Here is a 57085-nt window from a genome sequence, read left to right on the forward strand (position 1 = left end):
CCACCGAGCTGCCCGTCGCCGCCGTCGCCCGACGTGTCGGCTACGACGACCCGGCGTACTTTTCACGCCTTTTCACCCGCCGCGTCGGCATGGCCCCCGTCCGCTTCCGCGACCAGCAGGGAAGGGCTGTTCCCGGCGGCTGGTCGCACCGGATACCCGACCCCGACCACCCACCCACTTTGCGCTCTTCCGCCGGTGGGGGGCCCGCGGCGGCAACGTAGGCTCGTGGCCCATGACCACCAGCCACACCAGTGACGACAACAGCACGAACAGCACGAACAGCACGAACGGCGCCCCCGCGGCCACGGACGAGACCGTCCGCGCCGAGCTGTCCCGGCTGCGCGACAGCATCGACAACATCGACGCCGCCGTCGTCCACATGCTCGCCGAGCGCTTCAAGTGCACCCAGCAGGTCGGCCACCTCAAGGCCCAGCACCACCTGCCGCCCGCCGACCCCTCCCGCGAGTCCCGCCAGATCGCCCGCCTGCGCGAGCTCGCCGAAAGCGCCAAGCTCGATCCGGCCTTCGCCGAGAAGCTGCTCAACTTCATCATCGCCGAAGTGATCAGGCACCACGAGACCATCGCCAAATCCTCCTGACGAAGGCCCCCGGCAGCGGCACCGCCAGGGCAGACCTACACCCCGGCCGGTGCCATCGGGCAGCATGGGCCCATGCCCGTACTGACGCGCGACGAAGCGCAGACCCGTGCCCAGCTCATCGACGTACACCGGTACACGGTCGAGCTCGATCTGACCCGGGCGGCCGACCCCGCCCGCGACACCTTCGACTCCCGGACCGTCATCCGGTTCAGCGCCCGCACCGAAGGCGCCACCTTCGTCGAGCTCAAGCCTGCCGAGCTGCGCTCCGTCACCCTCGACGGGCAGCCCATCGACCTCACCGCCCCGGCGGGCCTGACCGGCAACCGCCTCGCGCTCGACGGCCTCACCGCCGGCGAGCACGAACTCCGCGTCGACGCCGCGATGCGCTACTCCCGCACCGGCGAGGGCATGCACCGCTTCACCGACCCCACCGACGGCGAGACGTACACCTACACCCAGCTCTTCATGGAAGACGTGCAGCGCGTCTTCGCCGCCTTCGACCAGCCCGACCTGAAGGCCGTCTTCGAGCTGACCGTCACCGCCCCCGAAAGCTGGACCGTCCTCGCCAACGGCGTCACCGAGCACCTCGGTGCCGGGAAGTGGCGGGCGGCGGCCACCCCGCTCATCTCCACCTACCTCGTCGCCGTCGCCGCGGGCCCCTGGCACTCCGTCCGCACCGAACACCGCGGACTGCCCTTCGGCATCCACTGCCGGCGCTCGCTCGGCCCCGCCATGGACGCCGACGCCGACGAGATCCTCGACATCACCCGCGCCTGCTACGACCGCTACCACGAGAAGTTCGACGAGCCCTACCCCTTCGACTCCTACGACCAGGCGTTCGTCCCCGAGTTCAACGCGGGCGCGATGGAGAACCCCGGCCTCGTCACCTTCCGCGACGAGTTCATCTACCGCTCCGCCGTCACCGACACCGAGCGGCAGACCCGCGCCATGGTCATCGCCCACGAGATGGCCCACATGTGGTTCGGCGACCTCGTCACCCTCAGGTGGTGGGACGACATCTGGCTCAACGAGTCCTTCGCCGAGTACATGGGCTTCCAGACCACCGCCGAAGCCACCGGCTTCACGAGTCCCTGGACCGACTTCGGCGTCGCCCGCAAGTCCTGGGGATACGACGCCGACCAGCGCCCCTCCACCCACCCCGTCGCCCCCGACCCCGACGCCGTGCCCGACACCGCGTCCGCGATGCTCAACTTCGACGGCATCTCCTACGCCAAGGGAGCGAGCGCCCTGCGCCAGCTCGTCGCCTGGCTCGGCGAGAAGGACTTCCTCGCCGGCATCAACACCCACTTCGCGCGCCACAAGTTCGGCAACGCCACCCTCGCCGACTTCATCGACTCCCTCGCCCACGCCACCGACCGTGACGTCCACGCCTGGGCCGAGGCCTGGCTGCGCACCACCGGCGTCGACACCCTCACCTCGAAGGTCACCCACGCCGGACGCGAATGGACCCTCACCATCGACAGCGACGGACACGGCCGGGGAAGCGGACACGGCCAGGGGAGCGGGCACGGCCAAGGAAGCGGGCACGGCCAGGAGCGCGGACGCCCGCACCGCATCGCCGTCGGCGTCTACGACCGTGACCTCTCCGGCGGCCGCGGCTTCGTCCTGCGCGAACGCTTCGAGACGGACGTCCCGGCCACCGGACCCGACACCCCACGCGACGGCGGCCGCCCCGCCCTGATCGTCCCCAACGACCAGGACCTCACCTACGCCAAGATCCGCCTCGACGACCACTCCCAGGAAACCGCCCTGCGCGGCCTGTCCGGCATCCCCGACGCCCTCACCCGCGCCGTCCTGTGGAACAGCCTGCGCGACCTGGTCCGCGACGGCGAGCTCGACGGCACCACCTACCTCGAGGCCGCCCGCACCCACCTCCCCGAGGAGAGCGACCTCGCCCTCGTCCAGGGCGTCCTCACCTTCGCCATCCACATCGCCGACCGCTACGCCACCCCCGAGCAGCGGCCCGCCGCCCTCGCCCTCCTCGGCGAACTCTGCCGCGACCTGATCCGCCGCACCGAGGACGGCTCCCACCCCGGCCTACGCCTCACCGCGGTCCGCGGCTGCATCGACGTCGCCACCCAGGCGGCACCCCTCCAGGCCTGGCTGAGCGAAGGCACCGTGCCCGGCGGACCCGAACTCGACCCCGAACTGCGCTGGCGCGTCCTCGCCAGGCTCGCCGTCCTCGACGCCACCGACGAGGACGCCATCGCCGCCGAACTGGAACGGGACCCCAGCGCCACCGGACAGGAAGGCGCCGCCCGCTGCCGGGCCGCGCTCCCCGACGCCGCCGCCAAACGAGCCGCCTGGGACGCCATGTTCGGCTCCGACGAACTGTCCAACTACCTCTTCACCGCCACCGCCCAGGGCTTCTGGCAACCCGAACAGGCCGACCTCGTACGGGAGTACATCCCCCGCTACTACGAAGACGCCGTCGCCCTCGCAGCGCGCCGCGGCCCCGCCATGGCCGAAGCCGCGGGACGGCACGCCTTCCCCACCCCCTTCGTGGACGCCGAGACACTCCGGCTCGGCGAACGCTGCCTGCGCGACGCGGAACCCACCCCGGCCCTGCGCCGCAAGCTCGCCGACCAACTCGACGACCTGGCCCGGGCACTTAGCGTCCGCCGGAGCGCCCAGAACGACTGACGTACACCGACGGACAGGCCCTAGCACCAGGAGTCGCCCCACACGTTTTCTCCGCACGGCAGTACCACTTTCGGGTTCGGATCGCCGAAACATTCGGACGCGCCGTCCGCGCGCCGTACAGGCTGGTGCCCCTGTACGCGCGCACCCGAAGGGCACCCCCTCATGAGCACCCCCCGCACTTCGCGCACCCCACCACCCCTCGCCGGAGGTGCCCAAGGCCCCGACGCCCTGCGGCCGTTGCTCGCCGCCGCACTCGACGCGCTCCGCGAAGGAGCCACCGCCCGCGGCGGCCCCCTCCCCGCAGGCGGCCCCCAAGCAGTCACCGACCGCGTCCGCGCCGCCGCCGAACCCGTCCTCCCCGAGCACGGCACCGACCCCGAAACGGCCCTGCGCACCCTCGTCCGCACCCTCACCGAAGGCGCCGCCGACCCCGCCGACCCCCTCTGCGCCGCCCACCTCCACTGCCCGCCCCTCGCCGTCGCCGCAGCCGCCGACCTCGCCGCGTCCGCCCTCAACCCCTCCATGGACTCCTGGGACCAGGCACCCGCCGCGACCGCACTCGAAGCACTCGTCACCCGCGCACTCGCCGCCGAGATCCACGACGACGGCGACGCCCTCATCACCACCGGCGGCACCGAAGCCAACCAGCTCGCCCTCCTCCTCGCCCGCGAAGCCCCCACCACTCACGTCCCCCCACGCCTTGTCACCGGCGAGAACGCCCACCACTCACTCGCCCGCGCCGCCTGGCTCCTCGGCCTGCCCGAACCCGTCACCGTGCCCACCCCCACCGGCACCCTCGACCCCACGGCACTCGACGAAGCCCTCACGGCACTCGGCGGCCCACCCGGCACCTGCCTCGTCGCCGCCACCGCGGGCACCACCGACGCCGGCCTCATCGACCCCCTCGACGAGATCGCCGACATCTGCGCCACCCACGGCGCCCGCCTCCACATCGACGCCGCGTACGGCGGAGGCCTCCTCTTCAGCGACACCCGCAAAGGCCGGCTCCACGGCCTCCACCGCGCCGACACCGTCACCCTCGACCTGCACAAACTCGGCTGGCAACCCGCTGCCGCAGGGCTCCTCGCCGTCCGCGACCCGCACGACCTCCAAGCCCTCGACCACCGCGCCGACTACCTCAACGCCGACGACGACACCGACGCCGGCCTCCCCGACCTCCTCGGCCGCTCCCTGCGCACCACCCGACGCCCCGACGTGCTCAAGATCGCCGTCACCCTCAGAGCCCTCGGCCGCACCGGACTCGGCGCACTCGTCGACCAAGTCTGCGACCAGGCGAGCCAGTTCGCCGAACTCGTCGCCGCGCACCCCGCCTTCGAGCTCTACGACACCCCCGCCATCAGCACCGTCCTCTTCCGCCCCACCGACGCCACCGACGACCACATCGCCCACGTACGAAGGCGACTGCTCACCGAAGGCACCGCCGTACTCGGCCGCGCCGACCTCGACGGCCGCCGCTGGCTCAAAGCCACCCTCCTCAACCCGCACACCCGGCCCGAAGACCTCACCGCCCTCCTCAAGCTCGTGGAAGGAACCACCCCCCGATGACCGGCACCCCCGACCACCCCGGCCCCCGCCCCCTCACCACCCCCGAAGACCCCCGCGACCTGGTCGGCATCGGCATCGGCCCGTTCAACCTCTCCCTCGCTGCCCTCGCCCACCCCCTCGGCGAACTCGACACCGTCTTCTACGAACAACACCCCGCATTCCACTGGCACCCCGGACTCCTCATCGACGGCGCCACCCTCCAAGTCCCCTTCCTCGCCGACCTCGTGACCCTCGCCGACCCCACCAGCCCCTGGACCTTCCTCAACTACCTCAGAACCCGCGAACGCCTCTTCCCCTTCTACTTCGCCGAGCGCTTCCACATCCAACGCGCCGAATACGACGCCTACTGCCGCTGGGTCAGCGAAAACCTCCCCACACTCCACTTCGGCCACCAGATCGACGCCGTCCGCTGGAACCCCGAACGCGACCTCTTCGAAGTCGACTACACCCAACTCGACACCGACGGCGAAGCCGAAGCCCTCGGCCGCACCTACACCAAGAACATCGCCCTCGGCATCGGCACCGCCCCCCACATCCCCGAACCCCTCAAACCCCTCGCCGACGCCCCCACCGTCCCCGTCATCCACTCCGCCGACTACCTCGACCACCGCGAACAACTGCTCACCGCCGAACACATCACCGTCATCGGATCAGGCCAGTCCGGCGCCGAGATCTTCCTCGACCTGCTCCGCGCCCGCCCCACCGGACACGAGAAGATCCACTGGCTCGCCCGCACCGAAGCCTTCGCCCCCATGGAGTACTCCAAGCTCGGCCTCGAACACTTCACCCCCGACTACACCCGCTACTTCCACGCCCTGCCCGAAGCCGTACGCGACGGCCTCGTTCCCCACCAGTGGCAGCTCCACAAAGGCATCGACGCCGACACCATCGCCGCCATCCACGACGAGCTCTACCGACGCACCCTCCACGGCGGCTGGCCCGACGCCGTCCTCACCCCCGGCGTCTCCGTACGCACCGCGGGACGCGTCGCCACCACCCGCGTAGAACTCCACCTCGAACACCTGCAACAAGGCACCCGCTCCCGCCTCACCACCGACGCCGTCGTCCTCGCCACCGGCTACCGCGAACGCCCCCTCGACCAACTCCTCGCCGGCCTCGACCCCTACATCCGCAAGGACTCCTCCGCCCGCCCCCGCATCGACGAGAACTACCGCCTCGTCCTCGACCCGTCCATCACCGCCACCGGCAGCAACGTCTACGTACAGAACGCCGAACGCCACACCCACGGCGTCGGCGCCCCCGACCTCGGCCTCGCCGCCTGGCGCAGCGCCACCATCCTCAACACCCTCACCGGCAAGACCCCCTACCCGTTGCCCGGCCGCACCGCGTTCACCAGCTTCGGACTCCAGAGCCCCGAACAGCACACCGGCACCACCGGCCACATCGGCGAACAGCGCTCCCACCTCGTACGCCTCAAGAGCTGACAGGCCCGCCGAGCCCCCCGACCGGCGCAGCCACCCGCCGCGACCTCGGACACGACCACACGGCGGCACCCTTCACCACCCCGGCCTCCAACGGATGCGAGTCGGGGTGCTCGGGACACTCCGGCCACACCGCCGGCCGCGACTCCGCACACAACGCCTCGACCGCCCAGTCCTGCGCCTGGTCCGCGAAATCCGCCGTCCGCTCGGCCGCACTCGAACCGAAACGCACGACGAGCCCGGCACCCGAACCGTCCGGCGCGTACAGCATGGCCAGCTCCCCGATCTGGTCGTGCCACTCCTCCCGGACGACGAGACGCACCGCGCACGTCGCCCTCAGATCACGGAGCACCGGGTCCAGCGCCACAGCAAGTTCCTCATTCATGCATGGAATTGTCCGCCCCCAAGCGCCACAACACCCGCGAATATTCCCCTGTGAAAAGGGCCGACAACCGAAATACCCGTCCCCGCGCGCCGGTTCGTACGACCATGACCACAGACTCCACCGCCGCCTGGACCGCAGCCTTCCGCTCCGCCGTCGTCAGCCCCCACGAGACCATCGACCTCTTCGAACTCCGCGGCTTCGCCGGACACACCCTCCGCCAGATCATCCGCCTCGACGGCGGCGGCACCGCCCTGCGGATCCGCCTCAGCAACCGCTACGGCAAAGAGCCCCTCCACATCGGCGGCGCCCGCCTCGCCAGACGCACCGAAGGAAGCGGCATCGAAGCCGGCAGCGACACCCCGCTCCGCTTCGCCGGCGCCGAGGACTTCACCATCCCCGTCGGCGAGGAAGCCGTCAGCGACCCCGTCGAACGAACCGTCGCCGCCGGCGACGAACTCGCCGTCACCCTCTGGCTCCCCGACGACACCGGCCTCTCCACCTACTCCGCCGTCCCCCTGCGAACCGGCTACGCCGTACCCCGCAACGCCCTCACCGCACCCACCCTCGACGGCACCGAAGGCCTGGAAGAACTCGCCACCCGCCACTTCATCACCGGCGCCGACGTCCTCGCCCCCGCGGGCACCCGCATCGCCGTCGCCTTCGGAGACTCCTGGTTCGAAGGCACCGGCACCACCCCCGACACCGACCGGCGCTTCCCCGACCTGCTCAACCACCGCCTGCGCGCCGCAGGAAGCACCGGCTGGGTCGTCAACCAGGGCCTGTCCGCCAACCGCCTCCTCACCGACGAGATCGGCGAACGCGCCCTCGCCCGCCTGGACCGCGACGCCCTCGACGTCCCCGGCGTCACCCACGTACTGATCCACTTCGGCCTCAACGACCTCGGCATCCCCGGCCAGGAGGCCTACCCCGACCCCGCACCCGTCCCCACCGCCACCGACCTCATCGCGGGCCTCACCGCACTCGCCGACCGCATCCACGCCGCGGGCCTCACCGCGACCGTCACCACCGTCGGCCCCTACAAAGACACGATCTTCGAGGGCTACGCCACCCCCGAAGGCATCGCCGTCGCCCGCGAGGTCAACGACTGGGTCCGCGGCACCGACAGCCCCTTCGACTCCTACGCCGACTTCGCCGCCGCCGTCGCGGACCCCGCCGACCCCGACCGGATCCGCGACGACCACGACAGCGGCGACGGCCTCCACGTCAACGACGCCGGAGCCCAGGCCCTCGCCGACACCGTCGACCTCACGAGCCTGGGACTCCAGAACGCCTGATGAAGCCCTAGAACACGGGCGTACCGCCCCGGGTCAGCTTCCAGTCGACCGACGCGAACTGGCCCGGGTCGACCGTCCCCTTCGCCTTCACCCAGCCGATGATCGTGTTCCGGATCTCCTCCGAGTTCGCCCACACCTGCTTGGCACCCGCGATGTGCGGGAAGTTGCCGCCCCCACTCGCACGGTAGTTGTTCACCGCGAGCACGAACTCCGCCTTCGGATCGATCTCCTTGCCCCCGAAGGCGAGCTTCACGATCCGCGACCCGACGGGCTCGGCGATGTCGATCTCGTACGTCAGACCGCTCACCGCGTCGTAGTTGTAGTCCGGAATGCCATCGGCGTTCGTCAGCTTCGCCGAATCCACCGGGCCACCCGCGGGCGTCCGCACGTAGTACCGCGCCGAGAACTCCAGATACTCCTTCAGCTGCGCACCCGTGATCAGCCGCGCCTCCAGGGTGTTCTCGAACGGGTACAGGCCCGCCGCGTCCCTGATCGTCACGTCACCCGCCGGGATCTGCGCCGTCCGCGAGAAACACGACGCCTGCGACAGCACCGGAAGCGCCGCGTACGCACCGCCCTTCAGAGCCTGCGCAACCGTCTCCTTCTGCACCTGGTTGATCAGATCGATGATCGCGACATCCTTGACCGGGCCTTCGGCCGTGCTCATCGCCGCCGTCGACGTACCGATCACCTGGTTGACGTACGCGACGACCTTCCTGTGCTCGTCCGCGAGGAGCCGCGTCACCTTCTTGTCCTCGGCCACCGTGTTCGAGTTCAGGACCTTCGCCCCGACCTTCTCGACCGTCCAGCGGCCCTTCGACCACACCAGGTCGAAGTCGAACAACGTCAGCCGCTGCCCCCACTTCAACGGCTCCGACAACACGACCTTCTTGCCGGTCTTCTTGTTCTGAACGAAGTACTCGGGAACCTCCGTGTGCGCGTGCCCGACCAGGATCGCGTCGATCCCCGGCACCTGCTCCGCCACAAGACCCGCCGCGTTCTCCACGTACGGCAACTGGTCACCGTACGAGGACGTGCCGCTGGAACCGGAGTGCGCCGACACGATCACCACGTCCGCACCCATCGACCGCAGCTTCGGCACCCACTTCGCCGCCTGCTCCTCGAGGCCCGGGAACGTCATCTTCCCCTGCACGTTCGCCTTGTCCCAGATCGCGATCCCCGGGTTCGTCAGACCGAGCACCGCCACCCTCACGTCCCGGCCGTGCGGTGTACGCAGACGCTTCATGAAGTACGGCGGGAAAGCGGGCTTCTGCGTCCTCGCGTCCAGCGCGTTCGCCCCCAGCAGCGGAAAGTCGCACTGCTCCTCGAACTTGCGCAGCACCGGTATGCCGTAGTTGAACTCGTGATTGCCCAGCGCCGCCGCGTCGTACCCGATCGCGTTCATCGCCTGCGCCATCGGATGCACCGGACCGTGCTTCGCCGTGATGGGATCGACCTTGGCGTAGTAGTACGACAGCTGCGTGCCTTGGATCGTGTCGCCCGCGTCGATCAGAAGCGTGTTCCCTCGGCCCTTCTCCTCACGGACCCGGTTCACCAGCGTGGAGATCTTCGCCAGACCCACGTCGTTGTGGTCCTTGTCGTCGAACTCCTTGTCCGTGAAGTAGTCCCAGTTGAAGACATTGCCGTGCAGGTCGGTCGTGCCCAGCACTGTGAACGAGTAGCGCCGCTCACGCCGCACGGACTTCCCGGACACCTCGGCGGAGGCGACGGACGGCGCGACAGCCGCACCCGTGACAGCCACACCCACACCGGTGGCAGCGGACGTACCCAGGAACTTCCTGCGGTTCAGCGGCATATTCGTACTCCTCGATCGACCATGGTTAACGCGCGTAGATTCTGACCCCGTCCACCACACCCGCAACAGACCCCGCAGGTTTCGATCCGATGACTGTCCGGTACGTCCACACGATGCGAGAGTGACCACATGGACGCGACCCCCGACGCACCCCGCCTTGCCGTCCGCGGCGAAGCACACCTCGAAGTCGACCCCGAGATCGCCCGCATCGGCATCACTGTCAGCGCCCGCGGCACCGACCGCCGCGACGCCCTGGGCGACCTCACCCGACGCAACACCACCGTCCTCGACCTCATCAAGACCTACGGCGAAGCCGTCGACAAACTGGAGACCGGCTCCTTCTCCATCAGCCCCGAACTCACCAGACACGGCCGCGGCGAACGCGTCCGCGCCTACCACGGCCGCGTCCACACCACCGCCGAACTCACCGACTTCACCGCCCTCGGCGAACTCACCACCCGCCTCGCCGACCTCGACCTCACCCACGTCGAAGGCCCCTGGTGGGCTCTGCGCCCCGACTCACCCACCCACCGCCACGCCCGCCAGGAAGCCGTCCGCGAAGCCGTGCAACGCGCCCGCGAATACGCCGAAGCACTCGGCACCGGCCTCGCGAGCCTCCTCGAACTCGCCGACATCGGCGCCGACCACACCCCCGCGTACGGCTACGGCAACCCCGCCGGCGGCATGCGCTCAGCCGCCGCCTACGGAGGCGCCCCCGACCTCACGACGGAAGCAGCCCCCCTCGACCTCGAACCCCAACGCCAGCACGTCTACGCGCAGGTCAACGCCCGCTTCACCCTCGTCCCGCCACAGCTGACCTGAACGGCCTCAGGCCAGCATGCCGCCGTCGACCCGCAGCACCGCACCGGTGACATAGGAGGCACGGTCGCTCAGCAGCCACGCGGCGGCCTCGGCGATCTCCCGCGGCTCGGCGGCACGACCCAGCGGCGTCCGCGCGTTGAGCGCGTCGACGGTGCCCGGAGACCGCTCGTCCCACTCGAACAGCAACTCGGTGAGCGTGGTGCCGGGCGCGACGGCGTTCACCCGAATCCCCTCCGGGCCGTACGTGGCCGCCGCCGACGCCGTCAGACTGTTCAACGCCCGCTTCAACGCCCCGTACGCGGGCAGCTGAGGATTGGCCGTCAGCGCGCCGACACTGGACGTGTTGACCACGGCCCCACGCCCCGCCGTCGCCCGGATCGCCGCGATCTCCGCGGACATGGCCACCCACGCCCCCTTCAGATTGACGGCGTAGACGTGGTCGAAATCAGCCTCCGACAACGCGTCCAGCGGACCGGGCGGCTGACCCGTCGCACCGTTGTTGAAGGCGACGTCGAGCCGCCCGTACAACTCCACGGCACGGTCGACCGCGCCGCGCACGCTCGCCGGGTCGGCGAGGTCGCACACCGCGTGGTCCGCGACACCGCCCGCCGCCCGGATCTCCTCGGCCACCGCCTTGAGCTGGTCCTCCGAGCGTGCCGCGAGGAGCACCTTGGCACCCTCCGCGGCGAAGAGCCGCGCCGCGGCGGCGCCGATGCCGCGACCGGCCCCGGTGATGAAGGCGACCTTCCCGGCGAGCAGCCCCGAGGCCGCGGCGGACGAGGCCGGTGTGCTGGTCACGGTGCTGACGTTCGTGGCGTCGCTCGTGGTGTCACTCGTGGTGTCGTTCGTGCTGTTGTCCGTGGTGTTGTTCATGCCGACGAGCCTGCGCCCGTCCGCCCAGCTCAGCCAGGCACCAGCAGTGCCTGGCTGAGCACCACGACGCCGGTACACACTGGACACGTGGACCGACGAGTACGAGAAGAGCTGGGCGACTTCCTGCGCAGCAGACGCGCACGGATAACCCCTGCCGACGTGGGACTGCCCGCCGGGACGCGCCGCCGCACCCCCGGCCTGCGCCGCGAGGAGGTGGCACAGCTCGCCTTCATCTCGCCCGAGTACTACGCCCGCCTGGAACAGGCCCGCGCCCCACACCCCTCCCGCGAGGTACTGGCCCAACTCGTCCGCGCCCTGCGCCTGTCCGACGTCGAGCGCGACCACCTCCACCAGCTGGCCGGACTGCCCCCCGCCCCGCCGCCAGGACCCTCCCGGGAGGTGCGGCAGAGCATCGTCGACCTGCTGCACCGGCTGCCGGAAGCCGCGGCGGTCGTCCTCTCGGCGACGTACGAGGTCATCGCCTGGAACCCCCTGGCCGCCGCCCTCATGGAGGACTTCTCCGCCCTGCCCCCGCGCGAGCGCAACCTCATCCGGCGCACCTTCCTCACCCCGTACCGGCACGGCCGGCGGCTGTACGGCGTCTCGGACGCCGAGGAGTTCGCCCGCACCTCCGCCCAGCACCTGCGCGCGGCCGCGGCCCGCTACCCCCACGACCCGGAAGTGAACGGCCTGGTCGAGGAACTCCTCACCGGCAGCGAGGAGTTCGCACAGCTGTGGGCCGCCCACGACGTGACCGACCGGCCCACCCTGTGCAAAACCTTCGAGCACCCTCTCGTCGGCACGGTCGCCGTCAGGTGCGACGTCCTGGACATCACCGACCGGGACCAGCGCGTCGTCATCTACACCGCCGCCCCCGGCTCGCCGTCGGAGAACGCGCTGCGCCTGCTGTCGGTCGTCGGCACGCAGCGCATGGACGTGCCCGGCTGAGGCACCGCCCAGCCCCGCCCGCCGGGCGCCAAATGTGAGTTGGGTCACTGTGCGGTCGATCAGTGGCGTAGACCTCGTCGCAGGGGCCCTCGTGAACCCAATGGTCACACTCTGTTACCCGTAAGTATCCGGTGACGTTGTGCAGCGTTCAATGATCACTCCGTGATTTTCGATTCCCGGCGCATGCGTGTTCGTCCACATCACCCGGTTGAGTAACCCTCACCAGTGGGCGACAAGACGGAAGTTGACGATCGCCCTTCGCATCAAGCCCTCAACGAAGAGGACTCATGACCGAAGATGTCCACGCGGAGGACGGCAGCAGCCCGGTAGCCGAAGCCGTGCTACCCCTGCCGCTGGAATTCGAGGCGCTCTACCTGGCCAACCAGGAGGCGTTTCACTCCTACGCGTTGCTGCGACTCGGCAACAACGGCGCTGCCGAAGACGCGGTGCACCGCGCGTTCCTGGAAATACTCCGACACTGGGACGCACTGCTCGAAGAGCACAACCTCCAACAGCAGACCTGGGCCATCCTGCGACGCGTCGTCATAGCCCAGACCCTCGAAGCCTTCCGCAAACACCTCACACTGCTGCGCGGCGAAACCGGCCTCTTCCAAGCACTCGGCAACCTCCCGCCACGCCAGTTCGACGCGATCGTCCTGCGCCACATCCTCCAGTACGACACCAAAAGAATCAGCTGGTACATGGGCGTCACACCCAGCACCGTCGACTACCACTGCCGCAAAGCGAAGGAGCGGCTCGAGCCCGCCGTGGCGTCATACATCAAGACCGAGGGGGACCGGGAATGACGAACATGGAGACGCTTCTGGCGCAGGCCGGCACAGAGCTGCGCGCCCGCCGACGACCCTTCGACGTGGGAGCCGGACTCCGCCGCCTCGCCGAGGACGCCGGATACGTACAACCCTCCCAAGAGGTACCACCCGTCTCACGAGCCCGCCAGCAACTCTCCGTAGTGGTCCGCTGGGCCCTCAACCAGACCGGCGCCGCCGTCCACGTCGAACGACTCGCCCAAGAAATCGGCGAGGACGGACTCGACGGAAACTGCGCACCCCTCAAGGACCTGGACGTCGACGGCGCCCACATCTTCGCCTGCATGCTCCACCTCGCCGACCACCCCGAAAGCGCACAGTTCTGGTGGCAGCTCGCCGCCGGCGCCGGAAAAGGCGCCGCCGCCTACTGCCTCTACCTGCACCACCTCGGACGCGGAGAGAACCCCGAAGCCACCCACTGGCTCTACCAACTCCAGCACAGCCTCGACGGCCCCGACGACGCCTTCGTCACATGGATGGGCGAATTCGCCGTCTACGTACGCCGCAACTGCCCCCCACAGGGCACCAGGCAACCCGAACCCGGCATCACCGCGGAAGTGGAACGCCTCGCCGCCCGCGACGACACCGACGCCGTCCTGGTCTGCCGCCCCGAACGGGAGATCGCCGACCGCCTCCAGCACTTCGCCCAGCAGCACTGATCCCGGAGGCGGCAACATCGCCGCCCCGGGGAAAGGCGGAACACACGCCCGTGAACGGCACCGACAACAGTGGGACGCACGACCACGGCAGAGGCGGATTCGCCCGCTGGCTGCTGCGACAGTACCGACTGGCCGGCCACGACCCCGCAGGCACCGACGACCACGTCCGGATCGTCGTCATCGCGGCCATCGCACTCGACACAGGACTGACACCCGAACTGACGACCGAACTCGTACACACCCTCGCCGTCACACCCCAAGACGTCAGAGCCGCCTACCTCGCCGAGTCACGCCGCCGCACCCTCGACAAACTCCTCGACCACCCCGACCTCACCGAACTCGACCATCACCTCGACGAGATCGCCCCCTGGTAAACACCCCCGACAACTCCCGGAACACACCGGAGCCGCTCATCGGAGCGGCTCCCCGCACAATTCAACACTTGTCAATAGCCCTTCACGCAAAGGTTGTTGAGTAGTAACCCCCGACCAATTCTCTACCGGCCGGTAAGCCCTAGGCTCGAACCATGCGCCGAGCGAAAATCGTCTGCACCCTGGGACCCGCCACCGACTCGTACGACCAGATCAAGGCACTGGTCGAAGCCGGAATGAACGTGGCCCGCTTCAACCTCAGCCACGGCACCTACGCCGAGCACGAGGAGCGCTACCAGCGCGTGCGAAAGGCCTCCGAGGAGACCGGCCGCAGCGTCGGCATCCTCGCCGACCTTCAAGGCCCGAAGATCCGCCTCGGCCGCTTCCGCGAAGGACCCGTACTACTCGAACGCGGCGACGAGTTCACCATCACCGTCGAAGCCGACGTCCAAGGCGACCGCCAACACTGCGGCACCACCTACAGCGGCCTCGCCGACGACGTCACCACCGGCGAACGCATCCTCGTCGACGACGGCAAAGTCACCCTCGAAGTCACCGCCGTCGACGGCCCCCGCGTCACCACCACCGTCATCGAAGGCGGCATGGTCTCCGACCACAAGGGCCTCAACCTCCCCGGCGTCGCCGTCTCCGTCCCCGCACTCTCCGACAAGGACGAAGCAGACCTCCGCTGGGCCCTGAGTTCAGGCTTCGACGTCATCGCCCTCTCCTTCGTACGCAGCGGACGCGACATCGAGGACGTCCACCGCATCATGGACGAGGAGAACCGCCGCCTCCCCGTCATCGCCAAGGTCGAAAAACCCCAGGCCGTCGACAACATCGAAGACATCGTCGCCGCCTTCGACGGAATCATGGTCGCCCGCGGCGACCTCGGCGTCGAAATGCCCCTGGAACAAGTCCCCATCGTCCAGAAGCGCGCCATCAAACTCGCCAAACGCAACGCCAAACCCGTCATCGTCGCCACCCAAATGCTCGACTCGATGATCGACAACTCCCGCCCCACAAGGGCCGAAGCGAGCGACGTCGCCAACGCCGTCATCGACGGCACGGACGCGGTCATGCTCTCCGGCGAGACGAGCGTCGGCAAATACCCCATCGAAACAGTCAAAACCATGGGCCGCATCGTCGAAGCAGCGGAAGAGGACATCCTCGCCAAGGGCCTCTCCCCACTGACCGAACGCAACAAGCCCCGCACCCAAGGCGGCGCCGTCGCCCGCGCCGCCGCCGAAATGGGCGACTTCCTCGGCGCCAAATTCCTCGTCGCCTTCACCCAGTCCGGCGACACCGTCCGCCGCCTCTCCCGCTACCGCTCGCCCATCCCCCTCCTCGCCTTCACCCCCGACAAAGCCACCCGCTCCCAGCTCAACCTCACCTGGGGCGTCGAAACCCTCCTCGGCCCCCACGTCGACTCCACCGACGCCATGGTCGACCAGGTCGACGAACTCCTCCTCCAAAGCGGCCGCTGCCAAAAAGGCGACACCGTCGTCATCACAGCAGGCTCCCCGCCCGGAGTCCCCGGCTCCACCAACCTCGTCCGCATCCACCACATCGGCGAGGACGACCACCCCGAATAACCCCGGCCGCCAACCCCGGCCGCGGGGCGGCTACGGCGTCACAATGGGGAAGTCCGGATCGGGCTTCCCCACCACGGCAAGCAACTCGGCCAACAGCGAAGCATCCCCCTCCACCCCAATACCCCCGAGCCCCTTGCCGGCCAGCATCGCCAGCAACTGCGGCTTCGTCATCGTGAGCCTGACACCGGCCTCCGGATCAGCCTCCGTATCACTGCGATACGTCAACACGCCGTGCCGCAACGTCAAATGCCACACCCTCCCGCCCAGCGACGGAAGACTCCAGTCCATCCGCAGCCGCACATCCCACGCCCTGGGACCATCGATCCGAACCGCCACCGAATCGATCAGCTGATCCACGGAAAGCGCCATCAACATGTCGGCGCTCGACACCGACGTCTCCGCCCCCCGAACCCCCTCACGCAACTCCTGCGCCCCCGTGAGATAGAAGTTCCGCCACACCGCGTTCTCCGACCCCTGCCCCAACCGGTCGTACACCCGGGCCAGTTCGGACTTCGCCGCCCGACTCCGCGGATCCGCGAATACCAGATGATTCAACAGCGTGGCCGCGAACCGCAGATCACCATCACGGACAAACCCCCGGGCCTTCGCGAGCGTCGCCCCACGACCCCCCAACGCCCGCACATACCGCTTCGCCTCAGCAACCGGCGGATGCTCCCACAAATGCGCGGGATTCCCGTCGAACCACCCCATATAACGCTGATAAATCCCCTTCACGTTATGGCTCAGCGACCCGTAATACCCCCGATTCGCCCACACCCCCGCAAGCGCCGGCGGCAACTCGATCTCCTCAGCGATCTCCCGACCCGTCATCCCAAGATTGATCATCCGCAACGTCTGATCATGCATGTACGCATAAAGATCCCGCTGCCGCTCCAACAACTCGACGATGAACTCACCGCCCCACGTCGGCCAATGATGCGACGCGAACGCCACATCCACCTTCCCGCCGAACAGCACCACGGACTCACCCAGATAATGCGCCCACTGCCGCGCATCACGCACCTGCGCACCACGCAACGTAATGATGTTGTGCATCGTGTGCGTCGCATTCTCCGCCATGCACACCGCACGCAACTCAGGCAGCAGAAAGTTCATCTCGGCAGCGGCCTCGGTACCCGGCGTCATCTGAAACTCGAACCGCACACCGTCGACAGTCTCCGTCTGCCCGGTCTCGGTGATGTCCCTCGTCGGCGGAATCAACCCGATCGACCCCAGCGAAACGGTCTGCCCCAACCCACAACCGATCTGCCCCACCGCCGACTTCGGCAACTGCGCCCCGTACATGTACCCGGAACGCCGCTGCATCGCCGTCCCCGCGTACACGTTCTCCGAGACGGCATGCTCCATGAACCCGTCCGGCGCGAGGATCGGCACGCCGTCCTCCGCTCCCTTCGGGAGTACGCCCCGACACCCGCCGAAGTGGTCGACGTGGGGGTGCGTGTAGATGAGCCCGGTGACCGGCCGGTCGCCCCGGTGCTTCCGGTACAGCTTCAGCGCGGCGGCGGCCGTCTCGGCGGAGATGAGGGGGTCGATGACGATGACGCCGGCGTCGCCCTCTACGAGAGTCATGTTGGAGAGGTCGAGCCCGCGTACCTGATAGATCCGGTCCGTGACCTTGTACAGCCCCTGCTTGGACACGAGCTGCGACTGCCGCCACAGGCTCTTGTGAGCGGTCTTGGGAGCGTCCTTCTCCAGAAATTCGTACGCGTCGGCGTCCCAGACGACCTGCCCCTCGGCGTTCTTGACGACGCCCGGCTCCAGGGCGGCGACGAACCCCCGGTCGGCGTTCTCGAAGTCTCCCTTGGCGGCGGCTTCGGCTCCTTCAGGGCGGGGGAGGGCGGAGGCGGCCTCAGGACTCAGGGCGACAGCCGCGGCGGCGGCACCAGCGGCCGCGGCGACGAAGTGGCGACGGTTCATGGGAGTCATGCGGCCGAAGATCGCAGCGGGGCGCGGGCCGGTCAATGAATCGGCGGGGAATTGGGGCAGCTCCCAATGGGGGAGGGGGCGGGCAGTGACGCGTCCTATTGCGGCGGTCAGTGCTTGGGGCCTACGTGGGTGTCCATGAGGGCGACGGAGGCTTTGCGGGCGACGGAGATGTTGTACGGGTTGCCGTGGCGGGTGCAGTGCGTCCAGGCGATGCCGAGCGTGTCGAGGGTGCCGGTGAAGAGCTCCCTGATGTCGTCCGACTTGTTGGTGAAGAAGTACCGGGGGTACTCGTAGCGCTTGCGCTCGCCGCGGACGAGGCGGGTGGTCCAGTTGGTGATGCGGCAGCCGTCGGAGTGGACGAGGCCCCGGACGAACTCCCACGGGTGGGCGTCGACGATCTCCTGCTGCCAGGGTTCGAGGGCGATCTTCCGCTCGTGCTTCTTGCCGGGGCCGTGCTGGGGGAACATGCACCACAGGTGGTTCGAGTAGACCTTGATGTTCTGGCAGCCGGCCCTGCGGACCCGGCAGACGGAGTTGGCGGGGAAGACCGTGCGCATGGCGTGCTCGCAGTCGTCCATAAGGCCGGGCCAGGTGTCGCCACAGGTGATCGTGAGGCTGGGAACCCGGTGCCCGGAGTACTGGATGATGTGCCCGTCCCCGAGATAGAGCCCCAGCAGATAGGAGTACGCGGCTTTGTCGAGGTCGCGGCCGTCGCACCGTGGGCACCTGGGGTCGTGCCCGCCCGGGCATTCTCCACGCTTGGCGCGGTCCATGTGCCGCCAGTAGCTGATCGTGCCGAGCGGGAGGTTCAGCCGACGCGAGACGTCGGCATTCTTGGCGCCCCCGCGCAGCAGAGTCAGGGCCTTCTGTCGCACTTCTGCGCCGTGGAAGTTCATGCGGCCACTCTGCGCAACTGGACATGCCCGTGTGTAATAAAAAGCGGAGGTCCACGAGAACGTGGACCTCCGCTTTGCGGTGGTGCCGGGTGCGGGATTCGAACCCGCAAGCCCTCTCAGGCAGAGGTGTTTGAGACCTCCGTGTATACCGTTCCACCAACCCGGCCAGGCGCTGCCGGAAGTGTACCGGGTCACCGCGTGCCATCGCAGCTAGGTACCCTGCTAGGGCAGCGCACCTGCCATGAACGAGGAGCCCCCGTGACCGCCCCCGAGTCGCCCCAGCCCACCGACGCGTCGGACGACGACGACCAGTCGCACGTGCCTCCGGTGACGACCCGCGTCGTCATCGCCGAGGACGAGGCCCTGATCCGGCTCGACCTCAAAGAGATGCTCGAGGAAGAGGGCTACAGCGTCGTAGGCGAGGCCGGTGACGGTGAGAAGGCCGTCGAGCTGGCCCGCGAGCACAGGCCCGACCTGGTGATCCTGGACGTGAAGATGCCCGTCCTGGACGGCATCTCCGCGGCGGAGAAGATCGCCGAGGAGTCCATCGCCCCGGTACTGATGCTGACCGCCTTCTCGCAGCGCGACCTCGTCGAGCGGGCGCGGGACGCCGGCGCGATGGCGTACCTCGTGAAGCCGTTCAGCAAGAGTGACGTCGTCCCGGCGATCGAGATGGCCGTCTCGCGGTTCACGGAGCTGAAGGCGCTGGAGAAGGAGGTCGCGGACCTCTCGCAGCGGCTGGAGACGCGGAAGCTGGTGGACAGGGCGAAGTCGATCCTGCAGACGGAGTACGGCCTGACGGAGCCCGCCGCGTTCCGGTGGATCCAGAAGACGTCGATGGACCGTCGTCTGTCGATGCAGCAGGTCGCGGAGGCGGTCATCGAGGACGCCGAGGAGAAGAAGGCGTCGAAGGGCTGACCGCTTCTTGAGCACATGCGAGGAGGCCCGCACCCTGCGCTCGGGGTGCGGGCCTCCTCGTATGCCCAGGGAGAGCAGCGCTCAGTCCTCGCCCAGGTACGCCTTCCGCACGGACTCGTCGTGCAGCAGGTCGCTTCCGGTGCCGGAGAGGACGATCTTGCCGACTTCCATGACGTGGCCGTGGTCGGCCAGCGAGAGCGCAGCCTGGGCGTTCTGTTCGACGAGGAGGATCGTCGTGCCGTTGGCCTTGAGCTCGGAGATCGTCGCCATGATCTTCTGCATCATGATCGGCGAGAGGCCCATCGAGGGTTCGTCGAGCATCAGGAGCTTGGGCTGGGACATGAGGGCGCGGCCCATGGCGAGCATTTGCTGCTCGCCGCCGGAGAGTGTGCCCGCTGCCTGTTTCTTCCGTTCTCCGAGGATGGGGAAGAGTTCGTAGGCGTGCTGGATGTCCTTTTCGATGCCTGCTTTGTCGGAGCGGAGGTAGGCGCCGAGGCGGAGGTTGTTCTCGATGGTCATGCGCGGAAAGATGTGGCGGCCTTCGGGGGAGTGGGCGAGGCCTTGGGCGACGATCTGGTCGGCGCGGTATTTCCGCAGGGGTTTTCCGTTGAACTTGATGGAGCCGCTGACCGGTTTGAGGAGGCCGGAGAGGGTCCGGAGTGTTGTCGTCTTGCCCGCGCCGTTGGTTCCGATGAGGGTGACGACTTCGCCTGCGTCGACTTTGAAGGTGATGCCTTTGACGGCTTCGATCTTGCCGTAGGCGACGCGGAGGTCCTCGACCTCAAGGAGTGCGGTCATTTGTTGTTCTCCTCGAAGGGCTCGCCGAGGTAGGCGGCGATGACGCGGTCGTCCTGTTGAACTGTTTCGCTGGTTCCTTCGACGAGTTTTTCGCCTTGGACGAGGACGGCGACGCGGTCGCAGAGGTTGAAGATGAAGCGCATGTCGTGCTCGATGACGAGGACGGCGGTGCCCATGTCGCGGATGGCGAAGACGAGTTCTTCGGTGGCGCGGGTTTCCTGGGGGTTCATTCCCGCTGTGGGTTCGTCGAGGAGGAGCAGGCCGGGTTCGCTGGCCAGGGCGCGGGCGATTTCCAGCTTGCGCTGTTCTCCGTAGGGGAGGTTGCGCGAGAGGTGTTCGGCTTTGTCGGCGAGTCCGACGAATTCGAGGAGTTCCATGGCACGGGCTTTGGAGGCTGCCTCTGCCCTGTGGAATCCGGGGCCGCGCAGCAGCGCTGACCAGAGGCCTTCCTTCGTCCGCGTGTGCCGGCCGACGAGGACGTTTTCCAGGACGGTCATGTTGGCGAAGAGGCGGATGTTCTGGAAGGTGCGGGCGATGCCGGCTGCGGTGACTTTGAAGGATTTGGCGGGGAGGATCTGGCCCTTGTAGCGGACTTCGCCCTCGGTCGGGATGTAGAGGCCGGTGAGGCAGTTGAAGAAGGTGGTTTTGCCTGCGCCGTTGGGTCCGATGAGGCCGACGATTTCGCCGGTGTTGACGGTGAGGTCGACGGAGCGTACGGCGGTGAGGCCGCCGAAGCGCATGGTGACGCCGCGCGCGTCGAGGACGGTTTCGCCGGCTGGGGTGGCCGGTGTGGGGTCCTTTTTGGTGGTGTCCGTGGTCATGGGTCAGACCCCCGTCTTGCTGAGGACTGCGGGTGGCGGCGTCTCGCCGGGCGGGAGCTCGGATTCGTGGAATTCGAGTTGGCGGCGGCGGTTGGGGATGAGGCCTTCGGGGCGGAAGCGCATGAGGAGTGCGAGGGCGAGTCCGAAGGCGAACAGCTGGTAGTCGCCGAGGAATTGGAGCTTGTTGGGGATGAGGTAGAGCAGTGCGGCGCCGACGAGGGGTCCGCTGATGGTGCCCATGCCGCCGAGGACGACGGCCGCCAGGAGGAAGGCGGAGTTGGGTGGGACGGAGTTGGCGAATTGGTATTGCTCGGGTGTGACGGTGTAGGTGACGTGGGCTTGGACGGTGCCTGCGAGTCCGGCGAGGGAGGCGCCGAGGGCGAAGGCGATGAGTTTTACGCGGAAGCCGTTGATGCCCATGGCGAGTGCGGCGGTTTCGTCTTCGCGGATGGCGACCCAGGCGCGTCCGATGCGGGAGTCTCCGCTGCGGCGGAAGACGAGGACGACGACGAGGGTGATGAGCAGCATCAGGAAGAAGTAGTTGGCGAAGCGGCCGATGGTCTGGCCGGCGATGCTGTGTTCCACGCCGAAGTCGAAGCCGAAGATCTTGAGGTTGGGGATGGAGGAGATTCCGTTGGAGCCGTTGGTGATGTCGGGTCCTGAGGAGCCGTCGGAGTTGTTGGCGGCGATGCGGAAGATTTCGCCGAAGCCGAGGGTGACGATGGCGAGGTAGTCGCCGCGGAGTCGGAGGGTGGGGGCGCCGATGAGGACGCCGAAGACGAGTGAGGCGCCGGCGCCGACGAGGATGGCGGCCCAGAAGGGGAGGTGGATGTCGAAGGGTGAGGCGGGGGATCCGGAGACCATGGCTGCGGCGTAGGCGCCGACGCCGAGGAAGGCGACGTATCCGAGGTCGAGGAGTCCTGCGAGGCCGACGACGATGTTCAGGCCGAGGGCGACGGTGGCGAAGATGAGGATGTAGACGCCGATGGTGGCGTATTGGTCGTCGCTCTGGGTGAAGGGGAATGCGGCGGCGGCGAGGAAGGCGCCGATGAGGGTGATGTTGCGGTGGCGTGCGGTGTAGACGGAGACCTGTGCGACGAGGCCGGCTTTGGCGAGTGCGGCGAAGCCGAGGCCGACGGTGATGAGGAATCCGATGAAGAGTTCGTCGTATTCGGTGCCGATGCCGTAGGTGAAGACGAGCAGGCCGGTGGCGAGGGCGGTGATGATGATGAGGATTTCGAGGTACGAGTTGAGTTTGCGGGGCGGGGCCGGGGTGGTGTCCGCGGCGAAGGCGCCCTTGATGATGGTTTTGGCGTTGCGGGTGCGGTGTTTGAACTGTTCCCAGGAGCTGTCTTCTTCGTCGACCGGGTAGGTGTGCGGTCGGTGGAAGGGCAGGGCGAGGGCGCCGGTGAGGGCGATGAGGGTGGCGATGCCCGCGATCCAGCCGCCGGGTTCGAGGTTGGCGAGTCCGCCGAGTTTCTTGCTGATGGCGAAGATCGTGTACCAGGTGGTGGCGAAGGCGGCGAGTGCGGCGTATTTGAGGGCGGCGTCGGCTCCGGCGGGGGCCAGGGCGCGGAAGCCCTTGGTGCCGTAGGAGGCGAGTCCGTAGGCGGTGGTGAGTGCGCCGGCGATGAGGACGAGCCATTGGAGGCCGCCGGGGTAGCCGTAGACGGTGAGGTCGCCGGGGAATCGGGCGGTCCAGGTCCAGGCGAGGAAGGCGGAGACGATGGTGAGGATGCCGCCGCCGGTGGCGAGGGCGCGGGCGGGGCCGGTGGGGATGGGGATGAGCCCGGTGGCCGGCTTTTCGTTGTGCGGGCGGGGGCTGTCGGCTGCTGTGGTGTGTGTGGTCATGGTTGTCACGCCCTGTCCGCGACGCGCTCGCCGAGGAGGCCTTGGGGCCTGACGAGGAGGACGACGATGAGGAGTACGAACGCCCAGACGTCGGCCCAGGACTGGCCGCCGAGTTTGTCCATGCCGGGGACGTCGTTGATGTAGGCGGTGGCCATGGATTCGGCGAGGCCGAGGACGATTCCGCCGATCATGGCGCCGTAGATGTTGCCGATGCCGCCGAGTACGGCTGCGGTGAAGGCTTTGAGGCCGAGGATGAATCCCATGCGGAAGTCGATCTGGCCGTATTTGAGTCCGCGGGCGACGGCGGCGATGCCGGCGAAGGCGGCGCCGATGGCGAAGGCGACGACGATGACGCGGTCGGTGTTGATCCCCATGAGTTTGGCGGTGTCGGGGTCTTGTGCGGTGGCTTGCATGCCGCGGCCGATGCGGGTCTTCATGACGAAGTAGCCGAGGGCGAGCATGCAGATGGGTGCGGCGACGAGCAGGAAGACGTCGCCGGGTTGCATGGTGACGGAGCCGATGTGGATGGAGCCGCCGGGGAGTTCGGGGAAGGAGCGGGCGGATTTCGCTTCGGGGTACCAGGCCCAGACGGCTTGCTGGAGGGCGAGGGAGAGTCCGATGGCGGTGATGAGGGGGGCGAGGCGCGGTGCTTCGCGGAGGGGTCGGTAGGCGAAGCGTTCGGCGCCGATGGCGATGGTGGTGGAGACGAAAATGGCGCCTATGAGCATGAGGGGGACGGCGGCCCACATGCTGGTGCCGGCGGGGAGCCAGATCCAGACGGTGAGGGCGCCGAATCCGCCGGTCATGAAGATCTCGCCGTGGGCGAAGTTGATGAGCTGGACGATGCCGTAGACCATTGTGTAGCCGATGGCGATGAGGCCGTACATGGATCCCAGTAGCAGGCCGTTGACCAGCTGTTGCGGCAGTTCGTGCACCGCAGGTCCTCCGAGTCTTTCGTGCGACGGATGCGACGCCGCGCGGGGCGCTCGTCTGCGGCGCCCCGCGCGGGTGGTCGTGGGCTACGGTCCGGGGGTCAGTTGCTCCCGGTGTAGGTGCCGGACTCGACGGGCTTCCAGCCGGTCTTGGGGTCGGTGGTCTTGACCTGGTAGACGGTGAGCTGCTTGTTGGTGGCGTCGCCGTATTCGTCGAAGGAGACCTTGCCGGTGACGCCGTCGAAGGAGACGCCCTTCATGGCGTCGATGACCTTGGCGCGGGCGTCGTCGGGGAGTTTGCCGTCGTTGTCGTCGACGATCTTCTTGACGGCTTCGATGATGGCCCAGGCGCTGTCGTAGGAGTAGCCGCCGTAGGCTTCGTAGGCTTCCTTGAAGCCGGCTTTCTTGTAGTTGGCGATGAACTCCTTGGCGGAGGGGAGTTCTTCGACGGGCTGGCCGACGGAGGTGGCGTAGTCGCCGATGCCCTGCTTGCCGGAGAGTTTGATGAAGTCGGCGCTGTAGATGCCGTCGCCGCCGACGAGGGGTGCCTTGGAGCCGGCTTGTTTCATCTGCTTGCTGAGGGGTCCGGCCTGGGGGTATTCGCCGCCGTAGTAGACGAGGTCGGCGTCGGAGTTTCGGATCTTGGTGGCGACGGCGCCGAAGTCTTTGGTGTCGGGGTTGATGTGTTCGGTGCCGACGACCTTGCCGCCGAGTTTGGTGAACTCGTCCTTGAAGGTGGCGGCGAGTCCGGCGCCGTAGGTCTTCTTGTCGTCGACGACGAAGACCTTCTTCTTCTTGGCCGTGTTGTACAGGTACTGGGCGGCGAAGGGGCCTTGGATGGCGTCGGTGGTGGCCGTACGGAAGTAGGACTTGTACGGGCGTGTCTTCTTGCCGCCGTTCCAGTCCGGGCCCTGGGTGAGGGCGGGGTTGGTGTTGGCGGGGGAGACCTGGACGAGTTTGGCGTCGTCGAAGACCTTCTGCATCGATTCGGCGACGGAGGAGTTCAGGGGGCCGACGGCGCCGAGGACGTCCTTGTCGGCGACGAGTTTGGTGGCGTTGGTCTGGCCGGACGAGGGCTGGCCCTGGTCGTCGAGGGCCTGGATCTTGAACGTGACGCCGTCGACGTACTCCTTGGCGTTGGCCTGTTTGGCGGCGAGGTCGACGGAGTTGCGGATGCCGAGGCCCAGTGCGGAGAGTTCACCGGTCAGTGGCGCGTCGACGCCGATGACCACGGTGGTGCCGCCGCCGCCGGCTTCGTCTCCGTCGTCCTTGTCGTCGCGCGAGCCACAGGCGGTGAGGGTGAGAGCCCCCGCGGTGAGTGCAGCGGTGATGGCTATGAGCGAACGTTGACGCACGATCAGTCCTTTCCCCTGGCACGGCTGTCCCCTGTTGGGATGCCGAGTCGAGCGCGGAACCGAACTGAGAGGAATCCGGTGGGCGCGGTGACTGGCCGTGACTCTAAGGGCGCCTTTGTTCTTGGTGGAGTGGTCGGGCCAAGGCTGTGACGCTCTTGTTATGCCACGGAGTATTCCGGGCTGGAACGCGGGGGGCGGTTGGGGCTGAATATGGCCTTGTTCGGTGGATCTCGACGTATCCGCATGGTGAGAATCTCCAGGGCAACCGGCAGGACTGTAAAGCTGTTTGACTCATGACAGTGGTGTTCGTGGGCATGCGGCCGCGAGGGCGCCGGAAAGATCATTCGCGTATTCCGGACCGAGGATGTAACTCTGCTTCTCGATTGCTCGCGTATTACGCAGCGTTACCTTCAGGAAAGGGAGTCCGGCATTCCGTGGCACTTCTCCACATTCGCGAATGTGCATCCTGATGATCAACTTCCGGGGTGATCCCGTTTTGATCTCGAAAGGGGTGTGTGGGGAGGTACGGACCGAAAGGGCCGCTGACGGCTGGGCGACCGTCCGTATGGTCACCGGTGGCCCCGACTCCTGCGTGAAGGTCACGGCGAAGGTGAAGTTCCGGTCCCCGGCCCGGGGGTGCGACATCCCGCCCGTGTACGTCACCGACACGCTCTGCGACGGCCAGGGCGGCGCGGGCGGGGGCGGGGGCTCCGGGCGGGTGAAGTAGAGGCCGAGTCCGGCGGTGCCGATGACCGCTGTCGCGGCGGCGACGATCGTGGTGCGGCGGTGGCGGGTCCGGCGCGGGGCGGGCCGGACGGGGTGCGGGGGGACGGACTCGTGGTCGTAGGTGTCCTCGCCCGGCTCGACGGGGCCGATGGCGTTCACGTCCACGGCCCGCCGCTCGGCCCGCCGTCGCGGTGGCGCTCCGCGCACCGCTCACGCGCCTGCCGGCCGATCAACTCGCGGCCCGCCGCGGCTGATTCGCGTCTGCGTTCGGCGCGTGCGGCGTCCAGGACGTCGCGCAGGATCATGTACTGCCCGTTGGACAGGCCCATCGACTGGTAGTCGCCGTAGGTCGTGTCGCCCGAGTCGTAGATCTGCCGGGCCCACTTGGTGATGATCGTGGTGCACAGAGCGGCGGGGGCCGTGGAGCTGGGTGCGGCCTTTGGGCCGCTTGTCGTGCTCGTCGTGGTGTCGGCGTCCGGGACTCCGGAGTCGCCGCAGCCGGCAGTGGAGAGGGTCAAGGGGAGAGCGAGGGCGAGCGCACAGAGCCGTATCCGGTGCCTCATGCGCCGACGCTAGACCGGAGCCTCACGCTCCGACAATGCGTGTGCGCTCGCCGTGTGCGCGCCCGCCGTGAGGGTGCCCGCCGCCTGGGGTCAGCCGGCCGCGCCGTCCGCGCCGGCTGCGGGGACCTCCCGCAGCATGCACGTCAGGCGCGCGCTGCACACCCGCTTGCCCTGCTCGTCGCTGATCACGATCTCGTACGTCGCCGTGGAGCGGCCCCGGTGCACGGGCGTCGCCACGCCGGTGACCAGGCCGGAGCGGGCGCCGCGGTGGTGCGTGCAGTTCAGGTCGACGCCGACGGCGAGCTTGTTCACCCCGCCGTGCAGCATCGCGCCGATCGAGCCGAGGGTCTCGGCGAGGACGGCGGACGCGCCGCCGTGCAGCAGGCCGTACGGCTGGGTGTTGCCCTCGACCGGCATGGTGCCGACGACGCGCTCCGCCGAGGCTTCCAGGATCTGCACGCCCATGCGGGTGCCGAGGTGCCCCGCGGAGAACAGGGAGGGCAGATCGACCCCGAGCGAGGCGTACTCGTCGAGGACCTCCTGCGGGAACTTCACGCTGTGCTGCTCGCCCATGGGGCCCGGCTCCGTTCGTTCGTCGTCACACGCGTCACCTGTCGCTGAGCAAACGCTCAGTCGATCGCCGATTGTTCCAGGCGTACGACGACGGACTTGCTGGCAGGGGTGTTGCTGGTGTCCGCGGTGGCGTCCAGCGGCACCAGGACGTTGGTCTCGGGGTAGTAGGCGGCGGCGCAGCCGCGTGCCGTCGGGTAGTGCACGACGCGGAAGCCCGGCGCGCGGCGCTCGATGCCGTCCTGCCACTCGCTGACGAGGTCGGCGTACGTCCCGTCGGCGAGGCCGAGGTCCGCGGCGTCGTCGGGGTGGATCAGGACCACGCGGCGGCCGTTCTTGATGCCGCGGTAGCGGTCGTCGAGGCCGTAGATCGTGGTGTTGTACTGGTCGTGGGAGCGCAGGGTCTGCAGCAGCAGCCGTCCCTTCGGGACGGCGGGGTACTCGACCGGTGCGGCCGTGAAGTTGGCCTTGCCGGTGGCCGTGGGGAAGCGGCGCTCGTCGCGTGGGGCGTGGGGCAAGGTGAAGCCGCCGGGGCGGGCGATCTTGGCGTTGAAGTCCTCGAAGCCGGGGACCACGCGCGCGATGCGGTCGCGCACGGTGGCGTAGTCCTTCTCGAACTCCTCCCACGGTGTGCGGGAGGCGCTGCCGAGGACGCGGCGGGCCAGGCGGCACACGATGGCGGGTTCGGACAGCAGCTGGTCGCTCGCGGGCTCCAGGCGGCCGCGGGAGGCGTGGACCATGCCCATGGAGTCCTCGACGGTCACGACCTGCTCACCGCTGCCCTGGAGGTCGCGCTCGGTGCGGCCGAGCGTCGGCAGGATCAGGGCGCGGGCGCCCGTGACGGCGTGCGAGCGGTTGAGCTTGGTGGAGACGTGCACGGTGAGGCGCGCGCGGCGCATGGCAGCTTCGGTGACGTCGGTGTCGGGGGAGGCGGCGACGAAGTTGCCTCCCATCGCGAAGAACACCTTCGCGTCGCCGTCGCGCAGGGCCTTGATGGCGCGGACGACGTCCAGGCCGTGGTGGCGGGGCGGCGCGAAGCCGAACTCCTTCTCCAGGGCGTCGAGGAAGGCGGGCGCGGGCCGTTCGAAGATGCCCATGGTGCGGTCGCCCTGCACGTTCGAGTGGCCGCGCACGGGGCAGACGCCCGCGCCGGTGCGGCCGATGTTGCCGCGCAGCAGCAGGAAGTTGACGACCTCGCGGATGGTGGGGACGGCGTGCTTGTGCTGGGTGAGGCCCATGGCCCAGCACACGACGGTGCGCTTCGAGGCGAGCACCATGCGCAGGGCGTCCTCGATGCGGTCGCGGGTCAGGCCGGTGGCCCGCAGCGTCTCGTCCCAGTCGGCGTCCCGTGCGGCCCGGACGAACTCTTCGTAGCCATGGGTGTGTTCGCGGACGAACTCCTCGTCGACGGCTCCCTCGGTCTCCAGGATGAGTTTGTTGAGGAGGCGGAAGAGGGCCTGGTCGCCGCCGAGGCGGATCTGGAGGAACAGGTCGGTGAGGGCGGTGCCCTTGAGCATGCCCTGTGCGGTCTGCGGGTTCTTGAAGCGCTCCAGGCCCGCCTCGGGCAGCGGATTGACCGTGATGATCTTCGCGCCGTTGTTCTTCGCCTTCTCCAGGGCGGAGAGCATGCGCGGGTGGTTCGTGCCCGGGTTCTGTCCGGCGACGATGATCAGGTCCGATTTGTGGAGGTCCTCCAGGAGGACGCTGCCCTTGCCGACGCCGATCGTCTCGGTGAGCGCGGAGCCGGACGACTCGTGGCACATGTTCGAGCAGTCGGGGAGGTTGTTCGTGCCGAGCTCGCGGGCGAACAGCTGGTACAGGAACGCCGCTTCGTTGCTGGTGCGGCCCGAGGTGTAGAAGACGGACTCGTCGGGGGAGTCGAGGGCCGCGATCTCCTCGGCGATGATGTCGAAGGCCCGCTCCCAGGACACGGGCTCGTACCTCTCGGCGTCCTCCGCCAGGTACATGGGGTGGGTGATGCGGCCCTGCTGCCCCAGCCAGTACCCACTACGGGTGGCGAGGTCGGTGACGGGGTGCGCGGCGAAGAAGTCCGGGGTGACGCGGCGCAGCGTGGCTTCCTCGGCGACGGCCTTCGCGCCGTTCTCGCAGAACTCCGCCTTGTGGCGGTGGTCCGGCTCGGGCCAGGCGCAGCCGGGGCAGTCGAAGCCGTCCTTCTGATTGACGCGGAGCAGGGTGAGGGCGGTGCGGCGCACGCCCATCTGCTGCTGTGCCATGCGCAGTGTGTGACCGATGGCGGGCAGTCCCGCCGCCGCGTGCTGGGCCTCGGCGACCTGCGGCGCGTCCTGGACCGGATCGCCCTTGGGCGGCTTGCTTGCCATGGTCGGCTCCCCTTCGAGCACGTGCGTGAGCTACGTCTCCGATACTCCCACGCGACGGTGACAGTGCCCCGGGGCGGGGCCGCGTGGGACCGGACTGTCAGTGGGGCGTGGCAGGATCGGGGACGTGGCAGAAACAGCATCGAAGAAGAAGTCCGAGACCGCGGCGACGAAGGGCCGGCCGGCGGGCGGTGAGCAGCGCCCGCGCCTGATGCTCATGGACGGGCACTCCCTGGCGTACCGGGCGTTCTTCGCGCTGCCCGCGGAGAATTTCACGACGGCGACGGGCCAGCCGACGAACGCGATCTACGGCTTCGCGTCGATGCTGGCGAACACGCTGCGCGACGAGGCGCCCACGCACTTCGCGGTGGCGTTCGACGTGTCGCGCAAGACGTGGCGCTCCGAGGAGTTCCCCGAGTACAAGGCGAACCGCTCGAAGACCCCGGACGAGTTCAAGGGGCAGGTCGAGCTGATCGGCGAGATGCTCGACGCGATGCACGCGGTGCGTTTCGCGGTGGACGGCTTCGAGGCGGACGACGTCATCGCGACGCTGGCCACGCAGGCGGAGGCGGCCGGCTTCGACGTGCTGATCGTCACGGGTGACCGTGACTCCTTCCAGCTGATCACCGACCATGTGACGGTGCTGTATCCGACGAAGGGCGTCTCGGAGCTGACGCGTTTCACTCCGGAGAAGGTCTTCGAGAAGTACGGCCTCACGCCCGGTCAGTACCCGGACTTCGCGGCGCTGCGCGGCGACCCGTCGGACAACCTGCCCGGCATCCCCGGTGTCGGTGAGAAGACGGCCGCGAAGTGGATCAACCAGTTCGGTTCGTTCGCCGACCTCGTCGAGCGGGCCGAGGAGGTCAAGGGCAAGGCCGGGCAGAACTTCCGCGACCACCTGGAATCGGTCAAGCTCAACCGCCGCCTGACCGAGATGGTCCGCGACGTCGAACTCCCGAAGACGGTCGCCGACCTGGAGCGCGCGGCGTACGACCGTACGGCGCTCGCGATGGTCCTGGACACCCTGGAGATCCGTAACCCCTCGCTCCGGGAGCGGCTGCTCGCCGTCGACCCGGGCGCGGAGGAGGCCGAGCAGACCCCGGCCGAGCCGGGCGTGGAGCTGGACGGTGTGGTGCTCGGCGCGGGCGAGCTGGCCCCGTGGCTGTCCGAGCACGGCAACGCGATTCTCGGTGTGGCCACGGTCGACACCTGGCAGCTCGGCACAGGCGCGGTCACCGAGGTGGCGCTGGCCGCGGCGGGCGGGGCGGCCGCCTGGTTCGATCCGTCGGCTTTGGACGAGGCCGACGAGAACGCCTTTGCGGCCTGGATCTCCGACCCCGCCAAGCCGAAGGTGCTGCACAACGCCAAGGGTGCGATGCGGGTCTTCCCGGAGCACGGCTGGACGGTGGACGGCGTCACCATGGACACGGCCCTCGCCGCGTACCTGGTGAAGCCGGGCCGCCGCTCCTTCGCCCTGGACGCGCTGTCCCTGGAGTACCTGGGGCGTGAGCTGGCGCCCGCCTCCGCCGCCGACGGACAGCTCGCCTTCGGTACGGAGGAGGACGACCGGGCCGAGGCCGACTCCCTGATGTCGCAGGCCCGCACCATCCTCGACCTGGGCACGGCCTTCGGCGAGAAGCTGACGGAGGTCGGCGCGAGCGACCTGCTGGCCGACATCGAGCTGCCCACCTCCGCGCTGCTCGCCCGCCTGGAGCGGCACGGCATCGCCGCTGACCGCGCGCACCTGGAGTCGATGGAGCAGCAGTTCGCCGGCGCGGTGCAGCAGGCCGTGAAGGAGGCGCACGCGGCGGCCGGCCACGAGTTCAACCTGGGCTCGCCCAAGCAGCTCCAGGAAGTCCTCTTCGGCGAGCTGAACCTCCCCAAGACGAAGAAGACGAAGACCGGGTACACCACGGACGCGGACGCGTTGGCCTGGCTCGCGGCCCAGACGGAGAACGAGCTGCCGGTCATCATGCTCCGCCACCGCGAGCAGGCGAAGCTGCGCGTCACCGTCGAGGGCCTGATCAAGTCGATCGCCGCGGACGGCCGCATCCACACCACCTTCAACCAGACGGTGGCGGCGACGGGCCGGCTCTCCTCCACGGAGCCGAACCTGCAGAACATCCCGGTCCGTACGGACGAGGGCCGGGCCATCCGCCGCGGCTTCGTCGTCGGCGAGGGCTTCGAGTCCCTCATGACCGCGGACTACAGCCAGATCGAACTGCGTGTGATGGCGCACCTCTCCGAGGACGAGGGCCTCCTGGAGGCGTTCACGTCCGGCGAGGACCTGCACACGACGGTCGCCTCCCAGGTGTTCAACGTGGACGGTTCCGCCGTCGACGCGGAGATGCGGCGCAAGATCAAGGCGATGTCGTACGGCTTGGCGTACGGGCTGTCCGCGTTCGGCCTCTCCCAGCAGCTGAACATCGACGCGGGCGAGGCGCGCGCGCTGATGGACACGTACTTCGAACGGTTCGGCGGTGTACGTGACTATCTGCGCCGCGCGGTCGACGAGGCCCGCGCCACGGGCTACACGGAGACGATGCTCGGCCGTCGCCGCTATCTCCCCGACCTCAACAGCGACAACCGCCAGCGGCGCGAGATGGCCGAGCGGATGGCTCTGAACGCGCCGATCCAGGGCACGGCGGCGGACATCGTCAAGATCGCCATGCTGAACGTGCACGGGGCGCTCACCGCGGCGAAGCTCGACTCCCGCATGCTGCTCCAGGTCCACGACGAAATCGTCCTGGAGATCGCTCCGGGCGAGCGGGCGAAGGTGGAGGAGCTGGTCCGCAGGGAAATGGCGGGAGCGGTGGCCCTGCGGGCGCCGCTGGATGTGTCGGTGGGCGTGGGGGCGGACTGGGAGTCCGCCGCGCACTAGCCCTGGCGGGCGGCGAAACGGTCTGCCCTCCCGGGCGGGGCCCCGCCCGACTACCGGCCCCGCCGCCGCGCCCGGCTGGTCTGCTCGGGGGCGCCCACCTCTTCGCCTGCTGCGGGCGCGCGGTGGCTGGTCGCGCAGTTCCTCGCGCCCCTGAGGGGTGGGTGGGTGTGTCGGCCTGTCCGTGTGCTGCGGGTGCGTGGTGGCTGGTCGCGCAGTTCCCCGCGCCCCTAAAAGAAGGGTGGCTGGTCGCGCAGTTTCTCGCGTCCCTGAAGGCGGCGCGGGGGGTGTTTTTAGGGGCGCGGGGAACTGCGCGAGCAACCACAGCGGACCCGCAGACGCAACGAAACCGCCCCCGCCCCAAGCCCCCGCCCCAAGCCCTTGCCCTTGCCCGCGCACGCGGCACGCGGCACCGCAACGGAGTCCGCCCAAGCCGAGCGCAGCGGCGTCTCACTCGCGTGGCCCCCGGCAGAGCGCCCCCCTGCGAAGGGGCGGGTCAGGATGAGCGCATGGCCCCTCACCTGCGAAAGTGCCGGACGGCTGTCGCCGCGGCGCTCACTACGGCCCTTCTGGCCCCCATACCGGCAACCGCCGCCGAAGCCGGCCACCCGCAGGGTGCGGCGCTCTGCACGGCGGGCCGTGACCGTACCCTCGCCGCCCGGATGTCGCAGGACATCAGGGCGGCGTTGTCGTCCCGCGCCGGCACCGTGTCCGTGGCCGTGCACGACACCCGTACCGGCCTCGTCTGCGAACTCGCGAGCCGGCGCCGCTACGACTCGGCGAGCGTCGCCAAGGTGCTGATGATGGAGGCGGCGCTGCGCCGCGCGCAGGAGTGGCGGCGCGGTCTCACCGGCTGGGAGCACCGCCGTATCCGTCCCATGATCACCACGTCGGACAATGTCGCGGCGCAGCGGCTGTGGAGCGACCTCGGGTACTCCTACCTCGCCCGCTTCCTGCGCCGCGTCGGCACCACGGCGACCACCCTTGGTTCGTACGGGCGTTGGGGCCTGACGGGCACCACCGCGGCCGACCAACTGCGGCTGCTCGGCGTGTTGACGGGGGCCCATGACGTTCTCCGGCCGGGTTCGCGGGCGTACGGGCTGCGGCAGATGGCCGAGGTGCGGCGCGACCAGCGCTGGGGGGTGCCCGCGGGGATGCCGCGCGGTGTCCGCGCGCACCTCAAGAACGGCTGGCTGCCGCGGGCCACGCACGGCTGGCGTGTGCACAGCGTCGGCGCGTTCACCGGCGGCGGCCGCACGTACCGCATCGTCGTCCTCTCGCACGACAACCCTTCGATGGCGTACGGGGTGCGGACCATCGAGCGCATCGCGCAGGCCGTGCACCGCGGCCTGAACAAGGGCCGTGGCGTGGGCCGGCCGCTGACGCCGGAGAGCGAGATCAGCGAGGTCCCGGACGGCTCGGCGCCCGCGGAGGGCAAGGACCGGGAACCCCCTGCGTAACAGACCTGTCGCGGTGGTTGAGCCAACCGGTAAAAACCGGGCACGAACGGGTGCCTGGGCGCGCGAAGTTGTCGTAGTGTCGCCTGAGTCGACCCACTGAGAGTCGCGCGTGCGAAGGTAGGCGTGTACGTGCAGAAAAAGCGTGCACGGGGGTGGGGACGGCGCGCAACAGTCGTCAAAGGGGAGGGGTGGCTCGGTCATGGCGCCGGTATTCGGCAGGCGGCTGCGCAGAGGAACGGTGACCGCCGCGGTGGCCGCGGCGGCGGTGGCGGCCCTCGCCGCGTCGCAGGCCCCGGGGGTGACGGACGTACCGCGGGACGGGCAGGCGGCGGGTGCTTCGGACACTCCACCGCCGTCCGGCGATTCGGCGACCGGTGACTCCCCGTACTACACCGACCTGCCGCCCCTGCAGAGCCCCGTCCCGCCGAACGGCGGTGACAAGGAGGCCGAGGCGGGCGTGCCGGCCACGGTCCTGGACGCGTACAAGAAGGCGGAGGTCGCGGTCGCCGCCGACAAGCCGGGCTGCAACCTGCCCTGGCAGCTGCTCGCCGCGATCGGCAAGGTCGAGTCGGGCCACGCCCGCGGCGGCCGTGTCGACGCGAACGGCACGACGCTCAAGCCGATCCTCGGTCCCGTCCTGAACGGCAACGGCTTCGCCAAGATCACCGACACCGACAAGGGCGCGTACGACGGCGACAGCACGCACGACCGCGCGGTCGGGCCGATGCAGTTCATCCCGTCGACATGGGCCACCTCGGGCCGTGACGGCAACAACGACGGCCAGAAGGACCCCAACAACATCTACGACGCGGCGCTCGCCGCGGCCCACTACCTGTGCGCGAACGGCCGGGACCTGGCCGTCGAGGCCGACCTGCACAAGGCGATCCTCAGCTACAACCGCTCTACGGAGTACCTGAACACGGTCCTGTCGTGGCTGGAGTACTACCGCACGAACAGCCACGAGGTCCCCGACGGCAAGGGTGTCCTGCCGGACGACCGCAGCGACAGCCGCTTCCCCGGCGTCAGCCCGAGCCCGAAGACGCCGGGTTCCGCCTCGCCGAAGCCCCCCGCCAAGCCGAAGCCGGACCCCGGCAAGGACGAGCCCGGCAACAACGGCGGCAACAACAACGGCGGCAACAACAACGGCGGCGGCACCAAGCCCGGGCCGGGCGGGGGCGACGGCTCCGAGAAGCCCAGCCCCTCGCCGGCCGAGCGGGTGGCCCGCCTGGCGAACGCCGGGACCGGCACGCTCACCGCGACGGCGGGCGACGCCTTCGCCGAGCGCGTCGAGGTGCGCGCGGTGTCCAAGTCGGGTTCGGCCGTGGCCAAGGCCAAGGTGAAGTTCACGATCGTCGGTGACACGGACACCCGCTTCGACGGCGGCGCGAAGAGCGTCACCGTCACCACGGGCGCCACCGGCAAGGCCACCGCCCCGGTGCTCGAAGCGGGCGAGGAGGCCGGCGAGTTCACCGTGCGGGCCACGGTCGTGGACCGTTCGCTGCCGGGCCTCGACTTCACCGCGGAGGTCACGGCGCGCCAGGCCGACGCGCTCGTCAGGACCAGCGACAAGGCGCTGGTCTGCGAGCCGGGCAAGGAGTTCGCTGACCAGGTCGAGGTCAAGGCGACGTACCGGGGCAGGGCGGCCGGTGGGGTCGCGGCCGACGCCATGATGATCAAGTCGGCGTCGGACGCGACGGCCAACGACAAGGGCCCCTACTTCAAGGGCGCGGACGGCAAGCCGGTCCGCACTCTCAAGGGCCTGAAGACCGACGCGAACGGCGTGCTGAAGCTCCCGAAGATGTACGCGGACGACGCGGCGGGCACGTATCTGCTGCGCATCGTGACCGCCGGCGGCGCCGCCCTCACCGTCGAACTGAAGGTGTCCGCGACGGAGCCCGACACGACGCCCACGCCGACGGACTCGGCGAGCGCCTCGCCGGGCGCCACCCCGAGCGCGTCTCCCGGCGCCTAGGCCCTGGACCGGTCGGGAAGCCACGACCGCCCCGATCACCCGTACCGCCCCTCCGCCACCCACGGCGGAGGGGCGGTCCGCGTTGTGCAACGTGTTCTCATCTCGCCCGTCCGTTGCTACGGTGCCCGCCCTGACGACCTATCAGTTCCGGCCGCAAGCCGTACCGGGAGGCCCCGCATGCGCGCCCTCATCGCCGCCGCGACCGGCCTCGTCGTCGCGCTCGCCCTGGTCCTGACGATCACGGCGATCGGCGCCCCGCCCGGCGAGACGTCCCCCGAGCCGCTCCTCACCACTGTCCCCAAGCACCCATAGACGTAGGGAGGGCCGCCGCGATGCGCCGCAAGGCAAGCCTCGTCCTGCTCGCCTTCGCCGTGTTCTGCACGGCCATGTCCCCGCTCATGCGCTGGTACGCCTTTCCGCGGCTCGCGAAGATCCCGCCGAGCCAGTACCAGGAGGCGGTCCTGGAGGCGGAAGGACCGACCCTCATCGACTACGGCTCCATGAAGGCCGAGAAGATCGACAAGGTCACCATCGTGCAGACCCTCAAGGGCAACGTGGAGGCCTCCGAGAAGATCGAGAAGACGGCGGACCGCGACGTCGTGGTCTGGGACGCCCTCTCCTACGTCCAGGACGCCGACGGCAAGATGGTCTCCAAGATTCCCGAGCGCTACATCTTCGACGCGCACAGCCAGGAACCCGTGCACGCCACAGGGGAGGCCGTCGACGGGGACCCGGTCAAACGCGACGGCATCGAGTTCAAGTGGCCCTTCCTCACCGAAAAGCGCGACTACGAGTACTTCGACGCGCAGGCCCGCATCACCCGCCCCATCCACTACAAGGGCACCCAGAACTTCCGCGGCCTGAAGGTCTACTACTTCGAGCAGACCATCCCCTGGACCAAGGTGCCCTTCCCCAAGACGATGCCCGTCAAAGGCATCACTCCGGAGTCCCTCGCCAAGACCGGAACCACCCGCTGGTACACCACGGTCCGCAAGTTCTGGGTCGAGCCGACCACCGGAGCACCCGTCTACGGAGAGGAGATCCAGAACAACGAACTCCGCGGCGGCACCCTCCTGGGCGACCGCGACAAGGTCACCGTCTTCTCCGGACACGTGAAGATGCGTGAGGACTACATCAAGGACACCGTCGACCTGGTCAAGTCCCAACGCGTCCTGGTCCTCCTGCTGACGTCGTACCTCCCCTGGGGCTTCCTGACCCTCGGCATCCTCCTCCTGGCCCTCTCCCTCTGGCTTGAGGCCCGCAGCCGCAGGCCCGGCGACCCGGCGCCGACCACGGAGAACGACCCCGAACCGGAACCGGTCAACGCCTAGGAGCCGCCGCCCCGTTCCGCCTGACGGGCCTTGGTGTACCGGGTCGGCTCGGCCGCCGCCGGGTCCTCCGGCCACGGATGCTTCGGGTAGCGGCCGCGGAGGTCGGCGCGGACCGCGCGGTAGCCGTTCCGCCAGAACGAGGCGAGGTCGGCGGTGACGGCCGCGGGGCGGCCCGCGGGCGACAGCAGGTGCACGAGCACCGGTACGCGGCCGTCCGCGATCCCCGGCGTCTCGGCGAGGCCGAACATCTCCTGCAACTTGACGGCGAGGACCGGCTGTTCCGGGTCGGAGTAGTCGACCCTGATCCGCGACCCGCTCGGCACTTCGAGGCGCTCCGGAGCGAGCTCGTCCAGGCGGGTGGCCTCGCCCATCGCCCACGGCAGGAGCCGGCCAAGGGCCTGCCCGGCGTCGATCCCCGCCAGGTCGGCCCGGCGCCGGGCCCGCGACAGCTCGGGCTCCAGCCATTCGTCCACGCGCGCGTGCAGGGCGCTCTCCGATACGTCGGGCCAGGGCGCCCCGACGTGGCGGTGCAGGAACGCCAGCCGCTCCCGCAGCTCCCGCGCCCCCCGGGACCACTTCAGGAGCCCGGTCCCCTCCTCCCGCAACCCGGTCAGCAGCGCCTGACGCACCAGATGAGGATCGGGCTTCTTCAGAGGACGTACGGCCAACTCCACGGCGCCCAGCCGCTCCACGTGCCGCGCCACGAGCTCGCCGCCGCTCCAGGCCACGTCGTCACCTTCGGAGTACAGCGGTGCGGCGGCGGCGCGGGCGACGTCCTCGTCGATGTGCCCGGCCAGGAGCACGCGCGCGTGGCCCGCGCCCACCGGCCGGTCGGCCACGGCCACGGCGAGCCACCGGGCCCCGGCCGCCGCGGACCCCTGCCGCACCTCGGCCCGGGTCCCGCCCGCCATGAGGTACGTGCCGCCGCCCACCCTCCGGGCCACCCGCTCCGGAAACGCGAGAGCGGCCACCAGACCGGCGACGTGCTCGTCGCTGCCGCCGCCGCCCTCGGCGGACCCGCCGGGCGCGGCCGAGGCGAGGCGCCTGGCCTCGGCCCGCCACCGTGCCCCGTAGGCATCCTGGCCGCGCCGCGCGGACCGCCAGGCGCCCGCGAGGTCGTCGCCGTACTCACGCGGCGGCTCCTCGCTCAGCAGCGCCACCGCCTCCGCCGCCCGGCGCGCGCCGACGAGCGGCGCCGCGTCCAGCAGGGCACGCGCCAGGCGGGGATGCAGGCCCACCCGGGACATCCGCGTGCCCCGCTCCGTGGCACGGCCCGTGCCCGCCTCCACCGCGCCGACCGCCACCAGGACGTCCCGCGCCGCCGCCATCGCGCCGCCCGGCGGCGGATCGAGGAAGGCGAGCCCGCAGGCGTCAGGATCGCCCCAGCACGCCGCCTGCAGCGCGAACGCCGCCAGGTCGGCCACCTTGATCTCGGGGGCGGGAAAACGCGGCAGACGTCCGTCCTCGGCCTCCGCCCAGCACCGGTACACCGCGCCCGGCGCCTCACGCCCGGCCCGTCCCGCCCGCTGCCGCCCCGACGCCTGCGAGGCCCGCACCGTCGTCAGCGCGCTCAGACCGCGCGCGTGGTCGACCCGCGGCTCCCGGGCGAGACCGGAGTCCACGACCACCCGCACCCCGGGCACCGTCAACGACGACTCCGCCACCGAGGTGGCGAGCACCACCCGCCGACCGTCCGACCCGGCGAGCACCGCGTCCTGCACCGCGGCCGGGGCCCGCCCGTGCACCTGCAGCACCTCCACACCGTCGAGGCCCGTCAACTGCCCGGCCACCCGCGCGATCTCGCCGACCCCCGGAAGGAAGCACAGGACGTCCCCGTCCCGCTCGGCCAGCGCCCTGCGCACCACCGACGCCACATGGGTCAGCAGCGCCGGATCGACCCGCATCCCGTGCGGCGGCCGCACCTCGCGCCCCGGCGGCGCCCACACGACCTCCACGGGGTGCGCGGTGCCCCGCGCCTCCACCACGGGCGCGTCCCCGAGGACGCGGGCCCAGCCCTCCGCGTCGGTCGTCGCGGACGCCGCCACCAGGCGCAGTTCGGGCCGCAGCGCCGCCCGCACGTCCACCAGGAACGCCGCCACCGTGTCCGCGTCCAGATGCCGTTCGTGGCACTCGTCGAGGATGACGACGTCCACGCAGGCGAGTTCCTGGTCCCGCTGCAGCCGTTGCAGCAGGACGCCCGTCGTCACGACCTCCACGCGCGTGGAGGCGCTCACCACGCGCTCACCACGCGCTCACCGCGCACGGTGTAGCCGACGCTCCCGCCCACCTTCTCGCCGAGCAGCCACGCCATCCGCCGCGCGGCGGCCCGGGCGGCGATCCGGCGCGGCTCTGCGACGACGACGCGACGTACGCCGTCATGGGCGCCCGGCACGTCGACCAGGCCCGCGAGCGCCAGCGGCACCAGCGTCGTCTTGCCCGTGCCGGGCGGCGCGCAGAGCACCGCGCTGCCCGGCCCCTCCAGAGCGGCGGAGAGACCGGGCAGCGCGTCACGTACGGGAAGGTCCAGAGCTGCGTGGTTACGGATCACCCGCTCAGTCTCGTACGCACACGTAAATGGCCGTCCCCGGGATCAGGTTTCCGCGCAGCGGGGACCAGCCGCCCCACTCCTGGGTGTTCCAGGCGGGCCACTCCGGCTCCACGATGTCGACGAGCCGGAGCCCGGCGGCCACGATGTCCCGCACCCGGTCGCCGATCGTCCTGTGGTGCTCCACGTATACGGCGTAGCCCTCGTCGTCCTGCTCCACATAAGGAGTGCGGTCGAAGTAGGAGGCCGCTACGGAGAGGCCCTCCGGACCCGGCTCGTCCGGGAACGCCCAGCGGATCGGGTGGGTCGCGGAGAAGACGAACCGCCCGCCGGGCCGCAGCACCCGGCGCACCTCCTCGAGGACCTGCACCGGGTCGGCCACGAACGGCATCACGCCATAGGCGGAGCAGACGAGGTCGAAGGAGCCGTCCTTGAAGGGCAGCACTCCCGCGTCGGCCTGCACCAGCGGTACGTTCCCGCCGATGCGCAGCGCGTGCTGGAGCTGGCGGTGCGAGAGGTCGAGCGCCACGGGACGGGCGCCCTGCGAGACCAGCCAGCGCGAGCACTGCGCGGCGCCGGCGCCGATCTCCAGGATGTCCTTGTCCTTGAGGTCCTCGGGCGGACCGAGCAGCTCCGCCTCCACCTCGTCGAGCCCCTCGGGCCCCCACACGAAGCGGTCGTCCCCGAGGAACGTGCCGTGCTCGATCTGGTACTCGTCCGCGTTCCGGTCCCACCAGCCGCGGTTCGCGCGGCTGCTCTCCGTGACGTCGGCGTCACGCCTGGTGGCCTCGGGCTCGGGCAGGTCGGACTCTTGGATGATCGGCTCCATCGTCGTAATCTTCCGTGTCTTCCGTCGAACCTCGGCGCGAAGGGGGCGCGGTACGGCCCGTGTGGCCTCAGGCGACAGGTTTTGTGCCGGATATGTGGCGATCCGCCCCGGGTGTGCGCCTTCGCGCATTGACCCTTTCCGGCTGCCCCCGTATGCTACAAGTTGCGCTGCGAGCCTGCGCTCCTCAGACATAGCAGGCTGCGCTCGCGTCTGTTGTATGTCCCCTCGGTTGTCGAGGCGCCTTCCGTTTCGCGGAAGTCGCGCTTCCTAGGCTGTCCGGCTTCTGCAGAGCGAAATCGGCTCCCGGCGTTGCAGTACCTACGACTTCAATGTCCGTACCGGAGCCCTAACCCACATGACGAGCAGCACCGAGACCACCGCCACCACCCCGCAGGTAGCGGTCAACGACATCGGTAACGAGGAAGCCTTCCTCGCCGCGATCGACGAGACGATCAAGTATTTCAACGACGGCGACATCGTCGACGGCGTCATCGTGAAGGTCGACCGGGACGAGGTCCTGCTCGACATCGGTTACAAGACCGAAGGCGTCATCCCGAGCCGCGAGCTCTCGATCAAGCACGACGTCGACCCGAACGAGGTCGTCAAGGTCGGCGACGAGATCGAGGCCCTGGTTCTCCAGAAGGAGGACAAGGAAGGCCGTCTGATCCTGTCCAAGAAGCGCGCTCAGTACGAGCGTGCCTGGGGCACGATCGAGAAGATCAAGGAAGAAGACGGCATCGTCACCGGTACCGTCATCGAGGTCGTCAAGGGTGGTCTCATCCTCGACATCGGCCTCCGTGGCTTCCTGCCGGCTTCCCTCGTCGAGATGCGCCGCGTCCGCGACCTCCAGCCCTACGTGGGCAAGGAGCTCGAGGCCAAGATCATCGAGCTGGACAAGAACCGCAACAACGTGGTCCTGTCCCGCCGTGCCTGGCTCGAGCAGACCCAGAGCGAGGTCCGCCAGACGTTCCTCACGACCCTGCAGAAGGGCCAGGTCCGCTCCGGCGTCGTTTCCTCGATCGTCAACTTCGGTGCGTTCGTGGACCTCGGTGGCGTCGACGGTCTCGTCCACGTGTCCGAGCTTTCCTGGAAGCACATCGACCACCCCTCCGAGGTTGTCGAGGTCGGCCAGGAAGTCACCGTCGAGGTTCTCGACGTGGACATGGACCGCGAGCGTGTCTCCCTGTCGCTCAAGGCGACGCAGGAAGACCCGTGGCAGCAGTTCGCCCGCACGCACCAGATCGGGCAGGTCGTTCCCGGTAAGGTCACCAAGCTCGTTCCGTTCGGTGCGTTCGTGCGCGTCGACGAGGGCATCGAGGGCCTGGTCCACATCTCCGAGCTGGCCGAGCGCCACGTGGAGATCCCGGAGCAGGTCGTCCAGGTCAACGACGAGATCTTCGTCAAGGTCATCGACATCGACCTCGAGCGTCGCCGGATCTCGCTGTCGCTGAAGCAGGCCAACGAGTCCTTCGGCGCCGACCCGTCGGCCGTCGAGTTCGACCCGACCCTGTACGGCATGGCCGCGTCCTACGACGACCAGGGCAACTACATCTACCCCGAGGGCTTCGACCCCGAGACCAACGACTGGCTCGAGGGCTACGAGACCCAGCGCGAGGCCTGGGAGACCCAGTACGCCGAGGCGCAGACGCGCTTCGAGCAGCACCAGGCTCAGGTCATCAAGTCGCGCGAGGCCGACGCCCAGGCCGAGGCCGAGGGTGCGGCGGCTCCGGCCGGCGCCGCTCCGGCCGCGTCCAGCGGTGGCGGCGGCGGTTCGTACTCCTCGGAGTCGGACGACAACTCCGGCGCCCTGGCTTCGGACGAGGCGCTCGCCGCGCTTCGCGAGAAGCTTGCCGGCGGCCAGAGCTGAGGCTCGCCTCTAGGCGGTTGTAGCTGAACACTGCGGGCCCGCATCCCTTCGGGGGTGCGGGCCCGCAGCGCGTTTTGGTTCGGGTGCGGGTCTGTGGGGGCTGGGCGCGCAGTTCCCCGCGCCCCTGCAGGGCTCGTCCCCTGCGGGACTTGCCCCCTACGGGGTGACGGGGATGTTCGTCAGGCCCCGGCCGCCGGTCACCGTGTTGCTGGCGTAGACCGTCGTCCTACAGCTGTCGCTGTGGTTGGTCACGTTGATGGCCAGTCGCTTGTCGCCCGTCGCGCCCGTCAGGGTCGACCTGTTGCCGCGGAAGACCGTGCCGCAGCCCCAGCCGGACTGCTGGGTGTGGGTCTCGTAGCCGTTGTTCGTGGTGTTCCTGCCAGTGTTGTTCTCGATGACGTAGTTGTTGCCCTTCACGTCGATCCACGAGTCGTCGTAGTGGTTGCCGGTCAGGCCCTTGCCGTCGAAGGTGTTGCCCGCGACTCTGCCGCCGGTGGTGCCCTCCTTGAGGTCGACCGCCTCGCCGCCCACGTCCGGGCCGATGGTGTTGCCGAGGATCTGGACGTTGTCGCTCTTGTCGGAGAGCGTGTTGGCGGTGCCTACGTAGACGCCCTCTCCCATGCCGCGCCCGTCGTTCCCGGTGTCGTGGATGCGCGAGTTCTTGATCACGCCGTCGCGGCTCGACTTACGGAAGTGGACGCCCTCCATGTCGAGGCCGTGGACCGTGACGGTGTCCAGGACGACGCCCCTCGCGGAGTCGATCATGATGCCCTTCTGGCCGCCGGTGACGGTGATGCCCTTCACCGTCCAGTACGCGGCGCCGTTCAGGTGCAGGCCGTAGCCGCCGCCCGCCTCGAGCACCGCCTTCGGCGAACCGGTCAGCGTGATGCGGGAGCCGGCGCTCGCCGCCACGGTGGTCTTGAAGTTCCCGGAGTACGTTCCGTCGGCGAGGTGGATCGTGTCGCCGGGGGAGGCCTCGGTGAGCGCCGCCTTGAGTTCGGCGGCAGTGGAGACCTCGATGGTGCGGGCGGGCGCTGCGGCGGAGGCGGTCGCGGTCGGAATCGCTGTGGCGGCGGCCGCCGTGAGCAGGGCAGCGAGGAGGGGGTATCGGGAGCGCATGTGGGGGTGACCTTCCCGTCGAGATCAGAGGTTCTCGTACGTGAACACAGGGCGTTCATATGAACGTTGCGAACGTAGAGGTGAGGCATGTCCGCGTCAAGGTATGGACTAGTCCGGGCCGCGAAGGAGCTTGAACGCGGGAATGCGCGTGGCCCTGCGTGCGTTCTCCGTTACGAACACGAGGAGGAGCGGTCACAGTGCTTGATCCGCAGGGTTTGTACGCATGGGAGCCGAAGGGCCTCGCCGTCGTCGACATGGCGCTCGCCCAGGAATCGGCCGGACTGGTCATGCTCTACCACTTCGACGGCTACATCGACGCGGGCGAAACCGGCGACCAGATCGTCGAGCGGCTCACGGACGGCCTTCCCGGGCAGGTGGTGGCGCGATTCGACCACGACCGGCTCGTCGACTACCGCGCCCGCCGCCCGCTGCTCACCTTCCGGCGCGACCGCTGGAGCGACTACGAGGTGCCGACGCTCGACGTCCGCCTCCTCCAGGACGCCACCGGCGCGCCCTTCCTGCTGCTCTCCGGGCCCGAGCCCGACATCGAGTGGGAGCGTTTCGCCAAGGCCGTCCAGCAGATCGTGGAGCGGCTCGGCGTGCGCCTCTCCGTGAACTTCCACGGCATCCCCATGGGCGTCCCGCACACCCGGCCCGTGGGCCTCACCCCGCACGGCAACCGCACCGACCTGGTGCCGGGCCACCGCAGCCCGTTCGACGAGGCCCAGGTGCCCGGCAGCGCGGCCTCCCTGGTGGAGTACCGCCTCCTGGAGGCCGGTCACGACGTGCTGGGTGTCGCCGCGCACGTCCCGCACTACATCGCGCGCTCCGCGTACCCCGACGCGGCCCTCACGGTCCTGGAGGCGATCACCGGCGCCACCGGCCTGGTGCTGCCCACCGTCGCGCACGGACTGCGCACCGAGGCGCACCGCACGCAGACGGAGATCGACCGGCAGATCCAGGAGGGCGACGAGGAACTGGTCGCGCTCGTCCAGGGCCTGGAGCACCAGTACGACGCGGCGGCGGGTGCGCAGGACCGGGGCAACATGCTCGCCGAGCCGGTGGACATCCCGTCCGCCGACGAGATCGGCCGCGAGTTCGAGCGCTTCCTCGCCGAGCGGGAGGGCGACGCGTGACGCCGGGGCCCAGCACCCGGCCGGGCACCCGCCCCACGGACAGGCCCTAAGCTGCCGGTCATGCTGAAAGTGGGCCTGACCGGCGGTATCGGCGCCGGCAAGAGTGAAGTGTCGCGACTGCTCGTCGCGTCCGGTGCCGTGCTGATCGACGCGGACAAGATCGCGCGTGAGGTGGTGGAGCCGGGAACTCCCGGACTGGCGGCGGTCGTCGAGGCCTTCGGGCCGGACGTGCTCGCTCCGGACGGCTCACTGGACCGGCCGAAGCTGGGTGCGATCGTCTTCGCCGACGCGGAGAAGCTGGCCGTCCTGAACTCGATCGTGCACCCGCTCGTCGGCGCCAGGTCCGCCGAGCTCGAACAGTCCGCGTCCGGCGACGCGGTGGTCGTCCACGACGTGCCCCTGCTCGCCGAGAACGGCCTCGCGCCGCTGTACGACGTCGTGGTCGTCGTCGACGCGAGCCCCGGGACCCAGCTGGACCGCCTGGTGCGGCTGCGCGGCATGAGCGAGCAGGACGCCCGCGCGCGGATGGCCGCGCAGGCGACCCGCGAGAAGCGGCTGGCCGTCGCGGACATCGTGATCGACAACGACGGCGCGCTGGACGGCCTCGCGGAGCGGGTCGGCGAGGTGTGGGCGGACCTCACGCGAAGGGCACACGCCTGAGAAGGGCACACGCCTGAGGCGGGCACACAGCTGAGGCGGGCGGGTCGGTGCGGTGTGCCGAGGCTGCCCGCGCGCGTGGGGCGCGAGTACGGAATAGGCAGGGGTGCGGCGGGCGTTGACACGGGGAAGCGAGGGAAGGAGTCCGGCGTGCCCGAAATAACCCCGGAGACTCATGTCATCGATTTCCGCGCGGCCGAGCAGCTCCTCGCCGCCCGGGATCCGCGCGGCGCGGTGAAGCTGCTCGACACCGTCATCGGCGCCCACCCCGAGAACACGGCGGCCCGCCTGCTGCGGGCGCGCGCCTTCTTCGCCGCCGCGCAACTGCGCGCCGCCGAGCTGGAGTTCAGCATCGTCCTGGAGCGTGAGCCGGACAACGCCTTCGCGCACTTCGCGCTCGCCCGCACCTACGAGCGCGGCGCGCGGCCCGAGCAGGCGCGCCGCCACTTCCGGCTCGCGGCCGCCCTGGACCCGCAGCCGGAGTACCTGGCGGCGGCCCGCTTCGACGACTGAGCCGACGAGGGCGAGGGCCGGACTAGGGGGCGTGCGGCGGGTCGTACGGCGGGACGTCCCTGCCCGGCTGGTAGTGCGGGCCCTGGCGCATCCGGTGCACCACCCACGCGAGATCGGCGGCGACGACGACCAGCAGCACCCCGCACGCCACCGCCCACCCGGTCCGCCCGGTGAGGGCGAACGCGGCGGTCCCGAAGGCCGCCCAGACCAGGCCCCATACGCTGAACCACAGGCGCATCCGCAGGGGGCTGCGCGCGGTCACCGGTTCACTGCCTGTGCGCATCATGAGAGGTCATCTCCTCCTTTACAGGATAAAGAGGGTGGGAACGTGCTGGAAGCGCTCAGGTCCGACGAGAAGCTCGCCGCGTGGCTCCGGGACCTGGAGAGCGCGGGGGAGCCGCGGGCCGAGGCGGTGCTTCCGGACGCCGACGAGCTGCCGGAGGTGCTGCTCGACCTCGCCGTGCCGCACGAGGACATCAACCCCCTCGTGGCGCTGCGCGGCCGTCTGTGGGCCGATGCGGAGGCGCGGTGGCTGCTCGACCGCTGCGTCGACGCCGTCGTCCGCGACATGGGGACGGTCGGCCGCGGCGGCCACCTCCCTGCGCTGCCCGAGGCGTGGGGCGAGCTCGGGCGCTGCTTCTTCGTGTACGTGTACGTGGCGGCGCTGGAGCACGTGCGCGCGTACCACCGCGGCCGCGGCATCCCCGACGACGTCTCGCGCCGCACCCTCGCCGACCTCGGACGCCATATGGCGGTGCACCGCAGGGCGCGCGGCGGGCGCGGCCTCCTCGTACCGGGGTGGCACGGCCTGCACTTCCGCGGCGAGCTCTACCAGCTGGGGCGGCTGCAGTTCCAGCGTGCGGTCCTCGACGAGCGCATGGGCGGCGCGGCGGCCGCTGCCGGACACCCGGCAGGACCGGGCGACCCCTGCCTGGACGTCCACATCACCGACTTCCGGGGGTCGTTGACGCCCGCGGCCTGCGACCGGTCGATCTCCCTGGCGCGGGAGTTCTTCGCACGCCACTTCCCGGAGGAACGTTATGAGACAGCCGTCTGCCACTCCTGGCTGCTCGACCCGCAGCTGAGGGACCACCTGCCCGCCGATTCGAACATCGTCCGCTTCCAGCGGCGATTCCGCCTGGCCGAAGACCGTGGGTCTCGGCCGCAGGACGGCGACCCCGTCGCGTTCGTCTTCGGCGACCGCGACCTTCCCGTGGCCGAACTGCCCAGGCGGACCAGGGTGGAGAGGGCCGTCGGCGACCATCTGAGGGCGGGCGGCCACTGGTACGGAGGGCATGGCTGGTTCCCGCTGGAGGCGGCCGGGCGGTGAGGACGCCCGGGAACGGCGCCGTGACGGGCTTCGTTGGCCGGGCATGAACCTGGAGATGCGTGAGGGATACGAGGGAACGGGACCCGGCGCGATCACGCCGGACGGCTGCGCGGTCGAGCTGTACACGCGCCTGTCCGTGGGGGAGGAGCCCGATGTCATCGAGGGTGCCGTGCCGGCGGGGGCGCACATCCTGGAACTGGGCAGCGGCGCGGGACGGGTGACCCGGCCGCTCCTGGAGCGCGGCTTCCGGGTGACGGCCGTGGACGAGTCCCCGCAGATGCTGGAGAAGGTCGCCGAGCTCGACGGCGGGGTGCGGACGGTGCGGAGCCCCATCGAGGAACTCGACCTGGACGAGAAGTTCCCCGTGGTGATGCTCGCCTCGTTCCTCGTGCACAGCGGCGACAGGGCGGTGCGGCGCGGCATCCTGCGGGCCTGCCGGAAGCACGTCACGGACCAGGGCTGCGTACTGATCCAGCGGGAGGGCGAGGACTACCACACGAACCTGCCGAGAGAGCGCGTCGACCCGGGCGGCTACACGGTCCGGATCGTCTCGGCCGAGCCGGTCGGCGACGGCGTGAACGAGGTGCGCGCGGAGTACGTCTTCCCGGACGCCGTGTGGACCCAGACGTTCCGCGCCCGCCCGCTCACCCCGGAGCAGTTCGAGGAGGCTCTCGCGGAGGCGGGCCTGAAAGTCGACAAGTACCTGACGGAGGACGGCACATGGGTGCGGGCGGTCCCGGTGGGCTGAGGTCAGGGCCTCGGCGTCCGGAGGCGCTCCATCTCGCGGCGGTCACGTTTCGTGGGGCGGCCCGCGCCCCGGTCGCGGATGCCCGCGGGGGCGACCGCCTCACGGGGGGGCGGGGGCGGTGAGTTGTCGACGTAGCACTCGACGGCGACCGGCGCGCCCACGCGCTTGCGGATGAGGCGCTTCACGATGACGACCCGTTCCCTGCCGTCCGCGTGCCGAAGCCGCACCTCGTCGCCCGCGTGCACGCCGTACGCGGGCTTGACGCGCTCGCCGTTGACCCGGACGTGACCGCCCTTGCACGCGGCGGCGCCGGCCGAGCGGGTCTTGACGAGGCGGACCGACCAGATCCAGCTGTCGACGCGCACCGAGCCTTCGCCCGCCGAGCCGCCGCCCGCCCCGCCGCCCCCTGTCGCTGAAGTCTCCGAAGCCATGTGCCGACCTTAGCCCTGCCCCTGGGCCGTACGCCCGGCTCCCGGCGAGCCGTCCGGAAACCGCTGAACCCGGGCGCCGATAATCCGGACGAATCGCGGTAATCGGTCCGAACGTGACGTACGACTCCCAGGGGTGCTGCTCATGACGTCTTTCGAAGCCACCGTCGACGGCCTGATGGACGGGTTGCGGGCCGACCTCGAACGGCTCGCCTCGATCCCCTCGATCGCCTTCCCCGGTTTCCCGCCCGAGCCGGTCGAGCAGGCCCACGACCTGGTGGCCGGGCTGCTGCGCGAGGCCGGTGTCCCGCGCGTGGAGCGGCTCGACCTGCCGGACACCGCCCCCGTGATCCTCGGCGAGATCCCGCCCCCCGAGCCCGGCGCGCCGACCGTCCTGCTCTACAGCCACTACGACGTGCAGCCCCCGGGCGACACGTCGCTCTGGAAGTCGCCGCCCTTCGAGCCGACCCCCGTCGAGGGCGGTCTGCGCGCCTGCGGCATCGCGGACGACAAGGCCAACGTCATCGCCCACCTGGGCATGCTGCGGGCGTTCGGGGGCCGGCCGCCGGTCGGCGTCAGGATCGTCGTCGAGGGGCAGGAGGAGTACGGCAGCGCCTTCGAGAGCCATCCGCCCACCGACCCGGAGCGGTTCGCCTGCGATGCCATGGTGATCGCCGATCACGGCAACATCCGCCCCGGCACCCCCACCCTCGCCACCGGCCTGCGCGGCGCCTGCGAGGTGGTGGCCGAGGTCCGCACCCTCGACGAGCCGCGCCACAGCGGGGAGTTCGGGGGCGCCGCGCCCGACGCGCTGCTCGTCCTGATCAAGGCGCTCGGCACCCTCCACGACGTCCACGGTGACGTCGCGGTCGAGGGGCTGCGACGCGAGGAGTGGAGCGGAACGACGTACACGGAGGAGGAGTTCCGCTCCCTCGCGGGCGTGCGCGAGGGCGTGCCGCTGATCGGCGGCGGCAGCCTCGGCGAGCGGCTGTGGAGCGGACCCGCGATCACCGTGATCGGCCTGGACGCGCCGGACGTCGAGAGCGCCGTGTCCGCCGTCGTGCCGTACGCGAGGGCCAGGCTGAACCTGCGCTGCCATCCCCGGCAGGACCCGAAGGAGGCCCAGGGCCTGCTGGCAGCACACCTGCGCTCGCTCAAGCCCTTCGGTGTCCCGCTCACCGTCACGCCCGGCGCCGCCGGACCCGGCTACGAGGCCGCCACCGACGGCCCCGCCTACCGCGCCGCACGCACCGCGCTGAAGGAGGCCTGGGGCACGGACGCCTCGTACGCGGCGACCGGCGGCTCCATCCCGCTGGTCAACGGCCTCGCCGCGGCCGCGCCCGGCGCGGAGGTCCTGCTCTTCGGCGCCCAGGACGGCATGTGCAACCTGCACGCGCCGAACGAACGCGTCCTCTTCTCGGAGCTGCGCGGCACCGTCCTCGCGCTGTGCGCCTTCGTACGGGAGTACGCGGCGGACTTCCGCACGGGAGGCGGCGCCGCGTGAGCACGACCCACAAGCGCACGTTCACCTTCCCCAGTGCGCTGACCGTCCTCGCGGTCGTCACCGTCGGCGTCTGGCTGCTCGCCTTCCTCGTGCCGTCGGGGCAGTACGACCGCGACGGCTCCGGCGCTCCCGTCGAGGGCACCTACCACCGCGTCGACTCCGGGCAGTCCTTCGTCGACCGCCTGGGCGATCTCTTCCTCTCGCCCGTCAACGGCCTCTACGGCATCCAGGACGAGAAGACCACGCTGGTCGCGCCCGACAACGTCGGCTCGCTGTACGGCAGCGCGGGCGTCTTCCTGTTCGTCCTCGCCATCGGCGCCTTCATCACCGTCGTCTTCGCGACCGGCGCGCTCGACCGGGGCATCGGGCGCCTCGCGCACCGGCTGCGCGAGCGCGGGGCGCTGCTCATCGCCGGGGTGATGGCCGTCTTCTCCGTGCTCGGCACGGTCGAGGGCTTCGCCGAGGAGACGCTCGGCTTCTACGGCCTGATCGTGCCGCTGATGCTCGCCCTCGGCTACGACCGCATGACCGCCGTCGGCGTGATCATCCTCGGCGCGGGTGTCGGTGTGCTGTGCTCGACCGTGAACCCCTTCGCGACGGGCGTCGCCTCGTCCGCGGCGGGCATCTCGCTGGGCGACGGCATCGTGCTCCGCTTCGTCATGTGGGTCGTCCTGACCGGCGTCACGGTCGCGTACGTCATCCGCTACGCGCAGCGTGTCCGGCGGGACCCGGCGCGGTCCCTGTCCGGGTTCCTGCCCGGCGACCAGGACCGCGAGCGGGCGGCGGAGGGCGCGAGCGAGGTGCCCGGACTCACCGGGCTGCACAAGGCGGTGCTCGTCGTCACCGCCCTCGTCTTCGCCTTCATGATCTTCTCGGTGGTGCCCTGGTCCGGCGCGCTCACGGGCAAGGCCGACGCGCGGCCGTACGGCTTCGAACTCGGCTGGTCCTTCCCCGAGTTGGCGGCCCTGTTCCTGTGTGCGGCCGTCCTGGTCGGGCTCGTCGCGCGGATGGGGGAGCAGCGGCTCAGCTCGACGATCATCCAGGGAGCGGCCGACTTCGTCTCGCCCGCGCTGGTCATCCTGCTGGCCCGCGGCGTCACGACGATCATGAACAACTCGAAGATCACGGACACCGTGCTCCACTCCATCGAGGGCGTGGTGAAGGGGACGTCGTCCGGTCTCTTCGCGGTCATCGTCTTCCTCGTGAACCTGCCGCTCGCCTTCCTGATCCCCTCCACCTCGGGCCACGCCACGCTCGCCATGCCGATCCTCGCCCCGCTCGCCGACTTCGCCGGCGTCCCGCGCGCGGTCGTCGTCACGGCCTGGCAGGCGGCGAGCGGCTGGATGAACCTGTGGGTGCCGACGACGGCGGTGACCATCGGCGGCGTGGCGCTCGCGAAGGTCGGCTACGACAAGTACCTGCGCTTCGTCTGGCCGCTGCTCGCCGTGCTCGCCGTACTGATCTGCGCTTTCGTGGGGCTCGGGGCCGCGCTGACCTGAGCATTCGAGGGTAGGGGCACCAAGAGCGGCCTACGAACGACGAAGGGCATGAGGGAGATCGAGGAGATGGAGGAGATGGAGGACATAGAGGGCATGGACGGCCTGAGCGAGCTGGACCGGCGGATCACCGGGTGCCGCGCCTGCCCGCGCCTCGTCGAGTGGCGCGAGGAGGTCGCGCGCACCAAACGGGCGGCCTTCGAGGACTGGACGTACTGGGGACGCCCCGTGCCCGGCTTCGGCCCGCACGACGCCTCGCTCCTGCTCATCGGTCTCGCACCCGCCGCGCACGGCGCCAACCGCACCGGGCGGATGTTCACGGGCGACCGCTCGGGCGAGTTCCTCTACCCGGCGCTGTACGACGTCGGCCTCGCCTCCCGCCCCACCGCCGTGAGCGCCGACGACGGCCTGACGCTGTACGGCACCCGCATCACCTCGCCCGTGCACTGTGCCCCGCCCGCCAACAAACCCACGACCGAGGAGCGTGACACCTGCCGGTCCTGGCTGGTCGGCGAGTTGAAACTGCTCGCCCCGACCCTCAGGTCGGTGGTCGTCCTCGGCGGCTTCGGCTGGCAGGCCGCGCTGCCCGCCTTCGCGGCGGCGGGCTGGCAGGTGCCGAAGCCGCGCCCCGCCTTCGGGCACGGGGCGCACGTGCGGCTCGCGAGCGGCCACCCGGAGCTGGAGCCGCTCGACGTCTTCGGCTGCTTCCACGTCAGCCAGCGCAACACGTTCACCGGGCGTCTCACGCCCGCGATGCTGCGGGACGTGCTGCGCACGGCGGCCTTCGAGGCGGGCCTGCACCCGAACGGCCCAGCAGAGTGAGCCGCGCCCGGCGGTGATTCCTAGCGTGAGGACGTGGACGAGACTCGCGCAGCCAAACCCGCAGGAACTCCCGCACAGCCCACCGGGACCCTCGCGGACAAGCCCTCCGGCGCCGCGTACCGCAATCTGGCCGTGGCGACCGTCGGCTTCACGCTCACCTTCTGGGCCTGGGACCTGGTGGCGCCGCTCGGCAGCGACTTCAAGGACCGGCTGGGCCTGAGCTCCTTCGAGCAGTCCCTCCTGGTCGCCGTGCCGGTGATCGTCGGCTCGCTGGGCCGCGTACCGGTGGGCGCCCTGACCGACCGGTACGGTGCCCGGCTGATGTTCCCGCTCGTCTCGGCGCTCACCATCGTCCCGGTGCTGCTGATCATTCCGGCCAAGCACAGCTTCGGCGCGATGCTCGCGGTCGGCTTCCTGCTCGGTCTCGGCGGGACGACGTTCGCCATCGGCATTCCGCTGGTCAACTCCTGGTTCCCGCCCGCCCGCAGGGGCTTCGCCCTCGGCGTCTTCGGCATGGGCATGGGCGGCGTGGCGCTCTCCGGGTACTTCACACCGCGCATCGCCGAGCACGGGGAGAACCTGCCGTACGTCATCGTGGCGATCGCGCTCGCCGCCTACGCGGTGCTCGCCGCGCTCCTCATCACCGACCGCCCCGACCGGCCCGTGCCCACCAGCTCCCTCGGCACCCGCCTGGGGCAGGCGGGACAGCTGCGGGTCACCTGGGAGCTCTCCGCCCTCTACGCGATCGGCTTCGGCGGAATCGTCGCCTTCGGGGTGTACCTGCCCACGTACCTGAAGACCTGGTACGACCTCTCGCCGACCGACGCGGGCACCAAGGCGGCCGGCTTCGCGCTCGTCACTGTCGTCTTCCGGCCCGTCGGCGGCTGGCTCTCCGACCGGATCCACCCGGCCACGGTCACCACCGTCGCCCTCGCGGTCGTCGCGCTCTTCGCCGTCGTGCAGGCATTCGACCCGGCGCTGAACCCGGTGGGCACGATCTGCTTCCTGCTCATGGCGGCGGGCCTCGGCACCGCGAGCGGCAGCGTCTTCGCGCTCGTCTCCCAGGTCACCCCACAGCCGCAGGTCGGCTCCGTCACGGGCATCGTGGGCGCGGTGGGCGGCCTCGGCGGGTTCCTGCCGCCGCTGGTCATGGGCGCCATCTACAGCGCCAAGGACTCGTACTCGATCGGTTTCATGCTGCTCTCCGACCTGGCGCTCGCGGGGTGCGTGTACGCGTACGGGCGCATGCGGAACGCGAAGGCGGACTGACACCGGGCGCGGTTACCCTGCCCCGATGGGCCTCTATCCGGACATCGAACCGTACGACCACGGCATGCTCGACGTCGGTGACGGCAACCGCGTGTACTGGGAGGTCTGCGGCAATCCGCGCGGCAAGCCGGCGGTGGTGCTGCACGGCGGTCCCGGGTCCGGCTGCACGCCCTTCTTCCGCAGGTACTTCGACCCCGACGCGTACCGGATCGTCCTGCTCGACCAGCGCGGCGCCGGCCGGTCCACGCCGCCCGCGAGCGACCCGGCCACCGACATGAGCGTCAACACGATGCGCCACCTGATCGGCGACCTGGAACTGCTGCGGCGCCATCTCGGCGTCGAGAGGTGGCTCGTGTGGGGCGTCTCCTTCGGGTCCGTGCTGGGGCTGCGGTACGCGCAGACGCACCCGGACCGGGTCTCGGAACTCGTCCTCACGGGCCTCGCCACGGGCAGCCGCGCCGAGGTGGACCTCATGACGCGCGGGCTCGGGCGGATCTTCCCCGAGGCCTGGCAGGCGTTCCGCGACGGCGTGCCGGAAGGGGAGCGGGAAGGCGATCTGGCCGCCGCCTACAACCGGCTCCTGGAATCGCCCGACCCGGCCGTGCGGGCCGCCGCCGCGCGGGCCTGGACGGACTGGGAGACGGCGTTCGTGCCCGCGCCGCCGAGGTCCGTCCCGCGCTACGAGGACGCCGGCTTCCGGGCCGGTTTCGCGCGCACCGTCACGCACTACTTCGCCCACGACCACTGGCTGGGAGGCGACGAGGTCGTCCTGCGGGACGCGCCCTCCCTCGCGGGCATCCCCGGCGTGCTGGTCCAGGGGAACCTGGACTTCGGCAACCTCGTGGGCATCCCCTGGCGGCTCCGGCAGGCGTGGCCCGGCAGCGAACTCGTGATCGTGGACGACGCGGGACACAACGCGGGGGCGCGGGGCATCGCGGAGGAGCTGGTGGCGGCGACGGACCGGTTCCGTCAACTCTGATCCGTCTCACCGGCGCGTCGACGCACGTCGGAGTGTCCTTCCGGGTGAACCTCCGGGGCGCGGGCCCCGTCCCGGGCACATCGACCGCACACTCCGGGGAAGCGCCGAGCACCATCGGTGCCGGACCAGCCCGCACCACTGGAGGCGCCCGGTGTCCCAGCAGTCCTTCCGCCGATTCCTTCCGCGACCCCGAACCGCGCTGTCCCGGGCGATCCTCGCCGCCGCCCTGCTCCTGGGCGCGGCGGCGACCGGCGGCGTGGCCGCGTACGGCGCGGGGGCAGGAGCCCCGGCCGAACGTCTCTTCTGGGCCGACCCGCACAGCGCCGCCGCCCGCCAGGCCGCGCAGTGGAGGCGGGAGGGCCGCACCGACGACGCCCGCCTCGTCGAACGCATCGCGGAGCGCCCCCAGGCCGTCTGGCTCCACGGCGACGGGGCCGGAGCCGTCGTGCGCTCCCACGTCGAGGCGGCGGCCGGGGCGGGCCGCACCCCGGTCCTCGTCGCCTACTTCATCCCGGACCGCGACTGCGGCGCGTACTCCTCGGGCGGCGCACGCGACGCCGCGCACTACCGACGGTGGATCGACGACTTCGCCTCCGGGCTCGGTACGCACGACACGTACGTGATCATCGAACCGGACGCCGTCGCCCAGCTCGTGGCCGGCTGCCCGCAAGCCGACGCCGACGAGCGGTACGGGCTGCTCGCCCACGCGGTCCAGCGCCTCAAGAGCCACACGAACACCAAGGTGTACCTCGACGCGGGGAACGCCGGCTGGATCCCCGACGAGCAGCGCCTGGTCGCCCCGCTGCGCCGCGCGGGGATCGCCGGGGCCGACGGCTTCGCCCTGAACGTCTCCAACTTCCAGACGGACCAGGTGAGTGCGGACTACGGCCGCCGGCTCGCGGCGGCCCTCGGCGGCGGCAAGCACTTCGTCATCGACAGCAGCCGCAACGGAAACGGCCCCTACGCGGGCACCCAGTCCTGGTGCAACCCGCCGGGCCGCGCCCTCGGCACACCGCCCACCGCCCGGACCGGCGACCCGGCGCTCGACGCCTACCTGTGGGTCAAGCGCCCCGGCGAGTCCGACGGGACCTGCCGGGGCGGCCCGCGGGCGGGCCAGTGGTGGCCGGAGTACGCCCTCGGACTGGCGAGCCGGGCACGCGGCCAGGCGCTCGCGGCTAGTTCTCGCGGCTAGTTCTCGTCGGCGGGGCCGTCGGGGACGACCGCGGTGGCGGTGATCTCCACGAGCTGACCGGGGTAGCCGAGGCAGGACGTGCCGAGCAGTGTCGAGGTGTGCGGGCCCGCGTGCAGGCCGGAGACGCGGACGACCTCCCACGCGGCGCTGAGCGCGGCGGGTTCGTGGCCGACCACGTACACGGTGCTGGCCACCACCTGCGACAGGTTGCTGCCCACCGCGCGCAGGGCCTCGTCGAGGTTGGCGACGACCTGCTCGGTCTGGCGGGCGATGTCGCCCTCCCCGACGAGGTTCCCCTCGGGGTCGAGCGGGACGGAGCCCGCCATGAAGGCGAGCCGGGTGCCGGCCTCGACCACCGCGGCGTGCGCGTATCCGGGCGGCGGGAAAAGGGTGGGAACGATGGTGCGGGTGGGTGCGGTGGGGCGTCCCGGTGAGGTCATGCGGTGATCGTGCGCCACACCGGTTCGCGTACGCACCCGAATTTCGGCGGCACCGGCCGCACCGGCCGCACCGGCGGCACCGGCCGCACCGGCCGCACCGGCGGCACCGGCGGCACCGGCCGCACCGGCCGCACCGGCGGCACCTGCGGCCCGACGCGCCTCCCGCGCCTCCTGCGCCTCCTGCGCCTCCTGCGCCTCCTGCGCCTCCTGCGCCTCAGCGCACCGCCACCGGTGAACTCCCTCCCCGTACCCGCAGCGTGGGTTTCCCCGAACCGTCGGCCGGTGTGGACCAGACGTCCTGTTTGCGGCCGTTCCCGCCCGGCAGGGCGTACGCGAGGGTGCCGTCGTCCAGCCAAACCGCCTGGTCGTCGACGCTGCGGCGCTCGGCGAGAGGGTGCTCGCGCATCGTCCGGAGGTCGAGGACGTACAGCCGCCAGGGGTCCCGGGTTCCCTTCCGTACCCGCTTCTTGAAGGCGATGCGGGTGTTGTCGGGGGAGAGCGAGGGGCATTCGACGTTGGTGCGCAGGGTGGTCGCCGCCCACTTCCTCATGTCGCCGCGTACGAGGTACGTCCTGCCCTTGGTCGAGACGGTCGCGTAGAAGCGGTTGTCGTCCTTCGCGAAGGTCACGCCCCAGTAGTTGACGTCGGGGGAGTGGTAGCGGCGGCCGTCGAGGGTCAGGGGGATCTCCTCCATGTTCTTGACCAGGTAGCCGGTGCGGGTGTCCAGGATCGAGGTGCGGGTGGAGAAGGACGAACCCGCGTAGGAGTCGCCGGTGGCGAACATCGTCCAGGACAGCATCCGGCCCGACGCCGAGACGCGTGCCCGGTTGGGAATCCCCGTGAGCGCGATGCGGCGCTTCTCACGGAGGCTGCCGTCGAGGACCACCGCGTACGACTTGGGCGGGATTCCGGCACGCCGCTGCAGGCACAGACCGGTGCCGGCGGCGGCGTGGAAGCGCTCACAGGAGGGGCCGCCGGTGGTGCGGACGGCGGCTCTGC

At 70.1% G+C, this 57085-nt stretch carries 50 protein-coding genes, 1 tRNA gene and 1 pseudogene (2 of these 52 only partly in view); 31 read left to right on the top strand and 21 right to left on the bottom strand.

The window, feature by feature from the left end; translation table 11 throughout:
* The 5 genes from AB0N81_RS07825 to AB0N81_RS07845 all read left to right on the top strand — a co-directional run.
* Nucleotides 1–221 carry the end of an AraC family transcriptional regulator gene (locus AB0N81_RS07825; protein ID WP_365356623.1) on the top strand. The gene continues 688 nt to the left of window position 1, outside the view, so only the last 221 of its 909 coding nucleotides appear in the window; its start codon lies off the left edge, out of view; its stop codon occupies nt 219–221.
* 11 nt (nt 222–232) lie between these two features.
* Nucleotides 233–598 carry a chorismate mutase gene (locus AB0N81_RS07830; RefSeq protein ID WP_365356624.1) on the top strand — a complete coding sequence of 122 codons (366 nt, stop codon included), beginning with the start codon at nt 233–235 and terminating at the stop codon, nt 596–598.
* A 72-nt stretch (nt 599–670) separates the two neighbouring features.
* Nucleotides 671–3262: an aminopeptidase N gene (gene pepN, locus AB0N81_RS07835; protein WP_365356626.1), complete on the top strand. Its 2592-nt coding sequence runs from the start codon at nt 671–673 to the stop codon at nt 3260–3262.
* A gap of 162 nt (nt 3263–3424) precedes the next feature.
* Nucleotides 3425–4828: an aminotransferase class V-fold PLP-dependent enzyme gene (locus AB0N81_RS07840; RefSeq protein ID WP_365356627.1), complete on the top strand. Its 1404-nt coding sequence runs from the start codon at nt 3425–3427 to the stop codon at nt 4826–4828.
* Nucleotides 4825–6273: a SidA/IucD/PvdA family monooxygenase gene (locus AB0N81_RS07845; protein ID WP_365356628.1), complete on the top strand. Its 1449-nt coding sequence runs from the start codon at nt 4825–4827 to the stop codon at nt 6271–6273. Before AB0N81_RS07840 ends, AB0N81_RS07845 begins: the two co-directional genes overlap by 4 nt.
* Here the strand turns inward: AB0N81_RS07845 and AB0N81_RS07850 are convergent.
* Nucleotides 6263–6655 carry a hypothetical protein gene (locus AB0N81_RS07850; RefSeq protein WP_365356630.1) on the bottom strand — a complete coding sequence of 131 codons (393 nt, stop codon included), beginning with the start codon at nt 6653–6655 and terminating at the stop codon, nt 6263–6265. The genes AB0N81_RS07845 and AB0N81_RS07850 overlap by 11 nt on opposite strands.
* Nucleotides 6656–6759: 104 nt before the next feature.
* Here AB0N81_RS07850 and AB0N81_RS07855 point away from each other — a divergent pair, with 104 nt between their 5' ends.
* Nucleotides 6760–7950, top strand: coding sequence for a GDSL-type esterase/lipase family protein (locus AB0N81_RS07855; RefSeq protein WP_365356631.1), 1191 nt, complete (start codon nt 6760–6762; stop codon nt 7948–7950).
* A 7-nt stretch (nt 7951–7957) separates the two neighbouring features.
* Here the strand turns inward: AB0N81_RS07855 and AB0N81_RS07860 are convergent, their stop codons facing one another.
* Nucleotides 7958–9766: a 5'-nucleotidase C-terminal domain-containing protein gene (locus AB0N81_RS07860; protein ID WP_365356633.1), complete on the bottom strand. Its 1809-nt coding sequence runs from the start codon at nt 9764–9766 to the stop codon at nt 7958–7960.
* A 129-nt stretch (nt 9767–9895) separates the two neighbouring features.
* Here AB0N81_RS07860 and AB0N81_RS07865 point away from each other — a divergent pair, with 129 nt between their 5' ends.
* Entirely contained in the window at nt 9896–10588 is a 693-nt protein-coding gene (locus tag AB0N81_RS07865) for an SIMPL domain-containing protein (RefSeq protein ID WP_365356635.1), read from the top strand.
* Nucleotides 10589–10594: 6 nt separating this feature from the next.
* Here AB0N81_RS07865 and AB0N81_RS07870 read toward each other — a convergent pair whose 3' ends face one another.
* Nucleotides 10595–11461, bottom strand: a complete 867-nt coding sequence (locus AB0N81_RS07870; protein ID WP_365356637.1) for a glucose 1-dehydrogenase — start codon at nt 11459–11461, stop codon at nt 10595–10597.
* Nucleotides 11462–11548: 87 nt separating this feature from the next.
* Here AB0N81_RS07870 and AB0N81_RS07875 point away from each other — a divergent pair, with 87 nt between their 5' ends.
* The 5 genes from AB0N81_RS07875 to pyk all read left to right on the top strand — a co-directional run bounded on the left by AB0N81_RS07875 (nt 11549) and on the right by pyk (nt 15858).
* A complete protein-coding gene (locus tag AB0N81_RS07875) occupies nt 11549–12409 on the top strand; it encodes a helix-turn-helix transcriptional regulator (RefSeq protein ID WP_365356639.1) in 861 nt (286 codons plus the stop codon).
* Nucleotides 12410–12696: 287 nt separating this feature from the next.
* On the top strand, nt 12697–13215 hold the full coding sequence (locus AB0N81_RS07880) for a sigma-70 family RNA polymerase sigma factor (protein ID WP_365356640.1): 519 nt from the start codon (nt 12697–12699) through the stop codon (nt 13213–13215).
* Nucleotides 13212–13895, top strand: coding sequence for a hypothetical protein (locus AB0N81_RS07885; RefSeq protein ID WP_365356641.1), 684 nt, complete (start codon nt 13212–13214; stop codon nt 13893–13895). Before AB0N81_RS07880 ends, AB0N81_RS07885 begins: the two co-directional genes overlap by 4 nt.
* Nucleotides 13896–13945: 50 nt before the next feature.
* Nucleotides 13946–14269, top strand: coding sequence for a hypothetical protein (locus AB0N81_RS07890; RefSeq protein WP_365356642.1), 324 nt, complete (start codon nt 13946–13948; stop codon nt 14267–14269).
* Nucleotides 14270–14421: 152 nt separating this feature from the next.
* Complete coding sequence (gene pyk, locus AB0N81_RS07895; RefSeq protein ID WP_365356644.1) at nt 14422–15858, top strand: pyruvate kinase; 1437 nt, start codon at nt 14422–14424, stop codon at nt 15856–15858.
* Nucleotides 15859–15888: 30 nt separating this feature from the next.
* Here the strand turns inward: pyk and AB0N81_RS07900 are convergent, their stop codons facing one another.
* The 3 genes from AB0N81_RS07900 to AB0N81_RS07910 all read right to left on the bottom strand — a co-directional run bounded on the left by AB0N81_RS07900 (nt 15889) and on the right by AB0N81_RS07910 (nt 18867).
* On the bottom strand, nt 15889–17805 hold the full coding sequence (locus AB0N81_RS07900) for an alkyl sulfatase dimerization domain-containing protein (RefSeq protein WP_365356646.1): 1917 nt from the start codon (nt 17803–17805) through the stop codon (nt 15889–15891).
* A gap of 107 nt (nt 17806–17912) precedes the next feature.
* The gene (locus AB0N81_RS07905; RefSeq protein WP_365356647.1) at nt 17913–18701 is read right to left on the bottom strand and encodes a helix-turn-helix domain-containing protein; all 789 of its coding nucleotides are present in this window, start codon (nt 18699–18701) and stop codon (nt 17913–17915) included.
* Between the two features lie 80 nt (nt 18702–18781).
* Nucleotides 18782–18867 (bottom strand) — tRNA-Leu (locus AB0N81_RS07910).
* A 92-nt stretch (nt 18868–18959) separates the two neighbouring features.
* Here AB0N81_RS07910 and AB0N81_RS07915 point away from each other — a divergent pair.
* Nucleotides 18960–19619, top strand: coding sequence for a response regulator (locus tag AB0N81_RS07915; protein ID WP_365356649.1), 660 nt, complete (start codon nt 18960–18962; stop codon nt 19617–19619).
* 81 nt (nt 19620–19700) lie between these two features.
* Here AB0N81_RS07915 and AB0N81_RS07920 read toward each other — a convergent pair whose 3' ends face one another.
* The 5 genes from AB0N81_RS07920 to AB0N81_RS07940 form a co-directional block, all read right to left on the bottom strand.
* Nucleotides 19701–20417 (bottom strand): ABC transporter ATP-binding protein, encoded by a 717-nt coding sequence (locus AB0N81_RS07920; RefSeq protein WP_365356650.1) that lies wholly within the window; start codon nt 20415–20417, stop codon nt 19701–19703.
* Nucleotides 20414–21238 carry an ABC transporter ATP-binding protein gene (locus tag AB0N81_RS07925; RefSeq protein WP_365356652.1) on the bottom strand — a complete coding sequence of 275 codons (825 nt, stop codon included), beginning with the start codon at nt 21236–21238 and terminating at the stop codon, nt 20414–20416. The genes AB0N81_RS07920 and AB0N81_RS07925 overlap by 4 nt, the downstream gene beginning before the upstream one ends.
* Before the next feature lie 3 nt (nt 21239–21241).
* Nucleotides 21242–23089, bottom strand: coding sequence for a branched-chain amino acid ABC transporter permease (locus tag AB0N81_RS07930; RefSeq protein WP_365356653.1), 1848 nt, complete (start codon nt 23087–23089; stop codon nt 21242–21244).
* Nucleotides 23090–23094: 5 nt separating this feature from the next.
* Entirely contained in the window at nt 23095–24024 is a 930-nt protein-coding gene (locus AB0N81_RS07935) for a branched-chain amino acid ABC transporter permease (RefSeq protein WP_365356655.1), read from the bottom strand.
* A 98-nt stretch (nt 24025–24122) separates the two neighbouring features.
* A complete protein-coding gene (locus AB0N81_RS07940) occupies nt 24123–25376 on the bottom strand; it encodes a branched-chain amino acid ABC transporter substrate-binding protein (protein WP_365356657.1) in 1254 nt (417 codons plus the stop codon).
* Between the two features lie 565 nt (nt 25377–25941).
* On the opposite strand from AB0N81_RS07940, the gene AB0N81_RS07945 reads away from it, so the two are divergent.
* Entirely contained in the window at nt 25942–26103 is a 162-nt protein-coding gene (locus tag AB0N81_RS07945; RefSeq protein WP_365356658.1) for a hypothetical protein, read from the top strand.
* A gap of 154 nt (nt 26104–26257) precedes the next feature.
* On the opposite strand, the gene AB0N81_RS07950 is transcribed toward AB0N81_RS07945, so the two are convergent.
* The 3 genes from AB0N81_RS07950 to AB0N81_RS07960 form a co-directional block, all read right to left on the bottom strand.
* Complete coding sequence (locus AB0N81_RS07950; RefSeq protein WP_365356659.1) at nt 26258–26665, bottom strand: hypothetical protein; 408 nt, start codon at nt 26663–26665, stop codon at nt 26258–26260.
* A 90-nt stretch (nt 26666–26755) separates the two neighbouring features.
* Entirely contained in the window at nt 26756–27238 is a 483-nt protein-coding gene (locus AB0N81_RS07955; protein WP_365356661.1) for a hotdog fold thioesterase, read from the bottom strand.
* Nucleotides 27239–27294: 56 nt separating this feature from the next.
* Complete coding sequence (locus tag AB0N81_RS07960; protein WP_365356663.1) at nt 27295–29574, bottom strand: FdhF/YdeP family oxidoreductase; 2280 nt, start codon at nt 29572–29574, stop codon at nt 27295–27297.
* A 124-nt stretch (nt 29575–29698) separates the two neighbouring features.
* Here AB0N81_RS07960 and polA point away from each other — a divergent pair, with 124 nt between their 5' ends.
* The 5 genes from polA to AB0N81_RS07985 all read left to right on the top strand — a co-directional run bounded on the left by polA (nt 29699) and on the right by AB0N81_RS07985 (nt 37212).
* Nucleotides 29699–32452, top strand: coding sequence for a DNA polymerase I (polA, locus tag AB0N81_RS07965; RefSeq protein WP_365356664.1), 2754 nt, complete (start codon nt 29699–29701; stop codon nt 32450–32452).
* Between the two features lie 506 nt (nt 32453–32958).
* Nucleotides 32959–33909 (top strand): serine hydrolase, encoded by a 951-nt coding sequence (locus tag AB0N81_RS07970; protein ID WP_365356665.1) that lies wholly within the window; start codon nt 32959–32961, stop codon nt 33907–33909.
* Between the two features lie 199 nt (nt 33910–34108).
* Nucleotides 34109–35881, top strand: coding sequence for a lytic murein transglycosylase (locus AB0N81_RS07975; RefSeq protein WP_365356666.1), 1773 nt, complete (start codon nt 34109–34111; stop codon nt 35879–35881).
* Between the two features lie 177 nt (nt 35882–36058).
* Nucleotides 36059–36193 (top strand): SPW_0924 family protein, encoded by a 135-nt coding sequence (locus AB0N81_RS07980; protein ID WP_365356668.1) that lies wholly within the window; start codon nt 36059–36061, stop codon nt 36191–36193.
* Between the two features lie 20 nt (nt 36194–36213).
* Nucleotides 36214–37212, top strand: a complete 999-nt coding sequence (locus AB0N81_RS07985) for a DUF3068 domain-containing protein (protein WP_365356670.1) — start codon at nt 36214–36216, stop codon at nt 37210–37212.
* On the opposite strand, the pseudogene hrpB reads toward AB0N81_RS07985, so the two are convergent.
* Both hrpB and AB0N81_RS07995 read right to left on the bottom strand, forming a co-directional pair.
* Nucleotides 37209–39760: pseudogene (hrpB, locus tag AB0N81_RS07990) on the bottom strand (ATP-dependent helicase HrpB). The gene AB0N81_RS07985 and the pseudogene hrpB sit on opposite strands and share 4 nt — an antisense overlap.
* 4 nt (nt 39761–39764) lie before the next feature.
* On the bottom strand, nt 39765–40586 hold the full coding sequence (locus AB0N81_RS07995) for a class I SAM-dependent methyltransferase (protein ID WP_365356672.1): 822 nt from the start codon (nt 40584–40586) through the stop codon (nt 39765–39767).
* Nucleotides 40587–40941: 355 nt separating this feature from the next.
* Between AB0N81_RS07995 and rpsA the strand changes: the two genes are divergently transcribed.
* Nucleotides 40942–42453, top strand: a complete 1512-nt coding sequence (rpsA, locus tag AB0N81_RS08000; RefSeq protein WP_365356675.1) for a 30S ribosomal protein S1 — start codon at nt 40942–40944, stop codon at nt 42451–42453.
* 156 nt (nt 42454–42609) lie between these two features.
* Here the strand turns inward: rpsA and AB0N81_RS08005 are convergent, their stop codons facing one another.
* On the bottom strand, nt 42610–43572 hold the full coding sequence (locus AB0N81_RS08005) for a right-handed parallel beta-helix repeat-containing protein (protein ID WP_365356677.1): 963 nt from the start codon (nt 43570–43572) through the stop codon (nt 42610–42612).
* A 197-nt stretch (nt 43573–43769) separates the two neighbouring features.
* Here AB0N81_RS08005 and AB0N81_RS08010 point away from each other — a divergent pair, with 197 nt between their 5' ends.
* The 3 genes from AB0N81_RS08010 to AB0N81_RS08020 all read left to right on the top strand — a co-directional run bounded on the left by AB0N81_RS08010 (nt 43770) and on the right by AB0N81_RS08020 (nt 45878).
* On the top strand, nt 43770–44708 hold the full coding sequence (locus tag AB0N81_RS08010; RefSeq protein WP_365356679.1) for a PAC2 family protein: 939 nt from the start codon (nt 43770–43772) through the stop codon (nt 44706–44708).
* 60 nt (nt 44709–44768) lie between these two features.
* Entirely contained in the window at nt 44769–45368 is a 600-nt protein-coding gene (coaE, locus tag AB0N81_RS08015) for a dephospho-CoA kinase (protein ID WP_365356681.1), read from the top strand.
* A 147-nt stretch (nt 45369–45515) separates the two neighbouring features.
* Nucleotides 45516–45878 (top strand): tetratricopeptide repeat protein, encoded by a 363-nt coding sequence (locus AB0N81_RS08020; protein ID WP_365356683.1) that lies wholly within the window; start codon nt 45516–45518, stop codon nt 45876–45878.
* Nucleotides 45879–45900: 22 nt separating this feature from the next.
* On the opposite strand, the gene AB0N81_RS08025 is transcribed toward AB0N81_RS08020, so the two are convergent.
* Nucleotides 45901–46161, bottom strand: a complete 261-nt coding sequence (locus AB0N81_RS08025) for a DUF6343 family protein (protein ID WP_365357009.1) — start codon at nt 46159–46161, stop codon at nt 45901–45903.
* A 45-nt stretch (nt 46162–46206) separates the two neighbouring features.
* Between AB0N81_RS08025 and AB0N81_RS08030 the strand changes: the two genes are divergently transcribed.
* Together AB0N81_RS08030 and AB0N81_RS08035 are read left to right on the top strand one after the other, a co-directional pair.
* A complete protein-coding gene (locus tag AB0N81_RS08030) occupies nt 46207–47208 on the top strand; it encodes an acyltransferase domain-containing protein (RefSeq protein WP_365356685.1) in 1002 nt (333 codons plus the stop codon).
* 55 nt (nt 47209–47263) lie between these two features.
* A complete protein-coding gene (locus AB0N81_RS08035) occupies nt 47264–47956 on the top strand; it encodes a class I SAM-dependent methyltransferase (RefSeq protein ID WP_365357010.1) in 693 nt (230 codons plus the stop codon).
* 2 nt (nt 47957–47958) lie between these two features.
* Here the strand turns inward: AB0N81_RS08035 and AB0N81_RS08040 are convergent, their stop codons facing one another.
* Nucleotides 47959–48387: an RNA-binding S4 domain-containing protein gene (locus tag AB0N81_RS08040; protein WP_365356686.1), complete on the bottom strand. Its 429-nt coding sequence runs from the start codon at nt 48385–48387 to the stop codon at nt 47959–47961.
* Between the two features lie 142 nt (nt 48388–48529).
* Between AB0N81_RS08040 and AB0N81_RS08045 the strand changes: the two genes are divergently transcribed.
* The 6 genes from AB0N81_RS08045 to AB0N81_RS08070 all read left to right on the top strand — a co-directional run bounded on the left by AB0N81_RS08045 (nt 48530) and on the right by AB0N81_RS08070 (nt 55646).
* The gene (locus AB0N81_RS08045) at nt 48530–49888 is read left to right on the top strand and encodes a M20/M25/M40 family metallo-hydrolase (protein ID WP_365356688.1); all 1359 of its coding nucleotides are present in this window, start codon (nt 48530–48532) and stop codon (nt 49886–49888) included.
* Nucleotides 49885–51387 carry a YfcC family protein gene (locus AB0N81_RS08050; protein ID WP_365356689.1) on the top strand — a complete coding sequence of 501 codons (1503 nt, stop codon included), beginning with the start codon at nt 49885–49887 and terminating at the stop codon, nt 51385–51387. Before AB0N81_RS08045 ends, AB0N81_RS08050 begins: the two co-directional genes overlap by 4 nt.
* 93 nt (nt 51388–51480) lie before the next feature.
* Nucleotides 51481–52206: a uracil-DNA glycosylase gene (locus AB0N81_RS08055; protein ID WP_365357011.1), complete on the top strand. Its 726-nt coding sequence runs from the start codon at nt 51481–51483 to the stop codon at nt 52204–52206.
* A 126-nt stretch (nt 52207–52332) separates the two neighbouring features.
* Nucleotides 52333–53475, top strand: coding sequence for an MFS transporter (locus AB0N81_RS08060; RefSeq protein ID WP_365357012.1), 1143 nt, complete (start codon nt 52333–52335; stop codon nt 53473–53475).
* Between the two features lie 25 nt (nt 53476–53500).
* Nucleotides 53501–54454 carry a prolyl aminopeptidase gene (gene pip / locus AB0N81_RS08065; RefSeq protein WP_365356690.1) on the top strand — a complete coding sequence of 318 codons (954 nt, stop codon included), beginning with the start codon at nt 53501–53503 and terminating at the stop codon, nt 54452–54454.
* Nucleotides 54455–54605: 151 nt separating this feature from the next.
* Nucleotides 54606–55646, top strand: coding sequence for a glycoside hydrolase family 6 protein (locus AB0N81_RS08070; RefSeq protein WP_365356692.1), 1041 nt, complete (start codon nt 54606–54608; stop codon nt 55644–55646).
* Here the strand turns inward: AB0N81_RS08070 and AB0N81_RS08075 are convergent.
* On the bottom strand, nt 55643–56086 hold the full coding sequence (locus AB0N81_RS08075) for a RidA family protein (protein ID WP_365356694.1): 444 nt from the start codon (nt 56084–56086) through the stop codon (nt 55643–55645). The two genes, AB0N81_RS08070 and AB0N81_RS08075, sit on opposite strands and share 4 nt — an antisense overlap.
* A gap of 214 nt (nt 56087–56300) precedes the next feature.
* A protein-coding gene (locus AB0N81_RS08080; protein ID WP_365356696.1) for a hypothetical protein crosses the window boundary here: on the bottom strand, nt 56301–57085 show its 3' portion. The gene runs 235 nt beyond the window's last position; only the last 785 of its 1020 coding nucleotides appear in the window; its start codon lies beyond the right edge, outside the window — the gene reads right to left on this strand; it ends in the stop codon at nt 56301–56303.

Origin of the sequence: Streptomyces sp. NPDC093510, assembly GCF_040683555.1 — a bacterium.
Lineage (GTDB): Bacteria > Actinomycetota > Actinomycetes > Streptomycetales > Streptomycetaceae > Streptomyces.

Coding starts and splice junctions, on each gene's coding strand:
- AB0N81_RS07830 (WP_365356624.1), top strand. CDS start 233: ATGACCACCAGCCACACCAGTGACGACAACAGCACGAACAGCACGAAC.
- pepN (WP_365356626.1), top strand. CDS start 671: ATGCCCGTACTGACGCGCGACGAAGCGCAGACCCGTGCCCAGCTCATC.
- AB0N81_RS07840 (WP_365356627.1), top strand. CDS start 3,425: ATGAGCACCCCCCGCACTTCGCGCACCCCACCACCCCTCGCCGGAGGT.
- AB0N81_RS07845 (WP_365356628.1), top strand. CDS start 4,825: ATGACCGGCACCCCCGACCACCCCGGCCCCCGCCCCCTCACCACCCCC.
- AB0N81_RS07850 (WP_365356630.1), bottom strand. CDS start 6,655: ATGAATGAGGAACTTGCTGTGGCGCTGGACCCGGTGCTCCGTGATCTG.
- AB0N81_RS07855 (WP_365356631.1), top strand. CDS start 6,760: ATGACCACAGACTCCACCGCCGCCTGGACCGCAGCCTTCCGCTCCGCC.
- AB0N81_RS07860 (WP_365356633.1), bottom strand. CDS start 9,766: ATGCCGCTGAACCGCAGGAAGTTCCTGGGTACGTCCGCTGCCACCGGT.
- AB0N81_RS07865 (WP_365356635.1), top strand. CDS start 9,896: ATGGACGCGACCCCCGACGCACCCCGCCTTGCCGTCCGCGGCGAAGCA.
- AB0N81_RS07870 (WP_365356637.1), bottom strand. CDS start 11,461: ATGAACAACACCACGGACAACAGCACGAACGACACCACGAGTGACACC.
- AB0N81_RS07880 (WP_365356640.1), top strand. CDS start 12,697: ATGACCGAAGATGTCCACGCGGAGGACGGCAGCAGCCCGGTAGCCGAA.
- AB0N81_RS07885 (WP_365356641.1), top strand. CDS start 13,212: ATGACGAACATGGAGACGCTTCTGGCGCAGGCCGGCACAGAGCTGCGC.
- pyk (WP_365356644.1), top strand. CDS start 14,422: ATGCGCCGAGCGAAAATCGTCTGCACCCTGGGACCCGCCACCGACTCG.
- AB0N81_RS07900 (WP_365356646.1), bottom strand. CDS start 17,805: ATGACTCCCATGAACCGTCGCCACTTCGTCGCCGCGGCCGCTGGTGCC.
- AB0N81_RS07905 (WP_365356647.1), bottom strand. CDS start 18,701: ATGAACTTCCACGGCGCAGAAGTGCGACAGAAGGCCCTGACTCTGCTG.
- AB0N81_RS07920 (WP_365356650.1), bottom strand. CDS start 20,417: ATGACCGCACTCCTTGAGGTCGAGGACCTCCGCGTCGCCTACGGCAAG.
- AB0N81_RS07925 (WP_365356652.1), bottom strand. CDS start 21,238: ATGACCACGGACACCACCAAAAAGGACCCCACACCGGCCACCCCAGCC.
- AB0N81_RS07930 (WP_365356653.1), bottom strand. CDS start 23,089: ATGACCACACACACCACAGCAGCCGACAGCCCCCGCCCGCACAACGAA.
- AB0N81_RS07945 (WP_365356658.1), top strand. CDS start 25,942: ATGGTCACCGGTGGCCCCGACTCCTGCGTGAAGGTCACGGCGAAGGTG.
- AB0N81_RS07950 (WP_365356659.1), bottom strand. CDS start 26,665: ATGAGGCACCGGATACGGCTCTGTGCGCTCGCCCTCGCTCTCCCCTTG.
- AB0N81_RS07955 (WP_365356661.1), bottom strand. CDS start 27,238: ATGGGCGAGCAGCACAGCGTGAAGTTCCCGCAGGAGGTCCTCGACGAG.
- AB0N81_RS07960 (WP_365356663.1), bottom strand. CDS start 29,574: ATGGCAAGCAAGCCGCCCAAGGGCGATCCGGTCCAGGACGCGCCGCAG.
- AB0N81_RS07970 (WP_365356665.1), top strand. CDS start 32,959: ATGGCCCCTCACCTGCGAAAGTGCCGGACGGCTGTCGCCGCGGCGCTC.
- AB0N81_RS07975 (WP_365356666.1), top strand. CDS start 34,109: ATGGCGCCGGTATTCGGCAGGCGGCTGCGCAGAGGAACGGTGACCGCC.
- AB0N81_RS07980 (WP_365356668.1), top strand. CDS start 36,059: ATGCGCGCCCTCATCGCCGCCGCGACCGGCCTCGTCGTCGCGCTCGCC.
- AB0N81_RS07985 (WP_365356670.1), top strand. CDS start 36,214: ATGCGCCGCAAGGCAAGCCTCGTCCTGCTCGCCTTCGCCGTGTTCTGC.
- AB0N81_RS07995 (WP_365356672.1), bottom strand. CDS start 40,586: ATGGAGCCGATCATCCAAGAGTCCGACCTGCCCGAGCCCGAGGCCACC.
- rpsA (WP_365356675.1), top strand. CDS start 40,942: ATGACGAGCAGCACCGAGACCACCGCCACCACCCCGCAGGTAGCGGTC.
- AB0N81_RS08005 (WP_365356677.1), bottom strand. CDS start 43,572: ATGCGCTCCCGATACCCCCTCCTCGCTGCCCTGCTCACGGCGGCCGCC.
- coaE (WP_365356681.1), top strand. CDS start 44,769: ATGCTGAAAGTGGGCCTGACCGGCGGTATCGGCGCCGGCAAGAGTGAA.
- AB0N81_RS08025 (WP_365357009.1), bottom strand. CDS start 46,161: ATGCGCACAGGCAGTGAACCGGTGACCGCGCGCAGCCCCCTGCGGATG.
- AB0N81_RS08035 (WP_365357010.1), top strand. CDS start 47,264: ATGCGTGAGGGATACGAGGGAACGGGACCCGGCGCGATCACGCCGGAC.
- AB0N81_RS08040 (WP_365356686.1), bottom strand. CDS start 48,387: ATGGCTTCGGAGACTTCAGCGACAGGGGGCGGCGGGGCGGGCGGCGGC.
- AB0N81_RS08045 (WP_365356688.1), top strand. CDS start 48,530: ATGACGTCTTTCGAAGCCACCGTCGACGGCCTGATGGACGGGTTGCGG.
- AB0N81_RS08055 (WP_365357011.1), top strand. CDS start 51,481: ATGGACGGCCTGAGCGAGCTGGACCGGCGGATCACCGGGTGCCGCGCC.
- pip (WP_365356690.1), top strand. CDS start 53,501: ATGGGCCTCTATCCGGACATCGAACCGTACGACCACGGCATGCTCGAC.
- AB0N81_RS08075 (WP_365356694.1), bottom strand. CDS start 56,086: ATGACCTCACCGGGACGCCCCACCGCACCCACCCGCACCATCGTTCCC.